Genomic DNA, 40,377 nt, shown 5'->3' on the forward strand with positions numbered 1-40,377 from the left:
TATAAAATATTACTCTAAATTTTTTAGAGTTTACACAAAATTTGAAGAAGTCTCAGAGTCTGATTAAGACTCTAGCTAAATATTAAAACTCTTTTTCCACAGATTCTAAAGCAGCTTCTATAACTTCGTGCATATCATAATACTTATAGTTTCCTAATCTTCCACCAAATATTATATTTTTCTCTTTAGAAGCTAACTCTTTATATCTTTCAAAAAGCTCATTATTTTTATCATTATTAACTGGATAATATGGTTCATCTCCTATTTTCCAATCAGCTGGATACTCTTTTGTTATAACTGTTTTATCTCCAGTTCCATACTCAAAATGTTTATGCTCTATTACTCTAGTATAAGGAATCTCTCTTTCTGTATAATTTACAACTGCTACACCTTGATAATTTTCACACTCTAAAACTTCATGTTCAAATTTAAGTGATCTATACTCTAAAGTTCCTAATTCATAATTATAGAACTCATCAATCATTCCTGTAAAAACTATTTTCTCAGCTAAATTTATTAACTCGTCTCTATTTTTAAAGAAATCTACAGATAAATTTACATCTATTCCTTTTAACATCTTTTCTATAATAACATTATATCCACCTTCTGGTATCCCTTGATACTTATCATTAAAGTAGTTATTATCATATGTAAATCTTACAGGTAGTCTTTTTATTATAAAACTTGGAAGTTCTGTTGCACTTCTTCCCCACTGTTTCTCTGTATATCCTTTTATTAATTTAGTATATATATCTGTTCCAACTAAAGATATTGCTTGTTCCTCAAGATTTTTAGGCTCAACTATTCCTGATGCTAATCTTTGCTCTTCAATCTTTGCTTTAGCTGCTTCTGGTGTAACTACTCCCCAAAGTTTATTAAATGTATTCATATTAAATGGTAAATTATAAATCTCTCCCTTGTAATTTGCTATAGGAGAGTTTGTATATCTATTAAACTCTACAAAAGAGTTTACATAATCCCATATTTTTTTATTACTTGTATGAAATATATGAGCTCCATATTGATGAACATTTATATTCTCTATTTTTTTACAGTAGATATTTCCACCAATATGATCTCTTTTATCTATTACTAAACATTTTTTTCCTCTTTTATTAACTTCATAAGCAAAAGTTGCACCAAATAATCCAGCTCCTACTATTAAATAATCATATTTTTTCATATTTCTCTCTCTTTCTTTTATTGTAAAAATAATAACCTAAATACATAATTAAAAATATTAAAAAATAATATCTAAATCTTTTATTAAAATAAAAGCCTGCTAAAAATAAAATAATTGTTGATATAAAACCTAACTTTTCTAAAAATCTATTTTTAGTCCCATTTACTTGTAAGGAGTTTATAAAACTTATTCCTATTAAAGAATAAAAAATTATTGCTTCTGCTCTAATACTATATGGATCAAAAATTCCATATATACCATAGATTATTAATAACATAATATCAAAATTTTTATCTTTTGATTTTCTTAATCTATTTAATATATAAACCCATATTCCATAGAAAAGAATGGCTCCTGGAATTCCTCTACTTATAACTTGATGAATATATTCATTATGAACATGTATAAACTCTGGTAAAAATTTTTCTCTACTATTTTTTATATCATTGTACTTCTCTTTAATAGCTTCCTTTTGAAAACTATCTACTCCTATGCCTAGTATTGGGTTTTCTTTTCCTATGTAATAACCCCTACGCCACATGAGAAGTCTTTGAATATTACTTTCATCTGTTTGGGTGTTAGTTATTGATACTACCAACTCTTTTAGCCTATATTTTTCATTTCTAAATCCAATACTGATTACTATTGACGAGAATACTACTCCTAAAAAAACTAAAATAATAGCTTTTTTCTTATCATTTTTTAAAAGTTTTATAAACAAATATATGCAATATATTCCCAAAGCTACAATCATAGTTCTTCTACTACTAGTTATTATTCCATATAACCCCAATAATAGACTTAGGGCATCTACTCCTAAATTATATATATTACCATCATAAAAAAGTAGCCTTTCTATTGAATCAGCTACTAATATTGCCATCAACACTCCAAAAGTAAAGGTATATACTCCACCAAAAACTAAAGGCGATATTAAATTTATTAGTGACAAAACTATTAAAGATATTTTAAAATATTTTTTTAATACCTTTTTATCTTTATAGTCAAAACTCCATATTTTCATAACTATTATCATTAAAATTGTATTTTGAAAATAAATGTAGGTTTTTTCATAATTAAAAAAGTTCAGATATTCACTTAATAAACTCAATAGTAATAACAAAACTCCTGTAATTTCCAAATATCCAAATTTTATTTTTTTTCGATCTAAATACATTTTTAAAACTGTAAGTGATAAAAATACTCCATTAACTTTACTAAGCCATTTTAAATTTAAGGAGATTGATAAAAATACTAAAGCCAAAGAAAAAACTCCAATATTTTTTAGATTAATTTCAACTCCTTTTTTAAAATAATACCAACTTAAAGATAGTATAACTCCAAAATATATAAATATATTTAGAATGTTTACTGTATATATTTTTTTTATATCTTTCCAAGGAATATCAAAATACTTTTGCCCTACTCCTTTAGGAATTGTTATTGATTTCTTTCCTGAACTAAATTTAAGTTCACTTATCTCTCCTACTGGCGAATTTACATGAAAAATATATCTATCTAATATTGTATTTTTAATATTTTTTTCTAATACATTTTTACCATTTACATTTCTCCAAGGATCCTCCATTTCATATCCCATTGGATATAATAAATAAAGATATCCTTTCCAAATCCCTTCTGTTGTTGTTGCAACTATATCTATATTTCCTTTTTTATAATAAGCTTCTTTAGGTATAATAACAAAAGTCATTAGAAAAAATAAAAATGGAAGTATGTATTTTTTCATACTACTTCACCTCATTATATAGTCTTATATAATTCTCTCCAAAAGTATCTACTGTAAAATTCTTTTTAAAAATTTTATAATTTTTATCACCATCTAAAGAAAGTTTTCTATCTTTCCACAAGTTATAAGCCTCATCAAACTCTTTTAAAGCCTCTTCTAAATTATACTTTTCAAAATAAAATAATCCATTTTCATTATATCTTTTAAAATATTTATTTCCACCTGTTTCACTTAATAACACAGGAGTTCCCATACTCAATACCTCTAATAAAATCAAATCAAAGTATGTTTTTTCATTTGGTAACACAAACATATCTGAATTTTTTATTATATTATATCCCTCTTTTGTCCATCCAAACTCTACCCAATTTCTATTTTCTATAGGGGGAAGCTCTTCGCTTATCTCTCCACCTATTACAAAAATTACATCACTATATTTTTCTAAAACTTTTTTTCCCAGTTCTTTTAAAAAATCATAACCTTTTACTTTATTGTGTCTTCCTATGTAACTTACAATAAACTTTTCTTTAATATCTATCCCTTTATTAGAAAAGAACTTTTCATCTTTTTCTATATTTTTTATAGGTATTCCTGTTGGAACATATAGTATTTTATTATTTCTATATTTTTCTTCTAATATCTCTTTTATATTTTTATCTTCCTCATAAGGTTCCTGAGCTTCTTTACAAGGGAAAACAAGATAATCTGCATTTTTAAAAGAATCTTGATCTATTTTTTCTAATCTCTCTCTTAATTTTTTAGGGAAAGTTTTATAATCCATTTTTATATTATCCTCTATCTCCTCTTGAGCTGGAGTTTTAGGACAGTGACTCGAAAGTAGTGTAACTCCTTTAAAATCTTTCAAAATATTCTTTGCTCTATAAAACGAACGAACATCATGGAAGTGTATAATATCATAGTTATTTATAAAAGAATAATCTCCTTCATAAAACTTATAAAATTTATTAATACGTTTTTCTAATTTTTTTGTTTTAAAAAGTTGTTTTTTAAACTCTCTTATAATTTTTCTAATAGCTTCGAAATTTTTCTCTTTTTTTACTTCAACTTTTTTTATAAAATCTTCGTTATTTAAAAAATCAATATTTTCTATGTTATTCTCTTTTATATAACTTTTTAAATTATATAAATATCCACTTGGTCCTCCAACTGGTCCTAATGGATAATCATTCCATATTAAAACTTTCTTCATTTTTTCCCCTTCAATATATATCTTATTTTTCTAGTTTTAAGTTTAAACTTAACTAGTTCTCTTTTTAAAATATTTTTCAGTGTTTTGTTCTCCTCTTCAAATCCTTTCCAAGGTGTTTCATTTAAATATCTCCAATACAGATGTTTATAAGGAGAGTAACTTCTACAATCCCATGGTTTTACATCTCCGGTAAAGTGAACTATTCCAATTTCACTTTCTAAACAGTTATTTTCCTCACTGTTCCCATGAGTATAATTCCAAATTAAATCATTTATCATATAGTCATTTTCAAACATTATATTTAATGCATCTTGCTCATTTAGTTGTAATTCTCTGTCTGGACTTAAACAATAATCTATTGTTTTTAAAAACTTACTGTTTTCTCTTAATTTTTTTAAATCCATTACCATAACGCCTGCGTTAAAATATGTTCGTTCTAAACTCAGATTCAACCTTTGCAAACTAGATTTCTGATCTTTTTTTCCATCTAAAATAACGCCAATGGATTTTCCATTTAAATCCATTTCATATAATTTTTCCAATGGTTTTAGAACAACTATATCACAATCTAAATATATTGCTCTATCCTCATTTTTTAGAAATTCAGGAATAAATAATCTTGCAAAAACTATCGAACTAAGATGTGTCCCTACTCCTACTTTAAATTTTTTTAGAATCTCTTTATTCATTTCAATATAGTTTATATTTGAATTATAAGATTTTACCATCTCATTTAATCTACTTTTACTTTCAGAAGAAAGATTTTCATAAATTATATTTATGTTCCAATTCTCTTTAGAATTTTTTAAAACAGACAGTAAAGTTGCTCCTAGATGTCTTCCATAACTATTTTTTTCATTTATTATTAATACTAGGTTTTTCATCTATGACTCCTTCGTACTCTTTTATAACTATATCACTTCTAAATTCAAGAACTCTTTTTTCAATAGTTTTCTCATATTTCTCTAGCTCTAATGGATTATTTAAAAGATTCTGTAACCCAGCTGAAAGAGCTTTATAATCTCCCACATGGAACAGCACTCCTGATTGACCACCTTTTAATATCTCATAAGGCCCTGTTGGACAGTTTGAAGATATTACAACTTTCCCACATATCATAGCCTCTATTAAAACTGTTGGAAGTCCTTCATAGTTTGAACTATGTACAAAGAGTTTACTATTTCTCATCCAAACATATGGATTTGTTGTTTTTCCTATAAGAACTATACTACCTTCTAGTCCACTCTCTTTTATAAGATTCTCAATCTCTTTTCTATCTGGTCCATCTCCAACTATATAAAGTTTCTCTTTTACTCCATTTTCTACTGCTAATTTGTATCCCTTTATTAAAGTAGCATAATCTTTTTGCACAGTATCAAGTCTAGAAACAGCAATGATATAATCATCTTTTATTAACTCTTTCTGCTGCTCATTTAATCCACTCATATCTTCAGACAGATCTAAAATTCTTTTAAAATTAAATGGGTTGTAAACTCTTTCAACCTTTCCTTTTAAGTATGGATAGATATCCTCTAACTCTGCCTTCATATCATCGCATATAGCTACCACTGTATCATATTTAGCTAAGTTCTTACCAAATCTAATAATTTTAGATTCTTTTTTTAATAACTTTGGAACAGAGTTATGTATCCAAACAATCTTTCTTTTAGCTTTTAGTTTTTCAACGTATCTTCTAGCACCCCAATCATAGTCTAAAAACACATCTACTTCACCATATTTTTTCTCTATCTCTTTCAATACATCTTTAGTTTTATTTACCACAAAACTATGTTCCTTACTCATCAGTAAATTATACATAAATTTGTGGTATAGATTTTTCTTTCTCTCTCTATGGTAGTGAGTTTTTTCAATTAATGCCTCTGGTTTTAGAAAATATATATCTATACCCTTTGGAACCTGATCTAGAAACACATTCTCTTTACCTGAATTATCCTCTATTATTAAAGAGATGTTATATCTATTACCATCTAAATTTTGTAGCATCTCTATTAGTACTCTTTCTAAACCTCCCATACGAAGGCTTCCACTTCTAACAACTAAATTCTTTTTCATCTCTCACCTCTTTTAGAGCCTTTTTAAAATCCTCAACCTCTATACTATTTATATTCAGTGCTGGATACTCTTTATCTAAAATATCTTTTCTTATTTTTTTAGGTGTTACTATTTTTAACCAAGGTATATTGTGAATAAAAGCACCATTATTATCTTTAAACAGAATAACTCCCTTTTTTCTAAGAGCAAAGCAAGCGTTATAAAGTCCTGAATCAAATCCTATAAATAAGCAACTTTTAGCAACTACTTCAAAAACCTCTTTCAGAGATGTTTTATTTACAAGATTCTCGATATTTCTCTCTCCTAAAAGTTCTATTAACCTTTTAGCATAACTATCTTGCAAATCTCCATTTCCAACTAAAACAATTTTTCTATCTGGATACTGATTTTGTACCTCTTTTAAATACTCAGCCATTAAAATTGGTGAGCATACCTTTTCTCTTCCTGTTGAGCCAACAGCTACAACAATATCTTTTTCCTCTACTTTAAATAATCCACCAATGTCTGGTGTTAACTCTTCTCCAGTTTTATCTATATTTAAAATCTCTTTTCCCATAATAGCAACTTGATTCATTACATAATCATTCTCTAAAATATAACTCTTTGTATAATACTTATTATTTCTTTCAACTTGCCAATTTAGATCACATTTTCCTATTCTCTCTGGAATAAAAAGATTTCCAACAGTAATATCATTTGCAAATTCAATATTTATATATGTAGAGAATCCCATAGAGTTTAGTTCATACATTTTTTTAAGTCTTGGAAAGAAATTTTTTCTATCTTTTCTAGAATACTCTATAGTTTTATACCCTAGCATATCCCCAAGCTTTGTGTATCCACTTTTCATTAAAACATAGATATTATCTTTTCCATATTTTTTTTCTATCTCTTCCATTAGTTTTGTTCTTACTAAGATATCCCCTATACCATCACAACTTTTTACTAAGACCTTTCCTGTAGGTTTAAATCTATTTTTAAAAAAGCTAAGTATAAATCTAACTAAATAAAGGTTTATTCCCTCCTGTATATAGGATTTTTTTAAGTACTTTTTATCCATTAAACTTTCCACCCCTTATTTCTTAATTTAACTTTTAGCCCCCTTATCTTCTCTACTAAGGAAAGTTTTTTAAAGTTCTTTATAGTATAAGCTAAAGCATATCCTAAATCTCTTTTTACTCTATAATTTTTTTCAACTTCATAATCTCTTTCTAAAACTAATAGATCATTTTTTAAAGTTAATATATCATAAGCTCTTTTAAAGTGCCAAAAGTGCTCGCTTTTAGCTTGAGTATCTATAATTTTTATACCATCCTTAGTTTTTATAAAGTTTGATGTATTTAAATCTCCATGATAGATACCTTTTTCATGTATTTTTTCTACCATATCCATAATTATGTCTATATCCTCTATAGTTCTAATTATCTCTCCGTCAATATACTCCATAAGTATAAAACTCTCTTTTAGAAAAACACCTCTTTTTACCATTACAGCTAAGGGCTCTATAAAAAAATCTAGCCCCATATTTTTAGCTGTTTCCACATTTATAAAACTTGTTAGTCCCTCACCTTTTTTAAATATTGTTTGAATCTTTCTTTGAGGTATAACTGTTTCAGCTTTTGGAGATTTTAAAACATAAAATCTCCCATCTATCTCTATTTTAGCTACATAGTTTCTCTCTGTATTTTTATACTCGTCAATTACTTTATAATTTTTATCTAAAACTATTTCAGCTAATCTTTTATTGCTTTCATTTTTATAGTATATTTTAAACTCTTTATATAACACATCTTTTATCATATACACTCTCTTCTAAAATTTTATTTACATTTTCTACAACTTCATCTAATGATACTCCCTCTACTGTATATCCACTTTTTGTACCTCTTACAATTTCATATCTCTCACTTTTAGGTTCAAATAGTTTTGCACTATTCTCTGTTAAAGGATATATTCCTACAATTGGAATATTGTAGGCTGAAGCTATATGAATTAGCCCTGTATCTACACTTACTAGCATATCACTATACTTTAAAATTCCTGCAGCTTCTCCAATTCCATTCGTTTTAGGAAGCTGTTTTATATTTTTTCTATTTAAACTATCTACTAACTCTTTTAAAATCTCATATTCACTTGGTAAACTAATTATGTATGCAACTATATCCTTATTTAAATTTGTAAGCTTTAAACTTAGCTCTTTCAATTGTTCTAGCGTTAAACTTCTAGGTTCTGAACTTGCTCTATGATTAACAACTATATTTACTTTATTTTTTTCAAAATAGTTTTCATATTTTCTTTCATTCTTACCAAGATACAACTTATACTTTCTATTCTCTTTATGTAATCCCAAAGGTTTTAAATAATCCATATTTATATCTACTGCGTGAGCATCATCTTTTACATCTATATAGCTATCAAAAAGTGTTAATTCATCTTTTTTTATACCAAACTTTTCCAGTCTATATCTTCCAATTAGATACTTTGGTGCCATAAGTTTCAATGATAACGTGTGAATGAATCTACAATTATTTGTAAAATCAAAATATAGATCATACTTTTTTCTATTTCTTAAAGCACCCTTTATCTGTCTATAACTTTTTATAAACTTATTCCTTGTAGGTTTTTCATTAATCTCAATTACCTCATTAATATACGGTATATTTTCCACTAAACACTTTGCACCTTTTACCACAGTTATATCAATTTTTACATCCTCATTTAACTTAGAAAGTGCTTCAAGCATTGGAGTTTTTACAACAATATCTCCTATTCTTCCACCACCAATAAGCACTTTTTTAATCTTTTCCTTTTTGATACCTTCTCTTCTTTTTTTTCCAACTAACTTTATAGCTAATCCCCTAACCATAATCCCTCTCCCTTATATATATTTAAAATAGTTTGAATAAGTCTTTTCTTATATATTCATAAGTAAACTCATTCATTTTTTTGTACATCTCATCTTTTATAGATTGTTCTAAATTTTTGTCATTTAAAATATTTAAAACAGTTTTTTCAAAGGTAACTTTATCATTTAATGGTACAAGCCCCCCAGCCTTTCCATCTACTAATATCTCTCTTGGTCCTGTTGGACAATCATAAGCTACAACAATTGTGTCACATAACATAGATTCTATAAATACAGTTGGTAATCCCTCTCCCATAGATGTATGCAAAAACATCTTTGCAGCTTTCATATATGGAAATGGATTTTTCTTTTGACCTAGAAGTAGTACATCCTCTTCTAAGTTAAGCTCTTTTATCTTTCTCTCTATATTAGGTCTATCATCTCCATCTCCCAATATATAAAGTTTCTCTTTAACACCTTTTTTCTTAAGCTCTCCATAGATTTCTACTAATCCAACTCTATTTTTACCACCTACAAGTCTTGAAACACCTACAAAGAATCTATCTTTTAATAGTTTTTCATCCTCAGGTGTTATCTCTGATCTATCCTCTGCTTTAGATTTTATTACATCAAAATCCATAGGATTATATATTCTAACACCTTTATCTTTAAATTGTGGAAACATCTCTTCAAACTCTTTTTTCATATCGTCGCAAATAAGTACCACTTTTTTATAAAGCTCAAATCTCTTTCTATAAGCCTCGTATTTTCGCCCTTTCTTATTAGCCAAAGAGTAGTGTACCCATCCAACTACAGGAACTTTTAAGTTTTTTATATATCTCCACATACTTCCATCAAAATCTATTACCACATCAAACTTATTCTTTTTAAAATAGCTATCTATCCACTTTTGAATAGTTACTCTACTATAATAAAGATTCCATTGATACTGTAATCTAACTAAAAAGTTTTTCTTATTTTTTGAAAGCTCCTCAGTTTTTCTACAAAGATCTTCATCTTTTATATATTCAATTTTTATATTTTTAGGTACTTCACTGGCAAAAACATTTTTTTCTGGAATATTTTCCTTTATGATTAAAGTTATTTCTAGTTCAGGCTCCTTACTCAGTTTCTCCAAGTAGTTTATTAAAACCCTCTCTATTCCACCCATATACAGTTGACCACTGTATATAGCTATTTTTTTCTTCATACACCTATCTCCTTCACATCAAACTTGTTTATATCTGCTTCCTCTCCAACTGCTGGTACATCACTAGAAAAAACTTGCTTTACCAGTGCTGAGTTTGGTCCCCAAACAACTGAGTTATTATCTCCTGTATCAAGTCTATAAACTGCTGTCATTGGAAGTTTTTCTGCTACACCTATATGAACAATTGAGGTATCTGGAGTTATTACATAATCAGCATGTTTTATTAGCTCTACAACTTCTAATATTCCAGAAAGAGTTGGATACTTTACTCTGTCTCTCTCTCCTAAAACCTCTATTATCTCTTCAATCTCACTTTTTTTACTAGATTCACCAATAAATATCAACATGCTCTTACTCTCTTTTAAGATTTTACAACTAATCTCTAAAATCTTCTCTTTATTAAAACTTCTATGTTTACTAGCTGCATAGGGATTTAAAACTACAAAGCTCTCTGGATTTCCAAGCTCACGAAGTCTTCTTTTAATCTCATCCTTTACAACTATTCCTGTATGAATTTCATAACTTAAATCTGGATTTTCTATTCCAAAAACCTTTAAAATATTTTTATACATATCTGTTATATGCTGCTTGTAATCTTTTTTATAACTTATATCAAAAAGTTCCCAATCACTTTTATCTAGCCCTACATTGACTTTAGCTTTACATAGATTTATAAACTTCATCTGATTAACACGAAGCATCTCTGAAAAATCAACTAATACATCATAATTTTCTTTAGCAAGTTCATTAGCTAGTTCGCTCTCTTTACCTTTTTTATAGTTATATATTTTATTTATATGGGGGTTAAATTTAATAATATCAGTAGCTGCACCTCTACTTACTACTCCTATTTTAATATCTGGATATCTCTTTTGTATCTCCCTAAACATAAGAGTATTTATAACCATATCCCCTATTTTTCCATCATAACGTAAAAAAAGAATAGACTTTACTCTACCCATATCTAATCTATTATCTCTCACTAACTCTGAATGTTTTTCACTTTTTCTATCCCAAAGTTTTCTACCTATATTTAGCCTTATTGGTCGTAGAAAATCCTGAACTACCCTATTTAACTTACGGATCATATTTTCCCCTCATATATTTACATTTTATTTTAATTATAACACATCTCACTCTTAATTTTAACATTATAATACCTCAATTTCCTTTACAACTATTTTTTTGATTTTTTCATGTATTTTTTTCAAGAATTCATGTTATAAAAAATAATTTTCGCATTCTGTATACTAAAATGTTTTTAGAAAATAAATTTATAAGACTTAGGAGGTTTTTTATGTTAAAAAGAAATTTTTTAATTTTACTTACTGCTACCTCTACTGGAATTTTTGCACAATCCTCTAATGCTTTTAACTTCTCTTTAGGAACTGTTAACGGTAAGGCAGGGGAGTATGTTTATGTCCCTGAAACAGGAGAAAAAGTTAGCTACTTAGATTGGAAAATTAAAAATGTTCCTGTTTTTATACTTGGTTACACACACACATTTGATAATATAGAGTTTCAAATGGGACTAAAGAAAAACTTCAGCTCTACATCTAGTGGATCTATGAAAGATTATGATTGGTACTCATCTGAAGACACTGAAGATGGAGCTACCCCTAATGATTACGGGAAGCTTTCAAACTTCAGTGACAATAAAAACTATGTGGAAGATCTTTTAATGTTTGATACAAATATTAAGTACTGGTTTTATCACACAGAAAACTTAAAATCTGGACCTATGTTAGGTTTCAAATATGATTACTTTAAATTTTATGCTAAAGGTGGAGACCAATATAACTATATGTTAGATGGTTCTACTACTATCTATAAAGATGACTACTCTAAAAAAAGTATTGAGTATTCTCAAAAATTTTTCACACCATATGTTGGTTATGGAGTTTCGTACACTTATGAGAAACTGATTTTAGATTTAGAGGTTAAAGGTAGTACATATGGAAAAGCCAAAGCTAAAGATAAGCATCTTGAAAGAGGTCCTATGGAATCTAATGAAAAATATAAAGATGTTAAAAATTTAGGAGTTAAACTTGCAGCTACATACCCTATAACTCCATCAATTGATATAAATGGAACTTTAGAATACTCTAAATATTTCCACAAGAAAAAATCTACTACTGATTTTACAACTGATGAAGGTGAAAAAATTAGTGGTATCAAAAACCTATCAGGTATTAAAAATAGCAGTTATGTAGTATCTCTTGGAGCTACATACAAGTTTTAAAAATTCGGAGGGAAATTAAATGAAAATATATAACAAAAAATATCTATTTATTGGAATCCTTGCTTCCTTAGTAACAGCATGTGGAAGTGGAGGAGGTGGCGGTGGTAGTAGCAACTCACCTTCTGTTTCTACACCTTCACCAACAGTTAGTGCTAAACCAGTGGAAAACACAGATAAAGTAGAACATAATAATAGAGTTGATGAAAAACCTAGAGTTCCATCACTTCCAGAGGTTAAAGAGGATAAACCTGACTCTAATCTACCTTCTGTAGAAGAAGTTATTCAACCTAATGAGGAAGTGGTTCCTGTTCCTCAACCAGAAGAAGAACTACTTCCTCCTCCACCATATGAAATGCCACCATCTAAAAATAGTGGTCTATTAAATGTTGAACGTGACGGATGGGATGGTGTTGTAGCTGTTAATGGAAAAACTGCTACAAATGAAAAAACTGGTGTTATAAATGTGTTATCAAAATACTCATCAGGAATGGTCTCTGTAAGCAAAGGATCAAAAGCTATAAACGAAGGAACTATCACGGGAACTCAACCAGATTCTAATACAGATATGGCTTTAATGAAGGGGATTTACGGTGGTAATCTTGAAAATAATGGAACTATTAGAGGTACTGGTTCTGCTGTTAGTGCCATGCTTAATGAATCATATCATGGCGAAGGCTTTACCTCTGTAAATAACGGTAATATTGAATTAATTGGAGATAATAAAGAGAACTTACACTACACTCGTCTTGTTGGTATGGATGCTGTAAAAAGTAAAAAGGATGATGACAATGAAGAGGATATTAAATTAGTAAATAATGGTACCATCAATGTTCAAAACAATAACTTTCATCTTTTAAATCCAAATGCTATTTCATCTATGTATATTCATGGTATGAGTGTTAATATTTACTCTAAATCTAATACTAAAAATGAAGCTATAAATAATGGAGAGATTACAGTTAGTGGAAAACATAGTACTGGAATGAATGCTTATGGTAATAATATAACTTTAATCAACAAAGGAAAGATAAAAGCTTCTGGTGAATTTGCTAATGGTATAAGTGCATATGGAGAAAATATTCAAGCTATTAATGAGGGAACTATAGATGTTGATGGATATCACTCATCAGGTATTAGCGTTAGTGAGGGAGCTGTTGGAATAAACGAAAAAACTGGTGTTATTAAAATAGATGGTCAAAATGCTTTTGCTATGAGTGCTACAAATGGAAGTAAAATTATTAATAAAGGTAAGATCATTTTAAATGGACAATCTACTGGTATGTACGCTGGAAATGTTGGAGTAAATGCTGACCAATATGCAACAAGCACTATTGAAAATGAAGGAGAGATTATCTTTGAAGATTCAAATATTAAAACTGCTATCTGGGCATCTGAAAATGGTACTTATATAAATAAGGGTAAAATAATAGGTTCTGATGGAATTGAAATTAAAACAGAAAATATGGGTAGATTTGTCGTTGGAAAAGATGCTTCTGGAGATATTTCTAGAGTTAGAGCAAAAAGAAGTTTAAAAATAGATGGAGATGTTGTTGCATCTAAAGATTTAATAGATGGAAACAAAAAAGAGTTTATCTATAAAGATGTATTCTCTGCTCCTCAAATTGAAATAACTAGAAGTGCCGATCCAAAATATGTTTCAATGTTCTATAACTCAAAATTAGAACTTAATAACACTGGAAATGTGGATATGGCAATTTATAGAAATGAAACTACTGTTGAAGAAAGCTATGAAAGCGAAGAGTTTAGCTCTTTAACTAGTTCTTTAGATAACTATTTAGACATAGAAAACCTTGAGCTATCTAAGGATGAGAAGTTAGTTGTTGATAAGATTTTAAAATCTGATAAAATCAGTGATGTTCAAAAAGTTGTAAAGGATTTATCAGGAGAGATCTATGCTAATCTTCCTAGACAAATTTTTGATATTCAAGATAGATTTATAAAAGAGGATGGTAAACTTATAGATAATCTAAATGAGTATAGCTATAACTTTAACTTCTTTGGAGATAAGTCATCTGTTAAAAATAAAGGGGAGATCTCTGGATATAAGACTACGTCAGAGGGATTTGTGGGAACAAAGAGATTTGAAAACAATGTGTTTGCAACTATTGGATATGAAAACAGTAGTGTAAAATACAACGAAGGTTCTAAAGGATCTATTCAATCTATTCATACTGGAATCTATAAAAAACTACTTTTAAATGAGTTTGATATTAAACTAGGACTAAATGGTGAGTATAACTTCCATGAAACAAATAGAGAGATTGATAGTTTTGATAAAAAAGCTAAAGGGAAATATAATTCATATACTTTAGGAGCTAATGGAGAGATTAGTAGAGTTTATGGGGACTCACTATATATAAAACCTACTCTTGGGTTAAATTTAGGATATGGAAAATATGAAAAGTTCACTGAGAAAAACGCTGGTGATTTAGGATTAACTGTTAAAGAGGAAAATTACTTCTCTATCTTACCAAGTGTTGGATTTAAAGTTGGAAAAAACTTTGAATTTGTAGATATCTATTCAAATGCAATCTACTCATATGAGTTAGGTGATCTGAATAAAAAACAAGGTATGTCTCTTTTAGGAGATAAAATTAACTATAAACTGAATAGTGACTCTTTAGAGAAAGCAAATTTAATATTAAATGCTGGAGTATCTACTGAGATTAAAGATTTCAAAATCACTTTTGAAGTTGGAAAAGAGTTTGGAAAAAGAGATAACAACTACCTAGCATTAGGTATCGGTTATAAATTTTAAGTACCCCCGAAATAGTAAAAAGGCTACGGAATATCCGTAGTCTTTTTATTTTCTCTTTATTTTTTAATCTTACATTTTTTACAAGTTCCATTTAAAGTAAGATCATATTTTCTTATTGAAATACCATCATCTTTTGAAACCTTATCTAAAAACTCATCTATCCCTGGGATATTTATATCTGTTATACTTCCACACTCATCACAGATAAAATGTGCATGGGGGTCTAAGTTTTTATCAAACTTATCCACTTGATTTGGTAAGCTAACTTTTTTTATAGCTCCAATCTCAGTTAATTTTGTTAAATTTCTATAAACTGTTCCTAAACTTAGTTCAGGATTATCTTTTTTTAAGTCTGCATATATTGTATCTGCTGTAAGGTGTTCATGACTATTTAATATATAATTTAAGATTAATTCTCTCTGTTTAGAAAATTTCATAAATTATACCTCCTTTACATTTTTAATAATAATTACTGTTTTCATTACCATTTTCCTATAATTTTAATCTATTTTTGAGTTTTTTTCCAACTTTATTTTTAAAATTATTAAAAATTATGTTTGACAAAAATATTTTTATATGTAATAATACACTCGCAACTAATAATAGTAATGATTACTATTATTAGTTTATGAAATTTAAAAGGGAGGTATTACTATGAGAAGTATTACTACATTTGATTTACAATATGCACACAGATTCTATCAATTTAAGGGAGAGGCACAGTATCTGCACGGACACACAGGGCTTTTAACTATTGAAGTTGAGGACTCTATCAACGAGGGAGTTAATATGGTTTACCCATGTAACGAGATTCAAAAGACAGCTTGGGACGTTTTAAAGAACTTTGACCACGCACTTATTTTAAGAGAAGATGATCCACTTCTTCCTGCTATTCTTAAAGTTTATGAAGAAACAGGTATTAAAGATGGTACACCTCAAAATACAATGAAAGGTATAGCTTTTAAAAATGAGCTTGCAACTGCATACCCTGATTCTCGTTTAGTTGTTACTAAAGAAACTTTAACAGTTGAAGGAATGATTAAAATAGTTTACGAACTATTAAAAGATAAATTAAATATTGCTAAAATCACTTTCACTAGTGGTGTTAATGCTGCATCTGCAGAATACAATACAAAAAATAACATCGAGCGTTGTCCTTTATGCGGGATATCTTTAGATGAAAACCACTCTTGTCCTAAGTGTGGATACAAAAAATAAAAACTAACTAAATCAAATTCCAAATTGATCTCATTTTATGTTTTGAGCTAGATAACCTCCCCCGTTATCTAGCTCTTTTTCTATTATATTTACTTCTAAAAAGATGCAGAATTCTAAAAAATATGATATACTTTTTTAATGTAATATTAATGAAATTCTATTGTTTTAGGAGGGTTATATGTCATTTTTTATGTATGTTTTTTTAATAGCTTGTGTATACTACAACAAAAAAGGAAACCCCTGGTTTTTATATCATCACATTGGAGAAGGTGGAGTTCCCACAGATTGGTTTGAGGAACATCTTAAAAATATATGGTTTTTAAATATGAAAACTCTAACAAATAAAGAGATGTTAGAATCTCTAGATAAGCATGGAAAGTTACCTAAAAATAGTTTAGCTCTAACTTTTGATGATGGTTACTATGATAACTATAAAAATGCTTTTCCACTTTTAAAAAAGTATAAGATGAAAGCTACACTTTATCTTAATACTGCCTATGTGGAAAATGATGAAAATAGAGCTTTTACATATCTTAGTTGGAAAGAGATTGAAGAGATGAGTAGTTCTGGAGTTTTTGATATTCAGTTACACTCTCATAAGCATATGCCTATTTTTGTAAATACATCTTTTGATAGAGTTGTAACTAGTGATGATCTACTAGATAGAGATATTCAGCATCTTTACGGTGGAGCTGCTAAAATTGGGTTCCCTATTTTTGGAAAAAGAGGAGAGTTTTCTAGCACAGGAGTTATTGTTCCTTTAGAAGCTGCTGAAAAATTCAAAAACTTCTATGAAAATCTATCTGATGAAGAAAAAGGAAACAAGAAGCTTATTCAGGATTTTATAAATGGTGAGCTTCATAAAGATCTGATTTTTGAAACATTAGAAACAGCTAAAACTAGAGTTTTAAATGATCTAAATGAAAATATATCTCTTATTGAGAAACATACAGGGCAAAAACCAGAGTTTTTCTGTTGGCCTTGGGGACACAAATCACCTGAGTTTATAGCCATTTTAAAAAGTGCTGGAATTGCAGGATTTGTTACTACTCGTAAGGGAACTAATGGTTTAAAACTAGATTTAGAAAATATTAGAAGAGTTGAACTTAGAGTGTTTTCACCTTTAAAGTTTAAACTTAACTTACTAATTTGTAGAAACTACTTATTAGGGAAAATTTATCAAGTGCTTTCATAGGTACAAGGGAAACAGGAGGGATTTTTAGATGTTGTCAGTGGGGCTAATAACGTTTAATGAGGAATTAAGATTAGGAAGAACTTTAAAAGCAGTTCAAGGGTTGGCAGATGAAATTGTTGTTATTGATAGTTTTAGTACAGATAATACTGTTGAAATAGCAAAGTCTTTTGGAGCTAAGGTTGAGCAGATATCTTGGCCTGGATATGGAATGCAAAAGAACAATGTTATTGAAAGATGTACTAAAGATTGGATACTACTTATAGATGCTGATGAGGTTATTACACCTGAGTTAGCAAAAGAGATTAAAGAGGTTATGGAGCATGGTGACTATTATGTCTATGAGATTCCATTTAACTCTGTATGTTTTGGAAAACGTATACGTTTTGGTGGATGGAGTGGAAGCTCTAGAGTTAGATTATTTAAGAAAACTAGTGGTCACTACTCTTTAGATGCTGTACATGAACAGTTTTTAACTGGTGATGATATTGGTAAACTTCACCACAGAATAGACCATTATACATATGAGGATTACTATGATTATCTACATAAATTTAATAGATACACTAGTGAAGGAGCTCTTGTAGCTTTTAATAAAAATAAAAGTGCTGGACTTTTTAATATAGTTTTAAATCCTATATTTAAATTCCTTAGAATGTATATATTTAGATTTGGATTTTTAGATGGTATTGAAGGACTTGCTCTTTCAACTTTTAGCGCTCTTTATACAAGTGTAAAATATCTAAAACTTAGGGAGATGAAGAAAAAGTAGAGATATCTACCTCATTTCATTGCTTTCTGCATCATTTAATAGTAAAATGAGGTAGATAAATATAAAATGAGGTAGATAAATGAAATTTTTTAATTATAATAAAGTTTTAGAAAGTTTATTAAGTAATCCTGATATTGTAGAAATAGCTATGGCTATTCAAGAATATAAAGGAAAACAAGAGCTATTTATTGAGGCTAAATCTGATATTTTAGAAAAAATGTTAGAGGTTGCTATAATTCAAAGTACAGGGGCATCTAATAGAATCGAGGGAATTTATACCTCTGAAAAAAGATTAGAAGAGATTATTGTCCAAAAATCAGAGCCTAAAAATCGTTCTGAAGAAGAAATATCTGGTTATCGAGATGTATTAACTACTATTCATGAAAACTATGACTACATAACTATTAAGCCCTCAGTACTCTTACAACTTCATAGAGATTTATACTCTTTTAGTTTAAATACTGGTGGAACTTGGAAAAATCAAGACAACGAAATAACTGAAATTGATTCTTTTGGAAATAAATCAATTAGATTTAAACCTCTCTCTGCCCTAGAAACTCCTTTAGCTATGGAAAACTTATGTAATGAATACAATAGAATTTTGAAAGAAAAAACACCTTATCTTAGACTTTTTTTAATTCCTGTATTTATACTAGATTTCTTGTCAATTCATCCTTTTAATGATGGAAACGGGAGAATGAGTCGTCTTTTAACACTTTTGCTGTTATATCAAAATAACTATATTGTTGGAAAATATATTAGTCTTGAAATGCTTATTGAAAAAACAAAATCCCATTATTATGATTCCTTAAAAGAAAGTTCTTTTCAATGGAATGATAATTTAAATAGCTATAGTTCTTTTGTTAAATATTCTTTACAAATCATTTTAAAAGCTTATAGAGAATTTTCTGAAAGAGTGGAGCTTTTGTCTAATTCAAATATTTCAAAATATCAAAGAATCAAAAATCTCTTTGATAACAGACTTAGTAAAATTAATAAAAAGAATATATCAATAACTTTTCCAGATATAAGTATAACCACTATTGAAAGAACTTTAAAAACTCTTTTAGAAGAGGAGTATATTGAAAAAATTGGAAGTGGAAGAAATACAAGTTATGTTCGAAAAAATATCTAAAACTTAGGGAGATGAAGAAAAAAATGATACTAATTGTTGAGGATACTGAGAGTTTGCGAAAACTTTCTAGAAAAATTTTAGAAAAAGAGGGATTCTCTGTAGATGAAGCTGAAAATGGAGAGATTGCTTTTGAAAAAATAAGTGGAGAAACAAAATATTCACTTATTCTTTTAGATATAATGATGCCTAAAATGGATGGAATGGAGTTTATTAAAAACTTAAGAACTTTCTCTGAGATCCCTGTTGTTTTTATAACAGCTCTTTCAGATGAGCGTAGTCAAGTTCTGGCTTATGAAAATGGAGCCGATGGATATCTTACTAAACCTTTTTCCAAAGCATTACTTCTTTCTATGGTTAAAAGATTTGAACAAAAATCATCAAAGCCTGTGCATTATGATGAGCTAACTCTTTCAAAATCTAGCAGAGGTGTTTTTATAAATGATGAAGAGATACATCTTCCAACTAAAGAGCGTGAACTTCTATTTTATTTAGAGGAAAATAAAGGAACTATTAAAACTAGAGAGCAGATTCTAGATGCCATTTGGGGTTACGATTTCTATGGAAATGATAGAGTTGTTGATAAACATATAGCTAAACTTCGTGATAGACTTGGAGAATCTAACAGATTTATTAAAACTGTTAAAGCTCTTGGCTACAAGTTTGAGGTTTAATATGAAGTTGAGAAATAAACTAATTTTAATTCTATCTTTAGTTCTTTTAGTATCGCTCTTTTTAGAGGGAGTTTTAGGAAATATCTATTTTGAAAAATATTTTAGATATACAAAAGTTTTACAACTTGAAAAGATTGATTTTATAAACAGTGGTAAAATTGATTATGATAAACTTAAAGCCTATGAAAAAAATCAAAATGCTTTAGTTATGATTTATAAGGATAATAAAATTATAAATCTTGAAAATTTTTATTATATAAAGGTCAAAACTCAAGATGGAGAGGCTTTTGTGCTACTTGATGCCTTTTTAGATAACCTTTACTCAAATACTCCTTTAAAAATTGAGAATAGAGATTTAGTTGAGATAACAGCTATTAAAGTTTTAAATGACTATTATCTTCCAACAACTTTAATAAAAAATAATGATATTTTTAAAGACTATAAATTTAGTTATCGTTCTAAGGATATCTTTGATATTAAAGGTAGAGTAGAACAGGTTAATACCCCTTATACTCAATCTAGTTTAGGAGATGATTTTTTAGAATCTCTTTTAACTATTGATGTTTTAAAACCACAAAAAGGGAGATATAAAGATGTGGATGGAGATGACGAGTTTCAACTTATTACTTTAAATCGTGATGGATACAAAGTTGTTATCTTTTACTCTTTTGAAAATATTAAAGATATATTTCCCTCTTTAAAGTTATATTTTTATATGAAAGCTATTTTAATTATTCTTTTAACTATTCTTATTGGAGTGATTTTAGAAAAAATTATGATTAATCCAATTGTTAATCTTTCAAAAATAAGTGAGAAAATAGCTAATCTTAATTTTATAAAAGAGATTGATTATAAAAGTAAAGACGAGATTGGAACTCTTTATAAGGATATATTTAAAATGAGTGAAAAACTTGAAAACATAATTGAACTTTATAGAGGAAAAGTCTCTCGAAATAAGGAAGCTCAAATAAAGTTAGAGGAGAGTATCAAGCTTTTTATGCATGAAGTTAAAACTCCCCTTTCAGCTATTATAGGATTTAGTGACCTTCTTTTAGAGGATGAAGCTAATGAGGAGATTAAAATTATAAATACTGAAAGTAAGAGAATTTTAAAAATGGCTAACACTCTTTTAGAGGAGAATCGTTACTCTCAAAATGAGATGATTTTAAATAAAAAAACCTTTAGTTTAATCTCTTTAATTGAACTTTCTTTAAAGATTTTAGAAGGAGAAAACAAAAATATAGATATTGATATCTCTCATTTAAAAAATACCTCAATCTATGGTGATAGAGAGAAGTTAGAACAAGTTATACTAAATATTTTAAAAAATGGTTTAGAGTATGCTAAAAAAGAGATAAAGATTTATACTGAAGAAAAAAATAATGAGATAACTCTATTTTTAGAAAATGATGGACCTCATATTCTAAATGAAAATTTAGATAAAGTTTGGAATAAATTCTTTTCATCCAATAGTGGTGATAGAGGCCTTGGACTTTATATATCTTCAGAGATTTTAGATGCTCATGGATTTAATTATGGCGCTCAAAATAGTGAGCTCGGTGCGAAATTTTTTATAGTTTTAAAAAAGGGGATATAAAAGAGATATTCTCAGGTTAATATAGGTTATAAAATAACACGTATTAAAGGAGAACAACTATGAAAAAATTACTATTTTTAATGACTTTAGTTTCAGCACTGTCTTTTGCAAAAGATTCCCCAACTGATATTTTAGAGGATCGTATCGAGGATCATCTAAAAGTTAGAATGGAATCTATCTTAAAAAAAGCTGACTATGATGTTACAATTGTTAATAACAATATGAATGTAGAGGTTGAACTTGAAGGACTTACAGTTCCTAAACTAAACTTCGATAAAGTTGCTCAAGATATCTTAAAAAATCTAGGAACAGATAGCTCTGTTGATGACATATACATTGTTATAAAACATGATAGTGCAGTTGGAGAGGACAAAATTCTTTACTCACAATACTTTAAAAAATAATAGCTTTTATTAACCCTCTAAACTAATTTAGAGGGTTTTCTATTTGCATCTAATATGTTATACTAATCTAATCTACTATCTAATTTTAAAGGAGTTTTAAGCTATATATGAAAAGAAAGCCTCATAATATTTTTGCAGCTTTTTCTATTATTTTAATAATAATATCTTTTATCTCATTTTTGGTTATTAAAGAGAATAATCTACAAAAGAAAGAATCATCTTTTTTTAAAAAAATAACACCAAGCAACAATAATATTGATTTTGAGAAACTCTCTCCTTTGGAAAAAGATATTTGGGATAAATTTCAAGAAATACCTAAAAGTGAATATAATACCAAATATGAAGAGATTGCTGAAAATAATAGAGTTCTTTTAAATATATCCTCTAAAGAAAATAATATTGGAGCTTATATTCTGAAAATAGTTTTAAATAGTGGAGAGCTCTCTCCAAAAGCTAAACTTTTTATTTTGAATAAACTTAGAGTTTTAGATGCTTCCTCTGGAAATATTGTTGACTCTATTAAAATAACCATGGAATCTCTCAATTTAGCGGAAGAATTAAACTCTGAAAGCGATATTGTTAAAGCTAAAATTGCTTTAAGTTCTATTTTTAATAGTTTAGGTGGACATGAATCTTCTATAAAAATACTTCAAGATATTGATATTGAAAATAAAAATTTCCCAGGAGTTTCAAGAGTTACAATATCTTTATACTTATATTTGGCAGAAAATTATGGTTTTTTAAATAATACCACTGAGGGATTTAAATATCTAAATAAAATTACACCTTTAATAACTGACGAGTGCGGCGAATATAAAAAAAATATTTTAATTTTAAAAAATCTACTTGAAGCTAGACTTTATATAATATTAGATGATCAAGAGGCTGCTCTAAAGTGCTTAAATACTGCTAATCAACTATTAGCTAACTTAGAAAAAGCCTTTTTTACTGATCTTAAAACTTTGCGTTTATTAACTTTAGAGAGTTATTATTTAAAATATAACTCTCTAAAGTTTTCTCCAAATAGTATAAAAAATTTTATTAAAAATACTAACTATCATGGAGATATTACATTTTTAAAAATAGCTTTTAATCTACTTTTTCAGTACTACTATGAAACTAAAGATTTTGAGGAATATACTAAACTTGCAAAATCTTATGATAGCTATCTAGCTGAGGTAAATCTAGCTAATAATAAAGTTTTTACTATGTATCTTATTGAAAATCTAGAAAATGAATATTTTAGTAAAGAAAATGAAAAACTTTACAGAAATATTTTCTTACTTATTCTTCTTATGGTTTTAATTCTAGGGGTATCATATAAACGTATGTTATATCTTGATAAAAAGTCTAAAGTTGATGCTTTAACAACTATTGGAAATAGACTGGCTTTTAAAGAGGATTTCAACTTTTTAAAAGGTAATAACTATTGTATGTTACTTTTTGATATTGATAATTTTAAAAAAATTAATGATACTTATGGTCATGAGTTTGGTGATGAAGTATTATCTACTATAGGAAAAATTCTTAAAACTATTGAAAATAAAGAGATTTCTATCTATCGTATTGGTGGTGAAGAGTTTGCCATTATTTTTACTCATTTTAATGAAAGTTTTGCTATGGAAAGTTGTGAATATATTAGAAAAAGTGTGGAGAATATCCATTGGAAATACCCAATTACTGTTACAATAAGTGGTGGCTTTGCCAAGTCTATGGAAAATATATATGCTGAATGTGATAAAAGACTTTATAAAGCTAAAGGCTCTGGAAAAAATATGATTATATATCAAGATATAAATGAAGGAGATGTTTAATGATTTATCGATTATTTGCCCTTGTTTTTTTTGTATTTTTCAACTTTGCTTTTAGTGAAGTTTATATACCAAATACACCTAAAGAGAGCGAGGAGTTTAGCCAATTACAAAAAAAACAAATAACTCTAGCCTTAATAGATGAACCTTTTTATAATTTAAAATATCCTGATACCCGCTCTATGAATTCTACTGTGGAGGAATTTTTAAAAGATTATATGCAGTTAAATGTAACTTTTAAAAAAGTTTCATTTAAAGATTTACAAAAAGAGATTGAATCTAATACTGTTGATGGAGTAGCTTTAATTCCTAAAAATCAAGTTTTTGATAAAATTCTTGATTTTAGTGATAGCATCTTTTCAGAAGAACTTTACGTTGTTTCAAAATCTGAGCCAATATATTCACTAAATGATCTAAATAATAAGATTATATATACACCTTATATGGCATCATATATCAATATCCTTAAAGCTATTTTAGATAATAATGATTTATTTGCTTATCCTATTCCAGTAAGTAACTTAAAAAATTTTGATGATAAACTTATTCTTACAACTAATCCTGTTTTATACAAACCAAAATATGGTGTTAAAATAGGTCACTCATCTGGAATTACTATAGCCTTAAATCATGAATTTAAAAATTTTCTTCCTTTTATTAATAATGCTTTAAAAATAAAGTATAGATCTATCTTTTTAAAAGATTTAAACAATTTAAATAGCTCTATATCTTATAATAATTTTTATACATCCTTAACTCCTAAAGAGAAAGAGTATTTAAATAATAAAAAGCATATCAAAATAGCTTATGAAAAGGATTCAGACTCCCTTGTTTCTTATAAATCTAAAATTGATAGTAAGTATAAAGGGATTGCTCCTAATATTTTAAAAGCTTTAAAAAATATTTTAGGAATCAACTTTATAGATATAACAGATAGTGGAAATAAAATCATTGAAAATCTTAAAAATGGAGAGTTTGATGTTACTGTTCTTTCTAAGACACAAAAACGTAATGAGGAGTTTATATTTTCTAAAAAAATATACGAAATTGGAACTTATATTATTAGTTTAGAAAGTGGTCCAACTTCTAATAGAACTATTGGTGTTTTAAAGGATAATGTAGAGGAACATATTGCTCAAAGATATGATGTTGATAAAAATATTATTGTTTTTGATGATTTTAACTCTATGGTAATAGCTTTAAACAACGGCAGTGTTGGAAATCTTCTTGTAACTAATAAAGAGGATTTTGATTCTAATAAATATAATATCATTCCATTTGAAACCATCCCTGTTAACTTTATGTTTAATAAAGAAAATACAGTTTTAAGAGATATTATAAATAAATCTTTTATATACTCTATCGATTTAAAAGCATTTGCTGAGCTTTCTCAGCTAGAACGAGAAACTGAAAATAAAATAATCTATATAAAAGATAAAAATATTCAAAATCTTCTTATTATTTTCTCTATATTTTTTGCTTTTATAATTTTAGCTATCTCAACTTATTTATATAAAGAGCGTTTAAATAAAAAAAATCTACTTAAAGACTCTTTAACTGGTCTTCCTAATAGATTTATTTTTGATAAATTTTGTAGTGAACAAAACTCACTTACTGGCTCTACTTTTGTTATTGATTTAAATAATTTTAAAAATATTAATGACTCTTTAGGACATGAATTTGGAGATGTTATTTTAAAAGAGTTTGCTAATTTTTTGAAAAATAGTTTTATTGATTCTTATATTTTTAGAATCTCTGGTGATGAGTTCTATGGATTCTCTTTTGAAAGCCAGGAGGAAATTATTGAAAAATTAAAAAAATATAGAGATTTTTGTCCTACACTTTATAAAAATAATATTACTTTTAATTTAGGAGTAAGTCATAAAATATCATCTATCTCTCTTGCTACTAGTTTTAGATATTCTGATTTAGCAATGCTTGAAACTAAAAAGGAGAAAAGTAGTTTTTATAAAATTGCAGATGAAAAATTTATTGAAAAAATGGATAGAGAGTCTTGCATCCTTTCATTATTAAAAGAGGACATCAGTGGTATTTACGCTGTACTGCAGCCCAAATACTGCATAAAAACAAATAAAATTATTGGAGCTGAGTCTCTTGCTAGATATAAATCTTTAGAACTTGGATCAATTGGTCCATTTGAATTTATTCCAATCGCTGAAAAATATAACTTTATATATAAAGTTGATTATAAAATTGCTAGAGAATCTATTATTTATATTAGAGATCTTATTAATAATGAAGTAAAATTAGATAATTTTAGAATCTCATTTAATATATCTATGAAAACTTTTAAAAGAGATGATTTAATTACTGTAATATCTGGACTTCTTAGTTACTTTAAAGTTCCAGGTAAATACATTGAAGTTGAAATTACCGAGTCTATCTTTGTTTTAGATATGAAGGATCTTATTACAAAATTAAAAGCACTTAAAAATTTAGGCATCCAAATATCCCTTGATGACTTTACTGCTGGACACTCTACTGCTGGACTTTTACCTCTTTTACCTATAGATATCGTTAAATTTGATAAATCACTTTTAGATTCTATTGATATTAACGAAACAAAAGGAAAAATTGTATATAAAAATTTAACGTCACTAATAAAAGATTTAAATTTTAAAATTGTATCAGAAGGTGTTGAGACAAAAGAACAATTAGAGCTCCTAAAATTTTTAGGAGTTGATTATGCTCAAGGTTATTATTTTAGTAAACCTATTTCAAAAGATGAATTTGCTGTGGAGGTTAAGACCCTATGATTTTTAAATTAGTTTATCCTTTATTAATTGTCTTATTTTTTATCTCAGCCTTTATCAATAAAAATAGTCTTTTTAATGATATAAATTCATCTGTTGATAATTTTAATATTCGATTTAATAAGGATATACAAACATTAAGAAAAGAGATCGACTTTTTAGATGCTACTAAAAAAAGTTTACCATTTATAAATTATACAGTTGATGAAAATATAACATATTTTGATATAGATGGAGGTGGAGTTTATTTTAAAAATATAACTTCATACCCTAATCAATTTTATTTTTATAATTTAAAAGAAGCTAAAGAGAATTTGAACTCTAAGTTTAACAACTCTCTTCTCTTCATTGTTTATAACAATATACGTTCTTTAAAAAATGATAGAAAGGTTATTTACACTGATGATTTTAGTCAAACTTGGGTTAAAGTTTTACAAAAAGGATCTTTGAGTTTTGATGTTTTTCAAAATAGAAGAAGTATCTCTAGAAACAATACTGAATTTGCTCTTTATAATCTCTATACTGATAAAGCTCATAAAAAAGAGATGTTTACTATAATATTTCCAGAGTATGACTATTTTAATAATGCTCAAAAACTTCGTGCTCTTTGGTATTTTGATTTTGATCCTAAGTTTTTTGCTAAAAATATCGATAGATTAAAAGATATTTTAGGATTAGATGCTTGTATTATTGATGGAGAATATCGTGTTGTTTATTCAACAAATAAGCAACAATCTAAGAGTATTGTAGATATTAATAACTTTTATTCTTTTCCATTGGAAAAAACTAACTACAAAATCCTAATTGAAAAAGAGGGATTATTTCAGCTTATTAAAGTAAAAGAGATTTTTTTACTAACTTTTATTCTCTTTCTAATTTTTTATATAAATAAAAAAGAGAAACTTAAAAAAGAGTTACACTCTTTAAAAATGCTAAATAAGATTAAAAGTGAATTGCTTTTAAGAGAACCATTAACAGCTCTTTACAACAGATATTTTTTACAAGAGGAGATGAGTTTTCCTATTAAAAATTGTGGAGTAGTCTTACTTGATATTGATCATTTTAAAAATATAAATGACAGTTTTGGACATGATAAAGGTGATCATGTTCTTAAGGCTGTTAGTAACTCTATAAAACTAGTTTCAATTGGCAATGCTGATGCTTTTAGATGGGGTGGTGAAGAGTTTTTAATTATTTTTAAAGATATATCTAAAATTGATCTTTTAAATAAAGTTAATACTCTTCAAATGTTAATTAGAAATTTAGATATTATTGATAACCATAAAATTACTGCTTCATTTGGTCTTATCTATACTGATATTGATGATAAAGACACATTTTATAGCGCTGTTTCTAAAGCTGATGAAAACCTATATACTGCTAAGAAAACTGGTAGAGATAAAGTTGTAGCCTTCTAAAATTAGAAGGCTACTTTTTCTTTTAAAATATATAACTAACTCCAGCTGTTACTTTCCAAGACTCATTCTCTGAAAAGAAATATTTATACCCTGTATAAAATGATACTCCTGTAGCTGGATTTCCAATGGCTCCATTAAGTCCTACCTCTTGAGAGAAACTATTTTTATCCTTTAAATCTCCCTTTTCCTCCTCTTGAGCTAAAACTCTTGATTTATATTTTACATCTTCATCTATTCTATTTAACTCCTGTTTTACTCCTGCACTTATAGAAAAATCTACAATATTGCTCTCTTGAAAATATTGTTTTCCAACTCCCATACCTAAATATAGAGTATTTAAAACTCCATTTAAATTATCTAAACTCACATTATAATTTCCGTAGTTTTCATTTATACTTCGTTGAAATACTGCTACAGATTGTATTTTTCCCATAGGTTCAAAATATACTGAATCAACATCTATCTTTTTAGATACTTTTCCCATACCTCCAAAAAAATAATTTTTCAAATTAGAATTTAAAGCATCATCTAAATTTTCACAGTTAAATCCTATTAAATCTTCACTATATTTCAAATATGCTATATTTATTTTAGGGTCGGTTTTTATTTGAGGAGTTTTTAAATTGCTTTTTACATTACTATCCATTTTTATATAACTCATAGTCCAACCTGAATCTAGTTTTAAGTTTAGTGGGTATCTTTTTCCAATAAATAGTTTATTTTCATTTTTTTCAAACCCGCATAATAGTTGAAAAATTAGAATGAAAAATACAAAAATATACTTCGCCACTAAACCCCTCCTTTAGTCTTTTTTTATTTATACTAAATTTTTTTATATTACCTTTTGATTTTTTCTCTTTACTTTATTTTTTTAAAAAGAAACTTTTACTTTTTCACGAATATAAAAGTGACGAAAACGTATTTATGGGAGGTTAATTTATGGGATTATTTTCATGGATTATTTTAGGACTTTTATCTGGAGCATTAGCTAGACTTATGATGCCAGAGGTATATACAGCTGGACTTTTAGCTACTACAGTTCTTGGAATTATCGGAGCATTAGTAGGTGGATTTATAGGTAGTCTTCTTGGAATCGGATCTGTTACTGGTCTTAACTTAGGAAGTATCTTTTTATCTGTAATAGGTGCTTTTGTTGTTCTGTTCCTATTTATAAAATTTAGAGGAAGATAATATTCAGGAGGGGTTCATGGTAAATATAACTATTAATGGAAAAAACTACTCAGTTAATGAGAAACTCTCAGTTTTAGATATTTTACAATCACTAAAATTAGAGATTCCAACTTTTTGTAGAGATGAAAGATCTGATGAAAAACTTGGTATTTGCGGAATGTGTGCTGTTTCAATTGATGGGACTGTTACAAAAAGTTGCAAAACTATCCCTACTGAAGGTATGGTTATAGATACCTTAGCCCCAGAAGTTATTGAAAATCGAAAAAAACTACTTCAAAAATATATAGACAATCATCATGTTAACTGCCTTGTTTGCCAAAAATCAGGTCAGTGTAAACTTCAAGAGTATTGCTATAAATATGGGATAGATAAAACTATTCCTAATAGTTTAGATCTATTACCTATTGATGATTCCAATCCATTTTTTGTAATAGATCCAAATAAATGTATTGGGTGTGGAAAGTGTGCTCAAATTTGTAGAAATCTTCAGTGCAACCACGCTTTAAAACTGAAAACTACAAATGGAAAGATTCACACTTGGGCTAATAAAGCTGATAATATCAATAGTTCAGCCTGCGTTTCATGTGGAAACTGTGTAAGCTTTTGTCCAACGGCTGGATTACTTCCAAAATATAAACACCAGTTTAGACATTGGGAGACTAAAACTGTAAAAACAACTTGTGGATATTGTGGAGTTGGATGCCAAATTAACTTTGAAGTTAAAGATAATACTATTGTTGAAGCTCACCCAGCTTTAGTTAAGCCAAATGTTGGGTTACTTTGTGTTAAAGGAAAATTTGGATTTTCATATGTAAATCATCCTGATCGTTTAACTCATCCTCTTATTAAAGAGAATGGTGTTTTTAGAAAAGCTAGCTGGGATGAGGCTTTTTCTCTAATTACTAAAAAGTTAGGTGACACTATGAAAACTTATGGTGGAGAAGCCATTGGAGCTTTTTCTTCTGGTAAGTGTACAAATGAGGAGAACTATCTTTTCCAAAAGTTCTTTAGAGGAGTTGTAAAAACAAATAATGTGGACCACTGCTCAAGACTTTGCCATAGCTCATCCTCTGCTGCTCTTGGAAAAACTTTGGGATATGGAGCTATGTCTAATAGTGTACATGAAGGTTTTAATTCTAAAGTTGTTTTAATTAGTGGTGAAAACTTAAGAGAAACTCACCCTGTTTTAGGAACTAAGGTTAAACATGCTGTGCAAAACGGTGCTAAACTTATAGTTATAGATATTAGAGATATTGATCTTTCTGAAATGGCAGATGTATTCTTAAAAATAAATCCTGGAACTGATATAGCTTTAATCAACGCTATGGTTAATGTTATTATTTCAGAAGGTCTTTATGACAAAGATTATATTGATAGTAACACTGAAGGTTTTGAAGCACTTAAAGAGAGTGTTAAAGATTACACTCCTGAGTATGCTGAAAAAATTTGTGGAGTTTTAAAAGATGATATTATTAAAGCTGCTAGAATCTACTCTAGTGATGTAGCTACAACATATTTAGGTATGGGAAATACTCAGCATATAAATGGTTCTGACAATGTCACTGCTCTTTCGAATTTAGCTTTAATCTGTGGAAACGTTGGAAAAGAAAGAGGAGGAGTAAACCCTTTAAGAGGGCAAAATAATGCCCAAGGTGCCTGTGATATGGGGGCATTTCCAGATATCTACTCAGGGTACCAAAAAGTTGATGATCCTAAAGTTAAAGAGAAGATGGAAAAGTTCTGGAATGTGGAAAATCTTTCCCCTTTTGCAGGATTAACTGTTGTTGAAATGATAGATAAAATATCTAAAAATGAGATGAAGTTTTTATATGTTATGGGTGAAAATCCTCTTATGACAGATCCTAATCTTCATCACGTTAGAAGTGCTCTTAAAAACCTTGATCTTCTTGTAGTTCAAGATATATTTTTAACTGAAACAGCAGCAATGGCTGATGTTGTTTTACCAGCAACATGTTTTGCTGAAAAAGTTGGAACTTTTGTCAATACAGGCAGAAGAGTTCAAAGAGTTCGACAAGTTGTAACTCCTCCTGGTGAGGTAAAAATGGATTTAGATATAATTTTAGAGTTAATGGATCGAATGGGTTATAAACAGATTAATCGAACTCCTGAAACTATCTTTAATGAACTTTGTGAGGTTACTCCACTTTACAATGGTCTTAGTTATTCACTTATAGAAGATGAAGGTGTGCAGTGGCCAGTTGTAAATGGAGTAGGAACTGAGTTTTTATATGAAGATCTTTCAAATTTAAAGAAAAAGTTTTCTCTAATTCCTGTGGAGTTAGTTAACTCTGTTGAAGTTATTAATGATGAATATCCTTACTATCTTTCAACTGGAAGAGTACTTTATCAATACCATACTAGATCTATGAGTGGTAGAGTTGATGGGCTAAATGAAAAGTGTCCTGAGCCTTATGCTGAGATGAACTCCAATCTTTTAGAAAAAATATCTAAAAAAGATGGAGATATGATTACAATTAAGTCTCGTCGTGGAGAGATTACTTTAAAAATAAAAGCACGTGATGGTGTTAAAGATGGTGTTGTCTTTGTCCCATTCCACTTCTCTAGTGCTTTAGTTAACGAGCTTACTGGAAGTGAGTTTTTAGAGCCAATCTCTAAAACTCCTGAGTATAAGATATGTCCTGTGAGGTTAATATAAAAAAATTATTTTTTTAAGAGGAATTTTACAAAAATTTTTGAATATACTTTTTAGATATAATTTTTGGAATAGCCTGTTAAGTAAAATTTAAATAAATGGAAAAGAGATTAAGGGATTCTGACCAGACTTTAATCTCTTTTCTATTTTTTGTAGATATTTATCATATCTGCAGCTTTTTTTAATGCTTTCTCTTTTTTCTTAGCTTCAATCTCCACATCAAAATCTTTAAAAAGCCAAATATATTTTTTTATATCCTCCTCTAAGATGTAATCACTGTGAGATTTATCATCTATTGAATCTTTTCCACTTGATATATGAGCTAAAGGTTTTCTACTTTTCCAACTGTTTTTTATTTTTTCCACATCATAATTCTCATCTTTTGTAACTCTTGCATGATGTACATCTAAAACCATTGGTACATCTATTTTTTCACACAACTTCAATACTTCACTAGCTTTATAATAGTGACAGTTTTCTAAAACCAATATACTTTTTGTGTAATCATCTAACTCTCCATAGGTCTTTATAAACTTTTCTATCCCATCCTTTTTACCTATGTGAAGAACTAACTCACTTATTCCAGCTAACTTTGCAAAATCCGCTTGATTTTTTAGAATTTTCAAAGAGTTTTCAATAACTTTTTCACTATCACTATTTAATACTACAAATTGATCTGGATGTATAATTAGTCTAATCTTTAAACTATACTCTTTTATAATCTTTAATTTTTCTAAAATATCCATATCCTCTCTCCAATCCCAAAGATCAGGATATGGAATTACAGATGATGAAACTCTATAGATATAGTTGTTTTTTAAGCAAAATTTTATACACTCTAAAGTGTAATCTAAATTAAATAGTGCTGCTTCTTTTACTTTTTCTAAGTTAAAATTTTTAAGTGCATTTACACCTTTTTTCATGCCTTTTCCATCTAACATACAAACAAGCCCTAGCATTTTACCACCATCCTTTGGTAGTTTATACTAGGGCTGCAGATTAAATCTTTTTTCTATTAGAATCTATATCCTAAATCTAGAGCTAGAGTTTTTCTATCTCCAAATGAATACTCTAATAAAACTGTAAAATTATTTTTTATAACTGTAAAAACTCCTGCTGCTGGTGTTAACTCCTCTAGGTCCATTTGAAACTTATAGTTTAAATTTGTAGCTGGAATAACTCCTGATATCTCACTATTGGTTTTTTGATATGAGGCTCCTAAATATGGTGTTATAGAATAATCACTATCTCTATATACAACGTATCCCAATCTTCCTGCTGCAACCTCTGCACTTTTTGCTGCTACATCTCCATCCATCTCAATTCTAGTATATGTATATTGTAGTGAAGTGAAAACTCTTTTATACTCTCCAGCTATTAAAGCTCCTCCACCAAAAAGTTTTCCCTCTGATTTTTGTTTTATATGAAGATTTTCAGGCATAGTTCCAGATATTTTATCTGCTATACCACCTAGTATTCCATCGTGGAATTTATTTCCAGTGCTATCAAAATTAAAATTTCCTCTCCCTAAGTCAAACTTAGCTTCTGCCTCTAACTTACCAGCTATTCCATAGATGTTTAAAAATGGCAGTATAAAGTAATCCGCTTTTACAAGTTGAACCTTTGCATCTACTTCCATATTGTGAGGACTTAAAAAATCTACATTGGCATTTGGTATTTTTCCTCCAATTTCAATACCATTTACACTAGCACTTTTTAAATCTCCCTTTTCTCTTTGCTTTACTCCCATAACTGACACACCCCAACGATTCATTGGATATGGAATTCCATTCCAATACTCCTGTGCTAAAATCAGTTGTGGCAGTAAAAATAATAATCCCGTTGTTCTTTTCATGCTTTCTCCCTTAATTTTTTTCCCTTAAAACCCGTTTAAATCCTTTTTATTGTATCATATTTACTATTTTTTAATTATTTTTTATTTTTTAAAATAAAAAAAGAAATCCTATATAACTTGATTTTTGTACGGAAAAAGCGTATAATTCAATTAACAGAAATTATTAGTAAACCAAAAAGAGGAGTAACATGTCCAGTTGCCCTCTTTTTATTTTTTGCATTAGATGTTATACTATTAAAGCAGTTTGACTCTTGGAAAACTAGCCTTTCGTAGAAAGGAGGTTTACTAATGTTAAAAATTTCTGTTATTATAGTTTTCTTTCTAGTTTCTAAATATATCTACTAGAAAAGAGAAAAACTGTACAAACTAGATTGGACACCTAGTTTCTGGCAAGGATAAAACCTTGCCTTTTTATTTTTTAAAATAAAAAAAGAAATCCTAAAGTATCGCAGAATAAATGATTAGAAAATAGAACTGTTTTAAAAGGAGGTTGTAAAATGGGAATTTTAACATGGATCATCCTTGGTATTTTAGCTGGTGCTTTAGCTAAGTTCATCATGCCTGGTGCTCAAGGTGGAGGTATAATTGCCACTATGATACTTGGTATCGTTGGAGCCTTCGTTGGAGGATTTTTAGGTAGTATTATCGGTATTGGTTCTGTTCATGGATTAAATATTGGTAGTATCTTTACTGCAGCTTTTGGAGCCATTGTAGTTTTATGGCTTTTCAATAAATTCAGATAAACAAAGAAGAGAGATTTCGGCCCCTTCCCCGAAATCTCTCTTTTTTTAATTTAAAAATTTTTTCTACATAGTTCCTATTATATTTAAGAACCATCCAGAAGTTTTATAGTCCTGTTCTCCTAAAGAGTCCTTGAATCCAGAGAAGTTATATCCCCCTCCTAGCTTCATGTTTCTATCTATATTTTTATAAACTCCAAAGATAGCTCCACTTAAAACATCCTCATTAGCACGGTCTACCAACCACTGATATTGTCCAAAAACTTCCCAACTATTCATTACACTGTAGTTAGCTTTAAATCCCAACATATAAAGATCATTTAAATAGTTATTCTTCTCACGTCTATACCCATTTTTCATAGATATATCAAGAGATCTTGTAAAGGAGTAGATTGTTTCAAACTCCCCTATGTGAGCACTAAAATCCTTATTAGTTTTACTATCTCTATCTAATATCACTGTATATCTTGATAGATAATTTAATCTATCATTGTCTATAGGTCTATAAGCTAGCCCCATACTGCTCTCTAAGTAACTAGTTTTATAGCTATCATCTGTAAATGAGTAGTTTATCTTTCCTGCAAAAGTATACTCTTTATTATATCTATATGTAAAAGAGTTAGTTGTTAAATACTGTTCTATACTCTCTGAACCTCTGTCCTCTCTGTACTCAACTCTATTTCGTAAAGTTAAACTCTCTAACTCAGCTCTTAAATATAGTGAGCCTCCTCTTCTACGGCTTCTCTCATCATTTGGTAAAATTAACTCTCCATGTTGAATAGATCCACCTAATGTTACTCCTCTTCTCAAATCGTAATCTATACCATATCCTTGAAGAGTAGCGTTTTTACCTCTCTCTTTTACAAATTGGTTCTCTTGGTAGATACTTGTTCTCTCTCCAACTCTAGCTCTTTGACCAACAGTATATCTATCTCTAGATATCTCACCATCTGAACTATATCCTGAATAGATATTGTAGTTATCAAAAAGTTGGTAATCTCCTCCAATCTCAAAGTAGTTTCCTGAATCACCAAAAGATGTTCTACCATTAACTTTTAATCTATCGTTTACTCTTTTTTCAGCACCTAAAGATAGAGCATTACTAAGCCCAGCTTTTATCTCACTATATAGTTTTGTACTTTCATTTAAAATATACTCCAGCTTAGCACTAGTTACTGTCCCCGTTTCTCTTTTCTCTCCCCACTTCATCTGATCTACATATTGAAATTTTAAATAGCTTTTTAAATTTTCAGAGTGACTATATTTTAATTCACTTCCAAAAGTTTCTAAAAATCTATCGTCTAAATCTGAAGCAAAGGAGTATCCACGCTCTTTTCTTTCGTACCAGGTTTTTAATTCCGCCTCTTCTAAAAGTTTTAAAGCTCCTGTAATTCTGTAGGCATTTCCAGATATTTTACTATCATCTCTATCTACCTCTTGGAAAGTTAATCCTCCATCAAAAGACAGATAATTACTTACATTGGAGATTCCAGAACTACTACTAAACTCTCCCTTTATATAGTTACCCTTTTCATCTTTTAATTTAACCTCTACACCCTTTAAATCATAGTCTGTTTTCCCACGACTTTCATGAACAGCAGTTACCCCTACACTTAGATTATCATTTATATCTTTTACAGTTTTTACACCATAATTAGATGAATCTACAACCTCTCCCTCTTTAGGAAGATAACTATAATCAACTACTAAATATGCATAGTAGTCTGTAGAGCTTCCACCACTTAAAGGTGTTGTGAGTATAACTCTTCCTATAAAAGGGTCAATCTCATAGTCTCTTCCCTCTTGTAAGTAGATTACTTTTTCCACAACATAGGTATCTGCATCAACAATTTTTATCCAAACTTTTTGGCTACCTTTTAACACTTCGCCATTTTTTAGAAAATATAAACTTCCACCAGTTCCTAAAAACTCATCATGACCATACATAGTGTTTGGAGTACTCATAAAGACTTTTACATTTATATCATCCTCTTTATACTCACTTTTAAATCCATACAACTCTTTATTATAGTCCATAAACTTTGTTCCCACAAAACCAGTTTCATAGTTACCCCACATTAGGTATGACTTTTTATGCTCTAACTTTAGGTAAAGTTTTCCATTAGTATTTACCTCTTTTCTAATTTTAGAGTCATCTCCATACGTTGGATAATAAACATAATCATCATCTGTAACTCTTTCTAAAAGTGTCTGATTTTTTTTATCCTTAGTATCAAAATGTAGTGTTAACTTATAGTCTCCATAGCTACCCTTACCAAAATATGTAGCCCTCGGTTTATCGCTATCTTTTCCTATATATGCATCCACTAATCCTGTTCCCATATATGTATATTTTTTCTCAGATTCTTTTTCCTCTGTCTTCTCCTCTTCCTCTATACCTTTTTGAACTATAAAGTTAAATTTTGTTAAAGAGTATGGAGTTATTCTTTTTACAAGAGGGTTTTCACTTTTAATTACACTTCCCTTGGGCAAACTACTTTCATCAAGTTTTACTGTAAAATTTTCACCAAAAGCTTTATCTACCCACTGATCTGGAAGATGGAATCTACCAAACTCGTCAGCTTGAACCACAACTCCACTTGGAGTATAAACAACTGCATAAGGTATTCCCTTATCTGTTGCCTCATCTATTACTTTACCTATTATAGTAGCTGTATTTAAAAGAGAATCTCCCTTTACATCAACACTTGTTTCACCTATATTTGATATCTTACTATTTCTATTGGCTACATAACTTTGGAAAATATTTTTTCCCATATTAGCTCCAACAGTTGCTTTCATATAGAAAGTTTTACTATATTTTTCCCCTGGTTTTAAACTAAATTTTTGAAACTCCTCATCTAAATATCTAAAACCTTTTGGAGTGGTATTTTTTAAACTTAGATTTTCGTAACTCTCTTTATCTAAATTTTCCACATTAACAGTAAATCCTACAACCTCTCCAAGCTTTATCTCACTCTTTGTAGAACTTAAACGAACTCTAACTCCCTGCTCAACCTTCTCATCTTCTGAATACTCAGATAGTGGTTTTAAATAGATTGTTTGATCATCATTTGTTCCACCAGCTATTTTAGCTTTACTTTCAATAACTCCAATAGCACTACTATCTATATCAGCTTCAACTAAAAACTCTATAGTTACTCCAGGCCCTATATCAACCTTTGTATTTAAATCCTCTCTTCCTGATATCTCATTTTTTAAATATGTATGCTTTTTAAATCTACTCGATTCATCTTTAGCCCCTAAATACGTTACCTTCCAATTGGAGAAAGCTCTTCCATAACGCTTCCCCTCTTTCTCAGTTGTAACTTCAGAAAGTATGTCCTCTATAGGAATAGAACGACCATATCCATCACCTTTATTTTTGATAGTAAGCATGTATTTAAGTTTATCTCCTGGTTTATATATACCATTTTCAGGTTCTAAAAGAGTCTTTTCTCCACTTATAGAACCTCCAACACTCCCTAGTTCATCGGTAGTTTTACCCATTCCATTGACAACAAAACTCATCCCACTTAAGGTTCCAATAGCTTTGTCTGAAACTATCCCTGTTATCTCAAAAGTTATACTACTTTTAGGAGCAAAATCTACATTCTTTTTTATGTAACTTCCTGTATCTCCCATCTTAGATGTTATTACTGTTCTTGGATCACTACTTTTTACACTTATATTTATTCCCTCTAAAACTTTCTCTTTAACATCTGATCCAGCTACTAAAGCTTTTATCTCATCAAGATTACTTTCAACACTTAGATTATCTAAAAATCCCTCTCCTATGTTTTTTAAAGTAGCCTCATAAGTTACCATATCACCTGGTTTATATTTCACTCCACTAGTTACTATTTTTCCATTTACACTCTTTAAACTACTTGAAAACTCTAGCTTTCCAGGCAGTGACTTAACTTCACTCTCTTTTATATCTTCACCATAAATAGACTTCATATGTATACTATCAAAAATACTATTTTTAGTGATTCCTTTAAAACTATATTTTATCTCCTGCCCTGGATATATAACTGGAGTCTTCTCAATTGGTGAGTCATTCTTAAAGGCATTTACTTTTTTATTTTCAACTCCAGAAGCTGAAACTAATGCTTCATCTACATTTAATCTGTATTTTTGTTCATATGCAGTTCCATAACCTTTATTTTTCAATGTGATAGTATAACTAATCTCTTCACCAGCTTTATAACTCTCTTTTGAAACTTTTAAACTATGAACTACATCACTTTTTTCCATCTTTGCAATAGTACTATGCTTAATAATATTTCCCACTGCTTCTTTAGATATTTTTCCTCTTACTTTGTACTCTATAAAACCTCCTGGTAAGATATTTAAAACATCCTCTCCTTCTGAAGTTTCATCCACTATTAAACCCTTTTCTCGAGATATTTTTTTATCACTAGATGAAAAAGCTAAAATCTCTTTTCCATTTATAGATTTTGTTTTTAAATAATCTATATTACTATTAAATCTATAGTTATTTAAAATTCCAAGACCTATATTTTCAACTTTAAATAGATATTCTATATAACCTTCTGATGTATATCCCTTTAGTTTTTTATTACCACTTTTATCCAAATAGCTCTCTACTTGGTAGGTTATCTTAGACTCTGAACTATGTGATGAAATTTTATTATTGACCGTATGACTATCAATCAATATTTTTGATTCTATATCACTAACACTAAAATCATCTACATACACACCATATTTTTTTATAATTTTTTTGCCCTTTCCTAAAGCTACTACCTCTTTTAAACTAGTCTCATTTTTAGGAAAAGCTTTAATAACTTCTCCCTTCCAGTTTACTGCTTCACTTTTATCAACTAAAAACTCTAAAGGAATATTACTACCATTTCCTTTTCCACTATTTTTTATCTCTATCTCATATATATACTCTTTTCCAGGAGAGTATTTTTCACTATTTAAAAACTTTACATCTAGTTTATATGGCTCACTTTTAGTAACTAAACCTTTATATTCAATATCACCTAAAATATTCTCATTTATTTTACCTTTAATCTCGTAGATTAAGCTCTCTCCAAAAGGGATATCCATCTCATTTTGAACATTTTCTCTATTACTTTTAACCTCTATATTTGAAAGTAGTAGCTCTTTTTTTCCATTTAAAGTAGGCACTAAAATTTTATCTATACTCTCATCTAACTTGAAGTTATTCAAATATCCTGGTCCATCAGGTTCAACTACTACTTTATATTTTATGTAGTCTCCAGGAGAGTAAGTTTTTAAATCTACCTCTCTTTTTACTCTAGGTTTTGAACCTAAAACTTCCCCTTTATATGTTCTTTTTTCTAAAAGCTGTTTATCCTCATAAATTGTAACTATATTTTTTATCTCTTGAGGAATTAATTTTGGATTTGGTATAGCTATAATCTCATATTTTACACTCTCTTCTGGAAGTAACTCCACAATTTTGTCATCTAAAATATCTCTATCTCCTGTACTAATTTTTATACCATTTTTATATATCTCCCAAGAGGTAAACACCTCACCTTCAACATCTAAAAATCCTTCACCACTATTGGCTAACTGTCCTCTAATTTTTGTTAAATCATTCACTATCTGGATATCTCTTTTAGGACTATTTTCAT

30 protein-coding genes are annotated in these 40,377 nt (G+C 28.7%); 15 read left to right on the forward strand and 15 right to left on the reverse strand.

Features of this window, described 5'->3' with window-relative positions; all coding sequences use genetic code 11:
- Positions 1–82: 82 nt before the first annotated feature.
- From glf to Q0V08_RS01375, 10 genes are read right to left on the reverse strand one after another with little or no spacing between them, the layout of a single operon-like run.
- Positions 83–1,183, reverse strand: a complete 1,101-nt coding sequence (gene glf / locus Q0V08_RS01330) for a UDP-galactopyranose mutase (protein WP_297431413.1) — start codon at positions 1,181–1,183, stop codon at positions 83–85.
- Positions 1,170–2,930 (reverse strand): O-antigen ligase family protein, encoded by a 1,761-nt coding sequence (locus Q0V08_RS01335; RefSeq protein WP_297431415.1) that lies wholly within the window; start codon positions 2,928–2,930, stop codon positions 1,170–1,172. The genes glf and Q0V08_RS01335 overlap by 14 nt, the downstream gene beginning before the upstream one ends.
- Position 2,931: 1 nt before the next feature.
- Complete coding sequence (locus tag Q0V08_RS01340) at positions 2,932–4,140, reverse strand: glycosyltransferase family 4 protein (RefSeq protein WP_297431417.1); 1,209 nt, start codon at positions 4,138–4,140, stop codon at positions 2,932–2,934.
- A complete protein-coding gene (locus Q0V08_RS01345) occupies positions 4,137–5,024 on the reverse strand; it encodes a glycosyltransferase family 8 protein (protein WP_297431419.1) in 888 nt (295 codons plus the stop codon). The genes Q0V08_RS01340 and Q0V08_RS01345 overlap by 4 nt, the downstream gene beginning before the upstream one ends.
- A complete protein-coding gene (locus Q0V08_RS01350) occupies positions 4,996–6,213 on the reverse strand; it encodes a glycosyltransferase (protein WP_297431420.1) in 1,218 nt (405 codons plus the stop codon). Before Q0V08_RS01350 ends, Q0V08_RS01345 begins: the two co-directional genes overlap by 29 nt.
- Positions 6,191–7,273 carry a glycosyltransferase family 9 protein gene (locus tag Q0V08_RS01355; RefSeq protein ID WP_297431423.1) on the reverse strand — a complete coding sequence of 361 codons (1,083 nt, stop codon included), beginning with the start codon at positions 7,271–7,273 and terminating at the stop codon, positions 6,191–6,193. The genes Q0V08_RS01350 and Q0V08_RS01355 overlap by 23 nt, the downstream gene beginning before the upstream one ends.
- Positions 7,273–8,013 (reverse strand): lipopolysaccharide core heptose(II) kinase RfaY, encoded by a 741-nt coding sequence (locus Q0V08_RS01360; RefSeq protein WP_297431425.1) that lies wholly within the window; start codon positions 8,011–8,013, stop codon positions 7,273–7,275. Before Q0V08_RS01360 ends, Q0V08_RS01355 begins: the two co-directional genes overlap by 1 nt.
- Positions 7,991–9,079 (reverse strand): glycosyltransferase family 9 protein, encoded by a 1,089-nt coding sequence (locus tag Q0V08_RS01365; RefSeq protein WP_297431427.1) that lies wholly within the window; start codon positions 9,077–9,079, stop codon positions 7,991–7,993. The genes Q0V08_RS01360 and Q0V08_RS01365 overlap by 23 nt, the downstream gene beginning before the upstream one ends.
- 22 nt (positions 9,080–9,101) lie before the next feature.
- On the reverse strand, positions 9,102–10,268 hold the full coding sequence (locus Q0V08_RS01370) for a glycosyltransferase (protein ID WP_297431429.1): 1,167 nt from the start codon (positions 10,266–10,268) through the stop codon (positions 9,102–9,104).
- The gene (locus Q0V08_RS01375; protein ID WP_297431431.1) at positions 10,265–11,356 is read right to left on the reverse strand and encodes a glycosyltransferase family 9 protein; all 1,092 of its coding nucleotides are present in this window, start codon (positions 11,354–11,356) and stop codon (positions 10,265–10,267) included. Before Q0V08_RS01375 ends, Q0V08_RS01370 begins: the two co-directional genes overlap by 4 nt.
- Positions 11,357–11,565: 209 nt before the next feature.
- On the opposite strand from Q0V08_RS01375, the gene Q0V08_RS01380 reads away from it, so the two are divergent.
- Positions 11,566–12,510 carry an omptin family outer membrane protease gene (locus Q0V08_RS01380; RefSeq protein ID WP_297431432.1) on the forward strand — a complete coding sequence of 315 codons (945 nt, stop codon included), beginning with the start codon at positions 11,566–11,568 and terminating at the stop codon, positions 12,508–12,510.
- Between the two features lie 19 nt (positions 12,511–12,529).
- Positions 12,530–15,289 (forward strand): autotransporter outer membrane beta-barrel domain-containing protein, encoded by a 2,760-nt coding sequence (locus tag Q0V08_RS01385; protein ID WP_297431434.1) that lies wholly within the window; start codon positions 12,530–12,532, stop codon positions 15,287–15,289.
- Positions 15,290–15,345: 56 nt separating this feature from the next.
- Here Q0V08_RS01385 and Q0V08_RS01390 read toward each other — a convergent pair whose 3' ends face one another.
- Positions 15,346–15,726, reverse strand: coding sequence for a transcriptional repressor (locus Q0V08_RS01390; protein WP_297431436.1), 381 nt, complete (start codon positions 15,724–15,726; stop codon positions 15,346–15,348).
- A 217-nt stretch (positions 15,727–15,943) separates the two neighbouring features.
- Between Q0V08_RS01390 and Q0V08_RS01395 the strand changes: the two genes are divergently transcribed.
- From Q0V08_RS01395 to Q0V08_RS01440, 10 genes are all read left to right on the forward strand, one after another.
- The gene (locus Q0V08_RS01395) at positions 15,944–16,507 is read left to right on the forward strand and encodes a 6-carboxytetrahydropterin synthase (RefSeq protein ID WP_257163028.1); all 564 of its coding nucleotides are present in this window, start codon (positions 15,944–15,946) and stop codon (positions 16,505–16,507) included.
- 178 nt (positions 16,508–16,685) lie between these two features.
- On the forward strand, positions 16,686–17,702 hold the full coding sequence (locus tag Q0V08_RS01400; protein WP_297431440.1) for a polysaccharide deacetylase family protein: 1,017 nt from the start codon (positions 16,686–16,688) through the stop codon (positions 17,700–17,702).
- Between the two features lie 28 nt (positions 17,703–17,730).
- The gene (locus Q0V08_RS01405; protein WP_297431442.1) at positions 17,731–18,471 is read left to right on the forward strand and encodes a glycosyltransferase family 2 protein; all 741 of its coding nucleotides are present in this window, start codon (positions 17,731–17,733) and stop codon (positions 18,469–18,471) included.
- A gap of 79 nt (positions 18,472–18,550) precedes the next feature.
- Positions 18,551–19,606 (forward strand): Fic family protein, encoded by a 1,056-nt coding sequence (locus Q0V08_RS01410; RefSeq protein WP_297431444.1) that lies wholly within the window; start codon positions 18,551–18,553, stop codon positions 19,604–19,606.
- Positions 19,607–19,629: 23 nt separating this feature from the next.
- Positions 19,630–20,277 carry a response regulator transcription factor gene (locus Q0V08_RS01415; RefSeq protein ID WP_297431446.1) on the forward strand — a complete coding sequence of 216 codons (648 nt, stop codon included), beginning with the start codon at positions 19,630–19,632 and terminating at the stop codon, positions 20,275–20,277.
- Position 20,278: 1 nt separating this feature from the next.
- Complete coding sequence (locus tag Q0V08_RS01420) at positions 20,279–21,874, forward strand: HAMP domain-containing sensor histidine kinase (protein WP_297431448.1); 1,596 nt, start codon at positions 20,279–20,281, stop codon at positions 21,872–21,874.
- Between the two features lie 59 nt (positions 21,875–21,933).
- Complete coding sequence (locus Q0V08_RS01425; protein ID WP_297431450.1) at positions 21,934–22,278, forward strand: hypothetical protein; 345 nt, start codon at positions 21,934–21,936, stop codon at positions 22,276–22,278.
- 107 nt (positions 22,279–22,385) lie between these two features.
- Entirely contained in the window at positions 22,386–24,092 is a 1,707-nt protein-coding gene (locus Q0V08_RS01430; RefSeq protein ID WP_297431452.1) for a GGDEF domain-containing protein, read from the forward strand.
- Positions 24,092–26,866 (forward strand): EAL domain-containing protein, encoded by a 2,775-nt coding sequence (locus tag Q0V08_RS01435; protein ID WP_297431454.1) that lies wholly within the window; start codon positions 24,092–24,094, stop codon positions 26,864–26,866. The genes Q0V08_RS01430 and Q0V08_RS01435 overlap by 1 nt, the downstream gene beginning before the upstream one ends.
- On the forward strand, positions 26,863–28,281 hold the full coding sequence (locus Q0V08_RS01440) for a GGDEF domain-containing protein (protein WP_297431456.1): 1,419 nt from the start codon (positions 26,863–26,865) through the stop codon (positions 28,279–28,281). Before Q0V08_RS01435 ends, Q0V08_RS01440 begins: the two co-directional genes overlap by 4 nt.
- 22 nt (positions 28,282–28,303) lie before the next feature.
- On the opposite strand, the gene Q0V08_RS01445 is transcribed toward Q0V08_RS01440, so the two are convergent.
- Entirely contained in the window at positions 28,304–29,071 is a 768-nt protein-coding gene (locus Q0V08_RS01445; RefSeq protein WP_297431459.1) for an autotransporter domain-containing protein, read from the reverse strand.
- A gap of 149 nt (positions 29,072–29,220) precedes the next feature.
- On the opposite strand from Q0V08_RS01445, the gene Q0V08_RS01450 reads away from it, so the two are divergent.
- Positions 29,221–29,472 (forward strand): GlsB/YeaQ/YmgE family stress response membrane protein, encoded by a 252-nt coding sequence (locus Q0V08_RS01450; RefSeq protein WP_297431461.1) that lies wholly within the window; start codon positions 29,221–29,223, stop codon positions 29,470–29,472.
- A 16-nt stretch (positions 29,473–29,488) separates the two neighbouring features.
- Complete coding sequence (fdhF, locus tag Q0V08_RS01455) at positions 29,489–32,149, forward strand: formate dehydrogenase subunit alpha (RefSeq protein WP_297431463.1); 2,661 nt, start codon at positions 29,489–29,491, stop codon at positions 32,147–32,149.
- A 140-nt stretch (positions 32,150–32,289) separates the two neighbouring features.
- Here fdhF and Q0V08_RS01460 read toward each other — a convergent pair whose 3' ends face one another.
- Complete coding sequence (locus tag Q0V08_RS01460; protein ID WP_297431465.1) at positions 32,290–33,105, reverse strand: hypothetical protein; 816 nt, start codon at positions 33,103–33,105, stop codon at positions 32,290–32,292.
- Positions 33,106–33,161: 56 nt separating this feature from the next.
- Positions 33,162–34,001: a hypothetical protein gene (locus Q0V08_RS01465; RefSeq protein ID WP_297431467.1), complete on the reverse strand. Its 840-nt coding sequence runs from the start codon at positions 33,999–34,001 to the stop codon at positions 33,162–33,164.
- Positions 34,002–34,498: 497 nt separating this feature from the next.
- On the opposite strand from Q0V08_RS01465, the gene Q0V08_RS01470 reads away from it, so the two are divergent.
- The gene (locus Q0V08_RS01470) at positions 34,499–34,744 is read left to right on the forward strand and encodes a GlsB/YeaQ/YmgE family stress response membrane protein (RefSeq protein ID WP_023052050.1); all 246 of its coding nucleotides are present in this window, start codon (positions 34,499–34,501) and stop codon (positions 34,742–34,744) included.
- A 63-nt stretch (positions 34,745–34,807) separates the two neighbouring features.
- On the opposite strand, the gene Q0V08_RS01475 is transcribed toward Q0V08_RS01470, so the two are convergent.
- Positions 34,808–40,345 (reverse strand): hypothetical protein, encoded by a 5,538-nt coding sequence (locus Q0V08_RS01475; protein WP_297431470.1) that lies wholly within the window; start codon positions 40,343–40,345, stop codon positions 34,808–34,810.
- Positions 40,346–40,377: the final 32 nt, after the last annotated feature.

Origin of the sequence: uncultured Cetobacterium sp., from assembly GCF_947038635.1 — a bacterium.
Classification (GTDB): Bacteria; Fusobacteriota; Fusobacteriia; order Fusobacteriales; family Fusobacteriaceae; genus Cetobacterium_A.

Excerpts from the sequence above, each read along its gene's own strand:
- glf (WP_297431413.1), bottom strand. The coding sequence starts at position 1,183 with ATGAAAAAATATGATTATTTAATAGTAGGAGCTGGATTATTTGGTGCA.
- Q0V08_RS01335 (WP_297431415.1), bottom strand. The coding sequence starts at position 2,930 with ATGAAAAAATACATACTTCCATTTTTATTTTTTCTAATGACTTTTGTT.
- Q0V08_RS01340 (WP_297431417.1), bottom strand. The coding sequence starts at position 4,140 with ATGAAGAAAGTTTTAATATGGAATGATTATCCATTAGGACCAGTTGGA.
- Q0V08_RS01345 (WP_297431419.1), bottom strand. The coding sequence starts at position 5,024 with ATGAAAAACCTAGTATTAATAATAAATGAAAAAAATAGTTATGGAAGA.
- Q0V08_RS01350 (WP_297431420.1), bottom strand. The coding sequence starts at position 6,213 with ATGAAAAAGAATTTAGTTGTTAGAAGTGGAAGCCTTCGTATGGGAGGT.
- Q0V08_RS01355 (WP_297431423.1), bottom strand. The coding sequence starts at position 7,273 with ATGGATAAAAAGTACTTAAAAAAATCCTATATACAGGAGGGAATAAAC.
- Q0V08_RS01360 (WP_297431425.1), bottom strand. The coding sequence starts at position 8,013 with ATGATAAAAGATGTGTTATATAAAGAGTTTAAAATATACTATAAAAAT.
- Q0V08_RS01365 (WP_297431427.1), bottom strand. The coding sequence starts at position 9,079 with ATGGTTAGGGGATTAGCTATAAAGTTAGTTGGAAAAAAAAGAAGAGAA.
- Q0V08_RS01370 (WP_297431429.1), bottom strand. The coding sequence starts at position 10,268 with ATGAAGAAAAAAATAGCTATATACAGTGGTCAACTGTATATGGGTGGA.
- Q0V08_RS01375 (WP_297431431.1), bottom strand. The coding sequence starts at position 11,356 with ATGATCCGTAAGTTAAATAGGGTAGTTCAGGATTTTCTACGACCAATA.
- Q0V08_RS01380 (WP_297431432.1), top strand. The coding sequence starts at position 11,566 with ATGTTAAAAAGAAATTTTTTAATTTTACTTACTGCTACCTCTACTGGA.
- Q0V08_RS01385 (WP_297431434.1), top strand. The coding sequence starts at position 12,530 with ATGAAAATATATAACAAAAAATATCTATTTATTGGAATCCTTGCTTCC.
- Q0V08_RS01390 (WP_297431436.1), bottom strand. The coding sequence starts at position 15,726 with ATGAAATTTTCTAAACAGAGAGAATTAATCTTAAATTATATATTAAAT.
- Q0V08_RS01395 (WP_257163028.1), top strand. The coding sequence starts at position 15,944 with ATGAGAAGTATTACTACATTTGATTTACAATATGCACACAGATTCTAT.
- Q0V08_RS01400 (WP_297431440.1), top strand. The coding sequence starts at position 16,686 with ATGTCATTTTTTATGTATGTTTTTTTAATAGCTTGTGTATACTACAAC.
- Q0V08_RS01405 (WP_297431442.1), top strand. The coding sequence starts at position 17,731 with ATGTTGTCAGTGGGGCTAATAACGTTTAATGAGGAATTAAGATTAGGA.
- Q0V08_RS01410 (WP_297431444.1), top strand. The coding sequence starts at position 18,551 with ATGAAATTTTTTAATTATAATAAAGTTTTAGAAAGTTTATTAAGTAAT.
- Q0V08_RS01415 (WP_297431446.1), top strand. The coding sequence starts at position 19,630 with ATGATACTAATTGTTGAGGATACTGAGAGTTTGCGAAAACTTTCTAGA.
- Q0V08_RS01420 (WP_297431448.1), top strand. The coding sequence starts at position 20,279 with ATGAAGTTGAGAAATAAACTAATTTTAATTCTATCTTTAGTTCTTTTA.
- Q0V08_RS01425 (WP_297431450.1), top strand. The coding sequence starts at position 21,934 with ATGAAAAAATTACTATTTTTAATGACTTTAGTTTCAGCACTGTCTTTT.
- Q0V08_RS01430 (WP_297431452.1), top strand. The coding sequence starts at position 22,386 with ATGAAAAGAAAGCCTCATAATATTTTTGCAGCTTTTTCTATTATTTTA.
- Q0V08_RS01435 (WP_297431454.1), top strand. The coding sequence starts at position 24,092 with ATGATTTATCGATTATTTGCCCTTGTTTTTTTTGTATTTTTCAACTTT.
- Q0V08_RS01440 (WP_297431456.1), top strand. The coding sequence starts at position 26,863 with ATGATTTTTAAATTAGTTTATCCTTTATTAATTGTCTTATTTTTTATC.
- Q0V08_RS01450 (WP_297431461.1), top strand. The coding sequence starts at position 29,221 with ATGGGATTATTTTCATGGATTATTTTAGGACTTTTATCTGGAGCATTA.
- fdhF (WP_297431463.1), top strand. The coding sequence starts at position 29,489 with ATGGTAAATATAACTATTAATGGAAAAAACTACTCAGTTAATGAGAAA.
- Q0V08_RS01460 (WP_297431465.1), bottom strand. The coding sequence starts at position 33,105 with ATGCTAGGGCTTGTTTGTATGTTAGATGGAAAAGGCATGAAAAAAGGT.
- Q0V08_RS01465 (WP_297431467.1), bottom strand. The coding sequence starts at position 34,001 with ATGAAAAGAACAACGGGATTATTATTTTTACTGCCACAACTGATTTTA.
- Q0V08_RS01470 (WP_023052050.1), top strand. The coding sequence starts at position 34,499 with ATGGGAATTTTAACATGGATCATCCTTGGTATTTTAGCTGGTGCTTTA.